Origin of the sequence: Streptomyces sp. NPDC059994 (assembly GCF_042737755.1) — a bacterium.
In the GTDB taxonomy this organism is placed as follows: Bacteria; Actinomycetota; Actinomycetes; order Streptomycetales; family Streptomycetaceae; genus Streptomyces.
In genome coordinates this window covers 1-51,499 of the sequence record NZ_JBHWUR010000049.1, presented here as the reverse complement: position 1 = coordinate 51,499, position 51,499 = coordinate 1, and the positions used below count along the sequence as shown (strand labels likewise).

The 51,499-nt window shown below is 72.8% G+C and carries 48 protein-coding genes and 1 pseudogene; 12 read left to right on the top strand and 37 right to left on the bottom strand.

The features are described 5' to 3' along the window. Window positions 1-125 precede the first annotated feature (125 nt). Window positions 126-335, bottom strand: coding sequence for a hypothetical protein (locus tag ACFWA7_RS23290; protein ID WP_385539884.1), 210 nt, complete (start codon window positions 333-335; stop codon window positions 126-128). A 187-nt stretch (window positions 336-522) separates the two neighbouring features. After that, window positions 523-789 (bottom strand): hypothetical protein, encoded by a 267-nt coding sequence (locus tag ACFWA7_RS23285; protein WP_190089580.1) that lies wholly within the window; start codon window positions 787-789, stop codon window positions 523-525. A gap of 201 nt (window positions 790-990) precedes the next feature. Between ACFWA7_RS23285 and ACFWA7_RS23280 the strand changes: the two genes are divergently transcribed. Further along, window positions 991-2,190 carry a serine/threonine-protein kinase gene (locus tag ACFWA7_RS23280; RefSeq protein ID WP_385539882.1) on the top strand — a complete coding sequence of 400 codons (1,200 nt, stop codon included), beginning with the start codon at window positions 991-993 and terminating at the stop codon, window positions 2,188-2,190. A 6-nt stretch (window positions 2,191-2,196) separates the two neighbouring features. On the opposite strand, the gene ACFWA7_RS23275 is transcribed toward ACFWA7_RS23280, so the two are convergent. The 8 genes from ACFWA7_RS23275 to ACFWA7_RS23240 form a co-directional block, all read right to left on the bottom strand. Further along, window positions 2,197-3,012, bottom strand: coding sequence for a TrmH family RNA methyltransferase (locus tag ACFWA7_RS23275; RefSeq protein WP_385539880.1), 816 nt, complete (start codon window positions 3,010-3,012; stop codon window positions 2,197-2,199). Window positions 3,013-3,076: 64 nt separating this feature from the next. Continuing rightward, window positions 3,077-4,306, bottom strand: a complete 1,230-nt coding sequence (gene cobA / locus ACFWA7_RS23270; protein WP_385824929.1) for a uroporphyrinogen-III C-methyltransferase — start codon at window positions 4,304-4,306, stop codon at window positions 3,077-3,079. A 142-nt stretch (window positions 4,307-4,448) separates the two neighbouring features. Further along, window positions 4,449-8,006, bottom strand: coding sequence for a nicotinate-nucleotide--dimethylbenzimidazole phosphoribosyltransferase (gene cobT / locus ACFWA7_RS23265; RefSeq protein ID WP_385824927.1), 3,558 nt, complete (start codon window positions 8,004-8,006; stop codon window positions 4,449-4,451). 334 nt (window positions 8,007-8,340) lie between these two features. Beyond that, on the bottom strand, window positions 8,341-9,561 hold the full coding sequence (gene cbiE, locus ACFWA7_RS23260; protein ID WP_385539874.1) for a precorrin-6y C5,15-methyltransferase (decarboxylating) subunit CbiE: 1,221 nt from the start codon (window positions 9,559-9,561) through the stop codon (window positions 8,341-8,343). A gap of 114 nt (window positions 9,562-9,675) precedes the next feature. After that, a complete protein-coding gene (locus ACFWA7_RS23255) occupies window positions 9,676-10,320 on the bottom strand; it encodes a GNAT family N-acetyltransferase (RefSeq protein WP_385539872.1) in 645 nt (214 codons plus the stop codon). Between the two features lie 174 nt (window positions 10,321-10,494). Beyond that, window positions 10,495-11,358, bottom strand: coding sequence for a MetQ/NlpA family ABC transporter substrate-binding protein (locus ACFWA7_RS23250; protein WP_385539870.1), 864 nt, complete (start codon window positions 11,356-11,358; stop codon window positions 10,495-10,497). A 69-nt stretch (window positions 11,359-11,427) separates the two neighbouring features. After that, window positions 11,428-12,096: a methionine ABC transporter permease gene (locus tag ACFWA7_RS23245; protein WP_371651342.1), complete on the bottom strand. Its 669-nt coding sequence runs from the start codon at window positions 12,094-12,096 to the stop codon at window positions 11,428-11,430. After that, a complete protein-coding gene (locus tag ACFWA7_RS23240) occupies window positions 12,093-13,163 on the bottom strand; it encodes a methionine ABC transporter ATP-binding protein (protein ID WP_385824925.1) in 1,071 nt (356 codons plus the stop codon). Before ACFWA7_RS23240 ends, ACFWA7_RS23245 begins: the two co-directional genes overlap by 4 nt. Before the next feature lie 548 nt (window positions 13,164-13,711). On the opposite strand from ACFWA7_RS23240, the gene ACFWA7_RS23235 reads away from it, so the two are divergent. After that, window positions 13,712-14,071: a hypothetical protein gene (locus ACFWA7_RS23235; RefSeq protein ID WP_361374866.1), complete on the top strand. Its 360-nt coding sequence runs from the start codon at window positions 13,712-13,714 to the stop codon at window positions 14,069-14,071. 2 nt (window positions 14,072-14,073) lie between these two features. Continuing rightward, complete coding sequence (locus ACFWA7_RS23230; protein WP_385539867.1) at window positions 14,074-14,526, top strand: hypothetical protein; 453 nt, start codon at window positions 14,074-14,076, stop codon at window positions 14,524-14,526. Here ACFWA7_RS23230 and ACFWA7_RS23225 read toward each other — a convergent pair. From ACFWA7_RS23225 to ACFWA7_RS23215, 3 genes are all read right to left on the bottom strand, one after another. Continuing rightward, on the bottom strand, window positions 14,523-15,026 hold the full coding sequence (locus tag ACFWA7_RS23225; protein WP_385824923.1) for a GNAT family N-acetyltransferase: 504 nt from the start codon (window positions 15,024-15,026) through the stop codon (window positions 14,523-14,525). The genes ACFWA7_RS23230 and ACFWA7_RS23225 overlap by 4 nt on opposite strands. Window positions 15,027-15,062: 36 nt before the next feature. After that, window positions 15,063-15,557: a sigma-70 family RNA polymerase sigma factor gene (locus ACFWA7_RS23220; protein ID WP_385539863.1), complete on the bottom strand. Its 495-nt coding sequence runs from the start codon at window positions 15,555-15,557 to the stop codon at window positions 15,063-15,065. Between the two features lie 96 nt (window positions 15,558-15,653). Then, window positions 15,654-16,820, bottom strand: a complete 1,167-nt coding sequence (locus ACFWA7_RS23215) for a glycerophosphodiester phosphodiesterase (RefSeq protein WP_385539861.1) — start codon at window positions 16,818-16,820, stop codon at window positions 15,654-15,656. Between the two features lie 253 nt (window positions 16,821-17,073). Between ACFWA7_RS23215 and ACFWA7_RS23210 the strand changes: the two genes are divergently transcribed. Further along, on the top strand, window positions 17,074-17,745 hold the full coding sequence (locus ACFWA7_RS23210) for a 1-acyl-sn-glycerol-3-phosphate acyltransferase (RefSeq protein WP_067155949.1): 672 nt from the start codon (window positions 17,074-17,076) through the stop codon (window positions 17,743-17,745). A gap of 192 nt (window positions 17,746-17,937) precedes the next feature. Here the strand turns inward: ACFWA7_RS23210 and ACFWA7_RS23205 are convergent, their stop codons facing one another. After that, window positions 17,938-19,482 carry an MFS transporter gene (locus ACFWA7_RS23205; protein ID WP_385824921.1) on the bottom strand — a complete coding sequence of 515 codons (1,545 nt, stop codon included), beginning with the start codon at window positions 19,480-19,482 and terminating at the stop codon, window positions 17,938-17,940. Continuing rightward, the gene (locus ACFWA7_RS23200) at window positions 19,479-20,030 is read right to left on the bottom strand and encodes a TetR/AcrR family transcriptional regulator (RefSeq protein WP_385539857.1); all 552 of its coding nucleotides are present in this window, start codon (window positions 20,028-20,030) and stop codon (window positions 19,479-19,481) included. Before ACFWA7_RS23200 ends, ACFWA7_RS23205 begins: the two co-directional genes overlap by 4 nt. Before the next feature lie 117 nt (window positions 20,031-20,147). Here ACFWA7_RS23200 and ACFWA7_RS23195 point away from each other — a divergent pair, with 117 nt between their 5' ends. Next, window positions 20,148-20,654 carry a DinB family protein gene (locus ACFWA7_RS23195; RefSeq protein WP_385539855.1) on the top strand — a complete coding sequence of 169 codons (507 nt, stop codon included), beginning with the start codon at window positions 20,148-20,150 and terminating at the stop codon, window positions 20,652-20,654. A gap of 78 nt (window positions 20,655-20,732) precedes the next feature. Here ACFWA7_RS23195 and lepB read toward each other — a convergent pair whose 3' ends face one another. From lepB to ACFWA7_RS23180, 3 genes are all read right to left on the bottom strand, one after another. Next, on the bottom strand, window positions 20,733-21,662 hold the full coding sequence (gene lepB / locus ACFWA7_RS23190) for a signal peptidase I (protein WP_385824919.1): 930 nt from the start codon (window positions 21,660-21,662) through the stop codon (window positions 20,733-20,735). 119 nt (window positions 21,663-21,781) lie between these two features. Beyond that, window positions 21,782-23,209: an argininosuccinate lyase gene (gene argH / locus ACFWA7_RS23185; RefSeq protein WP_385539853.1), complete on the bottom strand. Its 1,428-nt coding sequence runs from the start codon at window positions 23,207-23,209 to the stop codon at window positions 21,782-21,784. Window positions 23,210-23,314: 105 nt separating this feature from the next. Beyond that, entirely contained in the window at window positions 23,315-24,511 is a 1,197-nt protein-coding gene (locus tag ACFWA7_RS23180; RefSeq protein ID WP_385539851.1) for an argininosuccinate synthase, read from the bottom strand. 205 nt (window positions 24,512-24,716) lie between these two features. On the opposite strand from ACFWA7_RS23180, the gene ACFWA7_RS23175 reads away from it, so the two are divergent. After that, window positions 24,717-25,427, top strand: a complete 711-nt coding sequence (locus ACFWA7_RS23175) for a L,D-transpeptidase family protein (RefSeq protein WP_385539900.1) — start codon at window positions 24,717-24,719, stop codon at window positions 25,425-25,427. 12 nt (window positions 25,428-25,439) lie between these two features. Here ACFWA7_RS23175 and ACFWA7_RS23170 read toward each other — a convergent pair whose 3' ends face one another. From ACFWA7_RS23170 to argC, 5 genes are all read right to left on the bottom strand, one after another. After that, window positions 25,440-25,979, bottom strand: coding sequence for an arginine repressor (locus tag ACFWA7_RS23170; RefSeq protein WP_067155970.1), 540 nt, complete (start codon window positions 25,977-25,979; stop codon window positions 25,440-25,442). Between the two features lie 7 nt (window positions 25,980-25,986). After that, window positions 25,987-27,186 carry an acetylornithine transaminase gene (locus ACFWA7_RS23165; protein WP_385824917.1) on the bottom strand — a complete coding sequence of 400 codons (1,200 nt, stop codon included), beginning with the start codon at window positions 27,184-27,186 and terminating at the stop codon, window positions 25,987-25,989. Then, a complete protein-coding gene (gene argB, locus ACFWA7_RS23160; protein ID WP_385539847.1) occupies window positions 27,183-28,088 on the bottom strand; it encodes an acetylglutamate kinase in 906 nt (301 codons plus the stop codon). Before argB ends, ACFWA7_RS23165 begins: the two co-directional genes overlap by 4 nt. Before the next feature lie 49 nt (window positions 28,089-28,137). Further along, window positions 28,138-29,295, bottom strand: a complete 1,158-nt coding sequence (gene argJ, locus ACFWA7_RS23155) for a bifunctional glutamate N-acetyltransferase/amino-acid acetyltransferase ArgJ (protein WP_385539845.1) — start codon at window positions 29,293-29,295, stop codon at window positions 28,138-28,140. 148 nt (window positions 29,296-29,443) lie between these two features. After that, window positions 29,444-30,475: an N-acetyl-gamma-glutamyl-phosphate reductase gene (gene argC, locus ACFWA7_RS23150; RefSeq protein ID WP_385824915.1), complete on the bottom strand. Its 1,032-nt coding sequence runs from the start codon at window positions 30,473-30,475 to the stop codon at window positions 29,444-29,446. Between the two features lie 143 nt (window positions 30,476-30,618). Here argC and ACFWA7_RS23145 point away from each other — a divergent pair. Beyond that, a pseudogene (locus ACFWA7_RS23145) lies at window positions 30,619-30,741 on the top strand (VOC family protein); the annotation flags it as partial. 80 nt (window positions 30,742-30,821) lie between these two features. Here ACFWA7_RS23145 and ACFWA7_RS23140 read toward each other — a convergent pair. The 4 genes from ACFWA7_RS23140 to ACFWA7_RS23125 are packed head-to-tail and all read right to left on the bottom strand — an operon-like array spanning window position 30,822 to window position 34,959. Next, complete coding sequence (locus ACFWA7_RS23140) at window positions 30,822-31,499, bottom strand: response regulator (RefSeq protein ID WP_385539841.1); 678 nt, start codon at window positions 31,497-31,499, stop codon at window positions 30,822-30,824. Next, complete coding sequence (locus ACFWA7_RS23135) at window positions 31,496-32,779, bottom strand: sensor histidine kinase (RefSeq protein ID WP_385539898.1); 1,284 nt, start codon at window positions 32,777-32,779, stop codon at window positions 31,496-31,498. Before ACFWA7_RS23135 ends, ACFWA7_RS23140 begins: the two co-directional genes overlap by 4 nt. A 46-nt stretch (window positions 32,780-32,825) precedes the next feature. After that, window positions 32,826-33,995: an acyltransferase gene (locus ACFWA7_RS23130; protein WP_385539839.1), complete on the bottom strand. Its 1,170-nt coding sequence runs from the start codon at window positions 33,993-33,995 to the stop codon at window positions 32,826-32,828. Further along, entirely contained in the window at window positions 33,988-34,959 is a 972-nt protein-coding gene (locus tag ACFWA7_RS23125) for an alpha/beta hydrolase (protein WP_385824913.1), read from the bottom strand. The genes ACFWA7_RS23130 and ACFWA7_RS23125 overlap by 8 nt, the downstream gene beginning before the upstream one ends. A 290-nt stretch (window positions 34,960-35,249) precedes the next feature. Here ACFWA7_RS23125 and ACFWA7_RS23120 point away from each other — a divergent pair, with 290 nt between their 5' ends. Next, window positions 35,250-35,807, top strand: coding sequence for a sugar O-acetyltransferase (locus tag ACFWA7_RS23120; RefSeq protein ID WP_385824911.1), 558 nt, complete (start codon window positions 35,250-35,252; stop codon window positions 35,805-35,807). A 14-nt stretch (window positions 35,808-35,821) separates the two neighbouring features. Here the strand turns inward: ACFWA7_RS23120 and ACFWA7_RS23115 are convergent, their stop codons facing one another. Beyond that, window positions 35,822-36,397: a histidine phosphatase family protein gene (locus ACFWA7_RS23115; RefSeq protein ID WP_385539833.1), complete on the bottom strand. Its 576-nt coding sequence runs from the start codon at window positions 36,395-36,397 to the stop codon at window positions 35,822-35,824. 70 nt (window positions 36,398-36,467) lie between these two features. Beyond that, window positions 36,468-37,916, bottom strand: a complete 1,449-nt coding sequence (locus ACFWA7_RS23110) for a PLP-dependent aminotransferase family protein (protein WP_385824909.1) — start codon at window positions 37,914-37,916, stop codon at window positions 36,468-36,470. Between ACFWA7_RS23110 and ACFWA7_RS23105 the strand changes: the two genes are divergently transcribed. Continuing rightward, window positions 37,915-38,892 (top strand): DMT family transporter, encoded by a 978-nt coding sequence (locus ACFWA7_RS23105; RefSeq protein ID WP_385824907.1) that lies wholly within the window; start codon window positions 37,915-37,917, stop codon window positions 38,890-38,892. The two genes, ACFWA7_RS23110 and ACFWA7_RS23105, sit on opposite strands and share 2 nt — an antisense overlap. Before the next feature lie 73 nt (window positions 38,893-38,965). Beyond that, the gene (locus tag ACFWA7_RS23100; RefSeq protein ID WP_385539828.1) at window positions 38,966-39,157 is read left to right on the top strand and encodes a DUF1918 domain-containing protein; all 192 of its coding nucleotides are present in this window, start codon (window positions 38,966-38,968) and stop codon (window positions 39,155-39,157) included. 9 nt (window positions 39,158-39,166) lie between these two features. Here ACFWA7_RS23100 and ACFWA7_RS23095 read toward each other — a convergent pair whose 3' ends face one another. Beyond that, the gene (locus ACFWA7_RS23095; RefSeq protein WP_385539827.1) at window positions 39,167-40,450 is read right to left on the bottom strand and encodes a glycoside hydrolase family 10 protein; all 1,284 of its coding nucleotides are present in this window, start codon (window positions 40,448-40,450) and stop codon (window positions 39,167-39,169) included. 164 nt (window positions 40,451-40,614) lie between these two features. Between ACFWA7_RS23095 and ACFWA7_RS23090 the strand changes: the two genes are divergently transcribed. Further along, complete coding sequence (locus tag ACFWA7_RS23090; RefSeq protein WP_385539825.1) at window positions 40,615-41,475, top strand: 3-hydroxybutyryl-CoA dehydrogenase; 861 nt, start codon at window positions 40,615-40,617, stop codon at window positions 41,473-41,475. A 188-nt stretch (window positions 41,476-41,663) separates the two neighbouring features. Next, entirely contained in the window at window positions 41,664-41,921 is a 258-nt protein-coding gene (locus ACFWA7_RS23085; protein WP_385539823.1) for a hypothetical protein, read from the top strand. A gap of 11 nt (window positions 41,922-41,932) precedes the next feature. Here the strand turns inward: ACFWA7_RS23085 and ACFWA7_RS23080 are convergent, their stop codons facing one another. The 7 genes from ACFWA7_RS23080 to ACFWA7_RS23050 form a co-directional block, all read right to left on the bottom strand. Beyond that, window positions 41,933-42,469, bottom strand: a complete 537-nt coding sequence (locus ACFWA7_RS23080; protein WP_101387464.1) for an NUDIX domain-containing protein — start codon at window positions 42,467-42,469, stop codon at window positions 41,933-41,935. A 51-nt stretch (window positions 42,470-42,520) separates the two neighbouring features. Further along, window positions 42,521-43,861, bottom strand: coding sequence for a transcriptional regulator (locus ACFWA7_RS23075; protein ID WP_385539820.1), 1,341 nt, complete (start codon window positions 43,859-43,861; stop codon window positions 42,521-42,523). Between the two features lie 347 nt (window positions 43,862-44,208). Next, a complete protein-coding gene (locus ACFWA7_RS23070; protein WP_385539818.1) occupies window positions 44,209-45,276 on the bottom strand; it encodes a PP2C family protein-serine/threonine phosphatase in 1,068 nt (355 codons plus the stop codon). A gap of 215 nt (window positions 45,277-45,491) precedes the next feature. Then, window positions 45,492-48,020 carry a phenylalanine--tRNA ligase subunit beta gene (gene pheT / locus ACFWA7_RS23065; protein WP_385824905.1) on the bottom strand — a complete coding sequence of 843 codons (2,529 nt, stop codon included), beginning with the start codon at window positions 48,018-48,020 and terminating at the stop codon, window positions 45,492-45,494. Further along, window positions 48,020-49,171: a phenylalanine--tRNA ligase subunit alpha gene (pheS, locus tag ACFWA7_RS23060; RefSeq protein WP_385539816.1), complete on the bottom strand. Its 1,152-nt coding sequence runs from the start codon at window positions 49,169-49,171 to the stop codon at window positions 48,020-48,022. The genes pheT and pheS overlap by 1 nt, the downstream gene beginning before the upstream one ends. A 148-nt stretch (window positions 49,172-49,319) precedes the next feature. Beyond that, on the bottom strand, window positions 49,320-50,444 hold the full coding sequence (locus ACFWA7_RS23055; protein ID WP_385824903.1) for an ATP-binding protein: 1,125 nt from the start codon (window positions 50,442-50,444) through the stop codon (window positions 49,320-49,322). Window positions 50,445-50,526: 82 nt separating this feature from the next. Further along, the gene (locus ACFWA7_RS23050) at window positions 50,527-51,363 is read right to left on the bottom strand and encodes a TrmH family RNA methyltransferase (RefSeq protein ID WP_385824901.1); all 837 of its coding nucleotides are present in this window, start codon (window positions 51,361-51,363) and stop codon (window positions 50,527-50,529) included. Window positions 51,364-51,499 lie beyond the last annotated feature (136 nt).

Below are 51,499 nucleotides of genomic sequence, written 5' to 3'. Positions count from 1 at the left end.
GCCCGGCCGGCTCCCCAGCCGTCCGGGCAACGCCTTTTCTGCCGTCCGCCGCACCCCCGTCCCCACGGGGCTGAAAATGGCCGGATGTCCCGACCCGGTCCGCTCTACCGGGTCCGGGGCGCCGCTCAGCGCCCCAGCATCACGCCCACGGACGACGCTTGTGTGGCCACCGCGTCCCAGCCGCCGAAGACGACTGTCAGCAGGGCCGCCAGGGGAAGGGCCATGGCCGTCGCCACCAAGGGGTGGCGCGGACCGGACCGGCGGACACCGAACGCCGCGGCGTAAGCCCTGCGTCCTTGTGTGCGGAGAACCGTCCGCGTAGCCGTGTCCGCCATGGTCCCTCTCCTGTCGATCGGGCAGCGGCGGGCGTCTGACCTCGGGGGACGAGTGCTGCGCCCGCCGCTTGACCTCAACATTAGGGAAACGGCGGACGCCGGGCGTCATGCCCTCGTACCGATTGCCGGGCCTCCCAGGGGATGAGTGCGTCCCCACTCTCGTACTCCCCTGGGTGGAGACGCCGTCCTAGGACTTGGGGTCTTCCCGGAGGGGACGGGCCTGCGCCTCCGACGCGTCCTCCCTGGGGACGGGCTGCTCGACCAGGGCCAGGACCCGGTTCGCCATGAAGCGCGCGGTGCGCACCACCGTGCCGCTACGGGTGACTTCGCTCACTTCGACCACCCCTCTGCGGACCGCCGTCTCCACCCTGCGACCCGCCCGGCTTGCCACCACTTCGTACGTCCGTGTCGTGTCACCCGCGTCCACGACTATCTCCACGCGGTCACCCTTCACTGATCCAATCCCCCTTCTGCGACGGACGGTTGAGATCACGCTCGCGCCAGCTCGCCCCGCACGGCGGCTTGCTGACCACTCTTCAAGTTTCCCACCGGGCACTGACAATCGATGGGTGCGCGAGGGCGCGGCCTATGAGCACACCGGCCCGGGGGTACGTAAGCTGTGCCACGTCAACAGGACCGGGCAGCGGGGATGAAAATGGCGATGATGCGGCTCCGGCGCGAGGACCCGCGTGTCGTCGGCTCGTTCCGGCTCCACCGGCGCCTCGGCGCGGGTGGCATGGGTGTCGTCTACCTCGGCTCCGACCGGCGCGGCCAGCGGGTCGCGCTGAAGGTGATCCGGCCGGACCTCGCCGAGGACCAGGAGTTCCGCTCGCGCTTCGCCCGCGAGGTGTCGGCGGCCCGGCGCATCCGCGGCGGCTGCACGGCCCGGCTGGTCGCGGCCGACCTGGAGGCCGACCGCCCCTGGTTCGCGACGCAGTACGTGCCGGGCCCCTCGCTCCACGACAAGGTCGCCGAGGAGGGCCCGCTGGCCGCGTCCGAGACCGCCGCGATCGGCGCCGCGCTCTCCGAGGGCCTGGTGGCGGTCCACGAGGCCGGTGTGGTGCACCGGGACCTCAAGCCGTCCAACATCCTGCTCTCCCCCAAGGGCCCCAGGATCATCGACTTCGGCATCGCCTGGGCGACCGGCGCCTCCACGCTGACCCATGTCGGCACGGCGGTGGGCTCGCCCGGCTTCCTCGCGCCCGAGCAGGTGCGCGGCGCGGCGGTCACGCCCGCCACGGACGTCTTCTCGCTGGGCGCGACGCTTGCGTACGCGGCGATGGGCGACTCGCCCTTCGGGCACGGCAGTTCAGAGGTCATGCTCTACCGGGTCGTGCACGAGGAGCCGCAGCTGCACGGGGTGCCGGACGCGCTGGCACCGCTGGTGCGGGCCTGTCTGGCGAAGGACCCGGAGGAGCGTCCCAGCACGCTCCAGCTCTCGATGCGGCTCAAGGAGATCGCGGCGCGGGAGGCGCAGGGCGGCGGCCTGGACGCCCGCCCGCCCGCCCAGCGCGACCGCTCCGAGGCGGAACGCGCCACCGGGCGGCTGAGCGAGCGCACCGAGCGGTACGAGCACGACGAGCGCACCCAGCGCTACACCGACACCGGCCGGGGCACCGGCGCGGGCCAGCGGGCGCAGGCCCCGCGCACGGGCGGCTCGCGCCCGCCCGCGCCCCGGTCCGGCACGCGCTCCCCCAGCCGTACCAACGGCCGCCCCGGGCCCCGTACCGGCGCCCGTACCGGCACGGGCCGGCTGCGCCCCGCCAACCCGCGGCTGCTGCGCCAGCGTCTGATCGTGTTCTTCGTGGTCACACTGATCGTGGCGCTGGGGATCGCGGCGGCGCAGCAGTTGTAGCGAGCGTTACGCGGGGCGGCCCGTCGCCACCGCGTAGAAGGCGACGGCGGCCGCCGCGCCCACGTTGAGCGAGTCGACGCCGTGGGCCATCGGGATGCGGACCCATTCGTCGGCCGCGACCAGGGCCTGGGTGGAGAGCCCGTCGCCCTCCGCGCCGAGCATCAGGGCCACCTTGTCCAGCCGGTGGGGCGCCGCCTCGTCGATGACGGAGGCCTTCTCGTCCGGGGTGAGGGCGAGCAGCCGGAAGCCCGCCTCGCGCACGGTCGCCAGACTCTTGGGCCAGGCCTCAAGTCGCGCGTACGGGACGGAGAAGACCGCGCCCATGGAGACCTTCACCGAGCGGCGGTAGAGCGGGTCGGCGCAGTCCGGCGAGAGCAGCACCGCGTCCATGCCGAGGGCGGCCGCGCTGCGGAAGATCGCGCCGATGTTGGTGTGGTCGTTCACGGCTTCCATCACCGCGACCCGGCGGCTGGTCGCGAGGATCTCCTCGGCCGTCGGCAGCGGCCTGCGCTGCATCGAGGCGAGGGCGCCGCGGTGCACGTGGTAGCCGGTGACGCGCTCGGCGAGGTCGGGGCTGACCGCGTAGACCGGCGCCGGGAGCTCGTCGATGACGTCGCGCATGACGTCGACCCACTTGGCGGAGAGCAGCATGGACCGCATCTCGTAACCGGCGTCCTTGGCGCGTCTGATGACCTTCTCGCCCTCGGCGATGAACAGGCCCTCGGCGGGCTCGCGCCTGCGCCGCAGCTCGACGTCGGTCAGGCCCGTGTAGTCGCGCAGGCGCGGGTCGTCGGGGTCGTCGATGGTGATGAGATCAGCCACAGGGTGATACTGCCTTGTCCTGGGTGTGGTGCCAACGGCCCGGACCGAGATCCGTTACCGCGGGTTACGTAGTGGGTCGGGCAGGACCCACGGCGACGACGTCACCGATCACGATGACGGCCGGCGGCCGCACGTCCTGCGTGGTCACAGTCTCCCCCACGGTGGCGAGGGTCGCGTCGACCCGGCGCTGGGCGGCGGTGGTGCCCTCCTGGACGAGGGCCACGGGCGTCTCGGGGTTCTTGCCGTGGGCGATCAGCGTCCGGGCGATGGCGCCGATCTTGTCGACGCCCATCAGGATCACCAGCGTGCCGGTGAGCCGGGCGAGCGCCTCCCAGTCGACGAGCGAGCGGGCGTCGTCAGGGGCCACATGGCCACTGACCACGGTGAACTCATGTGCCACGCCCCGGTGGGTGACCGGGATCCCGGCCGCGCCCGGCACCGAGATCGAGCTGGAGATGCCCGGGACGACCGTGCACGGGATGCCCGCCTCGGCGAGCGCGTGGAGCTCCTCCATGCCGCGGCCGAAGACATACGGGTCGCCGCCCTTGAGCCGGACCACCGCCTTGCCCGCCTTGGCGTGCTCGATCAGCGCGTTGTTGATGGCCTCCTGGGCCATGAACCGGCCGTACGGGATCTTCGCGGCGTCGATCACCTCGACGTGCGGCGGGAGTTCGTCGAGCAGGTCGCGCGGGCCGAGCCGGTCGGCGATGACCACATCGGCCTCGGCGAGCAGCCGGCGGCCGCGCACGGTGATCAGGTCCGGGTCGCCGGGGCCACCGCCGACCAGGGCGACGCCGGGGGTCCGGGTGCGGTGGTGCGGGGCGACCAGGGTGCCGTCACGCAGGCCCTCGACCACCGCGTCGCGGATGGCGGCGGTGCGGCGGGGGTCGGGGGCGCCGCCGGTGAGCACGGCGACCGTGACGCCCTCGCTGCGGCCGGTGGCCGGGGTCCAGGCGGTGGCCTGGCTCGCGTCGTCGGAGCGTACGCACCAGACGCGGCGGAACTCGGCCTCGGCGGAGGCGAGCCGGTTGGCCTCGGTGTCGCTGCTGGCGATCAGCGCGTACCAGGCGTCCGCGAGGTCGCCGTCCTCGTACGGGCGGCGGTGCCAGGTGATCTCGCCGGTGTCCGCCATCGCCTCGACGGAGGGAGTGGCGCCCGGGGAGACCAGGACGATGTCGGCGCCGGCCGCGATCAGGGCCGGGAGCCGGCGCTGGGCCACCTGGCCGCCGCCGATGACGACTACGCGGCGGCCGGTGAGGCGCAGGCCTACGGGGTACGCGGGGTGTTCTGCCATGGCGGGTGGCTCCTGGTGCGGCGTCGGCGGGCGTCGTCGGAGGACGGGGCGTCGCCCCGGACCCCATTGTCTGCGGACCGTCGCCCGGCGCGCCCCCCGTTCCGTACTGCGGAACGGGCGGGCACACCGGGTACGACAGTGGCTACTTCTCGGTAACTCCGGCCGAGTCGAAGGTAGCGACCTCGTGCATCGCCCGGGCCGCGCTCTGGACCAGCGGCAGGGCGAGGAGGGCGCCGGTGCCCTCACCGAGGCGCAGGTCCAGATCGACCAGCGGGCGCAGGCCCAGCTTGTTCAGGGCCGCTACGTGGCCGGGCTCCGCGCTGCGGTGGCCCGCGATGCACGCCGCCAGGGACTCCGGTGCGATGGCCCGGGCGACCAGGGCCGCCGCGCCCGCGCTCACGCCGTCCAGGATCACCGGCGTACGCAGCGAGGCGCCGCCGAGGATGAAGCCGACCATGGCCGCGTGCTCCAGGCCGCCGATCCCGGAGAGGACACCGATGGGGTCGGCCGGGTCCGGGCTGTGCAGCTCCAGGGCGCGGCGGACCACATCGACCTTGCGGGCGTGCGTCTCGTCGTTGATGCCGGTGCCGCGGCCGGTGACCTCGGCCGCGTCGACGCCCGTGTAGAGGGAGATCAGGGCGGCCGACACGGTGGTGTTGGCGATGCCCATCTCGCCCGTGAGGAGCGCCTTGTTGCCCGCCGCCACCAGGTCGCGGGCAGTCTCGATGCCCACCTCGACGGCCGCGATGACCTCCTCGCGGGTCATGGCGGGCCCGGTGGTCATGTCGCCGGTGCCGGGGCGCACCTTGCGGGGCAGCAGCCCCGGGGTGGCCGGGAGTTCGCTCGCCACGCCCACGTCGATGACGCAGACCTCGGCGCCGACCTGGTTGGCGAACGCGTTGCAGACCGCGCCGCCGCCCAGGAAGTTGGCGACCATCTGGCCGGTGACCTCCTGCGGCCAGGGGGTGACGCCCTGGGCGTGCACACCGTGGTCGCCCGCGAAGATCGCCACGGCGGCGGGCTCCGGGATCGGCGGCGGGCACTTGCGGGAAAGGCCGCTGAGCTGCGCGGCGATGATCTCCAGCATGCCGAGCGCACCGGCCGGCTTGGTCATCCGCTTCTGCCGCTCCCACGCCTCGCCGAGCGCCTTGGCGTCCAGCGGGCGGATGCCCGCGACGGTCTCCTGGAGCAGGTCGTGCGGGTCCTCGCCGGGCAGGGCGCGGCGGCCGTACGTCTCCTCGTGGACCACCCAGGACAGCGGGCGCCGCTTGGACCAGCCCGCCTGCATCAGCTCGGGCTCCTCCGGGAACTCGTCCACGTATCCCACGCAGAGGTACGCGACGACCTCCAGGTGCTCGGGCAGGCCGAGCGCGCGGACCATCTCGCGCTCGTCGAAGAAGCTGACCCAGCCGACGCCGAGGCCCTCGGCGCGGGCGGCGAGCCAGAGGTTCTCGACGGCGAGCGCCGAGGAGTACGGGGCCATCTGCGGCTGGGTGTAGCGGCCCAGGGTGTGGCGGCCGCCGCGGGTGGGGTCGGCGGTGACCACGATGTTCACCGGAGTGTCGAGGATGGCCTCGATCTTCAGTTCCTTGAACTGCTTGGCGCGGCCCTTGGGCAGCGACTTCGCGTACGCGTCGCGCTGGCGCTGGGCGAGCTCGTGCATGGTGCGGCGGGTCTCGGCGGACCGGATGACCACGAAGTCCCAGGGCTGCGAGTGGCCCACGCTGGGGGCGGTGTGCGCGGCCTCCAGGACGCGCAGCAGCACCTCGTGCGGGATGGGGTCGCTGCGGAAGCCGTTGCGGATGTCGCGCCGCTCGCGCATCACGCGCAGCACGGCCTCGCGCTCGGCGTCGGCGTAGCCGGGGGCCGGGGCGCCCGGCTCCGCGTAGGCGTCCTCGTCGTCCGCGTCGGCGCTCCCGGCCTCCGGGGCCGCGTCGGCCGGGAGCGGCTCGCCCTGCTCGACGGCGTCGGCGGCCGGGGCAACCGGGGTGATCTCCTCGGCCGCGTCCTCGTCGTCCTCGATGATCACGGGCGCGGGCGCGGCCTGCTCCGGACCGGCCTCGGCGGCCAGGGGCTCGGGCTCGTCCGTGACCGGCACGGGAGCCGGTGCCCCGGGGGCCGCCGGGACCGTCTCGGGCTGCGGCTCCGGGACGGACTCGGCGCGGGGTACGGGCACGACCGGCGGCGCGGCGGCCGGGACGGGCACGGCCTGCGGCTCCACCGCGTCCAGCTCCCGCACCTGGACTTGGCCCTGCTCCTGGACCTCGGCCACGGGCCCGGCGGGCGCGGGCGCCTCCACGGGCTCCACGGCTTCCGGTGCCGTGGCGACGGGGGCGACGGGCTCGGCGACCGGCTCCGGCACCGCAGCGACCGGCTCCGGCACCGCAGCGACGGCGACGGGCTCGGCCACGGCTTCCGCGACCTCGTTCTCCTCCACGGCCACGGGGCCCACGGCCACGGGCGCCACCGGCGCCACGGGCTCGACGACCGGCACGGCCACCGGCTCCGGCTGCCCGCCCCCGGGCTGAGAGGGCTGCACGGGCTGAGGGATCTGCGGCGGCGCCTGCGACGGCTCCGACGCGGCTGCCACGACCGGCACGGCCACCGGCTCGGCGGCGGGCGCCGGGGCGGGCTCGGGCGCGGGTACGGGCTCGGGTACGGGCGCCTGCTCGGCGGGGGGTGCGGCGACCGGCTGCACCGGCGACGGGGCCAGATGCGGCCCGGTCGGGACCGAGCCCTCCACCGGTACGAACTGACCGACGGCGGGCGGCTGTACGGCCGGTACCGGCACGGCGGGCGAGACCGGCGGCAACGGCGCCATCACCGGCGACGGCTGCTCGGCGGCGACGGCGTGGACGGGCACCCCGGCCGCCACGAACTCCTCCGGGACGACCGTTTCTGCGGGGCTGACCAGCCCGTTCTGTGACTGCTGGGGTTCAGGCTGCGCAAGGGACGGCTGGGGCTGCACGGCCTGCGGCACCGCGGCCTGCGGCACCGCGGCCTCGGCCCGTACGGGCTCGGGCTGCCGGATCCGCTGGGCCGGCTGCGGCTCGGGCGCGGGCTGCGGCGCCGGGGCCTCCACGGCCTCCTGCGGCGGCACGGACTCCCACGGCGTCGCGCCCTGCGGCGGGAGCTCGCTCAGCTGGGGGGCGGGCCGGGGCGCGGCCGCCTCCTCGCGGGGCACGTCCAGGTATTCGGGTCCGGCGGCCGGCGGGCCGGGGGTGCGGGCCGGGGCAGGGTTCGCCGTGGCGCCGGCGGCCGGGCCGCGGTCGGCGAGGGACCGTACGACACCGCCGGAGGCGTCGGGCACCTGCGGGCCCATGTGCAGCGGGCGGCGGGCGGGCGGGGGCGTCGCGGACTGGGCGCGGACGGCGCCCAGGTCCACCGAACCGGAGTCGCGTCCGCCGGCCTCGTGGGCGCCGGGCTCGGCGGGCTGCTCCGGGGCGGGGGCGGCGGGGGCGCCGTGCGCCGGGGAGTGCACCGGCACGGGGGCCGCGAGCGGGGCGGGCGCGGACTGCGGGTCGATCCAGGCGCCCTGGGCGCCGGGCATCAGCAGGAGGTCGTCGTCGTCCGCGCCGAGCGCCGAACCGTCGGAGGGGTCGAGGAAGGTGTACGCGCCGGGAGCGGGGACGCCCGGCTGCTCCACCATGCCTGCGTCCTCCGGCAGTCCCTCGCCCGGGACCTGGCCGGTGTCAGTCATGCGTACCCCTCGCCCATCTGTAGTGCTTCCTCGGCCTGCGCCCGGGGACCGCCCGCACACGGCGCGCCCGCCCCCGTCAACAAGAACGAGCGGGTCCGCCGCGCGGTGCGAACCTCCCGCGAACACAAAGCATTCTCGCGGGAGATCGCCGACCTGGCGCCCCGTCTCGGCCACGGAACGTGTGGGGTGCGCCACGTTGCGCTTCCCCAGGATCCGACGTACCGCGACAGGGTCCAAACCGGTTCCCCATTCCGGACATTGACGAACGTAGCGCCGAACGGCCCGGTGCGGTACAACAGTCGGCCAGCCTACCCCGGACGACACGCCGGAGAGATCACAGGGACCTTTCCCGGCGCCTTCCGGAGAGCAGGAAAGCGACCGAGCGTTCGCGTTCCGACCAGGCGCTCGTGTCCAGCTCCACGGACTGGAGGAGGGCGCACTCCACGTCGTACCCGCCGGCTTCGAGAGCGGCCCCGATCGCCTCGGCGCCGTCGCGGGTGGTGGCGTGCGCGACGATCCGTTCCGGGCGGCGGTCGGCGCACGCGGAGACGACCTCCGCTCCCCCGCCGCCGACGCGGACGACGTCGGGCTCGGGCAGCGACTCCAGCACGTGCGGGGCGCGGCCCGCCCGTACCTGGAGCTGGACGCCGAAGCGGCGCGCGGCGGCCTCGGTGCGGGCGCAGGCGTCCGGGTCGGCGTCGACGGCGATGACGGCGGCCCCGAACCGGGCGGCCTCGGCGGCCAGCGCCCCGCTGCCGCAGCCGATGTCCCAGACGAGATCGCCGGTGCGCGGGCCGAGCCGGGCCAGCTGGGCGGCGCGCAGACCGGCCGATTCGCCCGGACCGAGCCCGTCCCCGTACTCGTGCGCGGGCAGCGCCCAGCCGCGCACCTGCTGCGGGTGGCCCGGGTCGCGTCCGGCGATCCAGCCGGATCCGGGTACGGCGCCGTGGCCGCCGCCGCCGATGACGATGACCAGGTTGGGGTCGCGCCAGGCGTGGTCGACGACCTTGTCGGAGGTGAGGACGGTGACCTGCTCGCGCTCGCTGCCGAGCTCCTCGCAGATGACGAAGGTGCGGTGGACGCCTTCGAGGAGCAGGGCGAGCTCGGCGGGCCCGGCGCCGGGCGAGGTGAGGACGGCGACCTTGTTGTGCGCCCGGCACACGTTGACGGCCCGGCGCAGGGTGCGGCGGTGGGCGACGACGATCTGGGCGTCGTCCCAGGGCATCCCGGCCCGGGCGAACGCGGCGGCCACGGCCGAGACGGCGGGCACCACTTCGACTTCCAGGCCGTGCTCGGGGGCGCGCAGGGTGCGTACGACGCCGAAGAACCCGGGGTCGCCGTCGGCCAGGACGACCGCGCTGCCGCGGTGGCCGGCGATGCGGCGGGCGGCGAGGTCGACGCTGCCGAGGCGGATCCGCTCGGCGCGCGGCGGCACCTCGGGCAGCGCCAGGTGGTGGGCGGCGCCGGCCACCAGGGTGGCGGCGGACAGCGCGGACCTGGCCGCCGAGGTGAGCGGCGAACCGTCCCAGCCGATCACCGTGACGCGGTCGGCCATCGTCGTCAGTCTCCTGGAGTTGTCGCAGGCCGGGGCGGCCCCGGTGGGCCCGGCCACGGTGAGAGTACCTGGTGCGGCGGGGGTGCGGTCGGGCGAGCGAGGGAGGGGACCGACTCAGTTCCAGTCGGCGTACGAGGCGTATCCGGCGTCCGCGAGCTGGTCGGCGACGCCGTCGAGGTCCTCGGGCAGCAGGCTCCACACGATCAGGTCGGTGCGGATGTCCGCCCAGCCGCCGTCCTCCGTCTGCGTCCGCGCTATCCAGGCGTTGCGCAGCACGCCCTCGCTGATGCAGCCGATCTTCTGGGCGACCTGCTGGGAGGCGGTGTTGTCGGCGGCGGTGCGCAGCTCGACGCGCTCGAAGCGCTGGTCCCGGAAGAGCCACTGCGCGGCGGCGAGCACGGCCTCGGTGGCATAGCCCTCGCCGCGCGCCCAGGGGGCGACGACGTAGCCGACCTCGGTGGCCAGGGTGCGCCAGTTGGTGTTCTGCAGGTGGATGACGCCGACCAGGCGCTGGGTGAGGAACTCGGTGACGGCGAAGACGATCCCGCGCCCCGAGGTGCGCTCGGCGGGGGCGTGCAGGGTTACGAACTCCAGGGCGTCACGGGCCGTGTAGGGCTGGGGCACGGAGGTCCAGGCGATGACTTGCTCGTCGTTCATCATCTCGATGTGCGCCGGGATGTCGTCCTCGTCGAAGGCGCGCAGCACCAGCCGGTCCGTGCTGATGGAGATGTCCGGGAACACCGGGGTCGGGGTAGTCATGTGCCGCTCCATGCCGGGGGACGGTCGTCAGGCCGTAAAGGCACAGCATGCAGCATCGGCGCGGGGATGTGCATGGCCGGGGGGACGCCCGGGAGGTGGACGGCCACAACGGGGCCCCGCGCACCGTGCGGTGTGCGGGGCCCCGGCGCGGTGGCGGGAACTGACCGGCGGGGGTCAGGACTTGACGGCACCGAAGGCCGGGATGACCGAACCCTGGTACTTGTCCTGGATGAACTTCTTGACCTCGTCGGAGTTGAGGAGCTGGGCGAGCTTCTGGATCCGCGGGTCGGCCTCGTTGCCCTTCTTGACGGCGAGGAAGTTGGCGTACGGGTTGCCGTCGGCCTTCTCCAGGACGAGCGCGTCCTTGGCCGGGCTGAGCTTGGCCTCGATGGCGTAGTTGCCGTTGATGACCGCGGCGTCGACGTCGTTCAGGGCGCGGGGCAGCGTGGCGGCCTCGATCTCCTTGAACTTCAGGCCCTTGCTGTCCTTGATGTCGGAGAGCTTGGCGGAGGTGCCGACGCCTTCCTTCAGCGTGATCAGGCCCTGGGAGGCGAGCAGCTGGAGCGAACGGCCCTCGTTGGTGGTGTCGTTCGGGACCGCGATCGTCTGCCCGGAGGTGAGCTCCTTGGCGGACTTGACCTTCTTGGAGTAGAGGCCGAGCGGCTCCAGCTCGACGTTGACGACGGGCACGATCGTCGTGTGGTTCTTCTTGTTGAAGTCGTCGAGGTACGGCTTGTGCTGGAAGAAGTTGGCGTCGACCTGGCCCTGCTGGGTGGCGGTGTTCGGCAGCACGTAGTCCGTGAACTCCTTCACCTCCAGCTTGAGTCCGGCCTTCTCCGCCAGGTTCTTCTTGACGAAGTTCAGGATGTCGGCGTGCGGGGTCGGGGACGCCGCGACGACGAGCGCCTTGGAGGTGTCGGAGGAGGCGCCCTTGGCGCTCGACGGCTTGGGGTCGGAGGCCGTGCCGCAGGCGGTGAGGCCGAAGGCGAGGGCGGCGGTGGCGGCGGCAGCAGCGGTGATCTTGATGTTGTTACGCACGAAAAGTGCCTCTTTCTGGTGGTGCGGGTGGTCGCCCGGACAAGGAGTGCGGGCTCTGCGGAGGAAAGTTCAGGAGGTACGGCCCCGGCGGGCAAGGAGACGTACGGCGCCGTCGCCGATCAGCTGGACCACGGTGACGATGGCGATCAGCACACCGACGGTGATGAGCATGAACGGGGTCTCGAAGCGCTGGAAGCCGTAGGTGATGGCCTTGGAGCCGAGGCCCTCGCCACCGACCGCGCCGGCCATCGCCGAGTAGCTGACCAGGGTGATCACGGTGGTGGTGAGCGCGGCGATCAGCGAGGGAAGCGCCTGCGGGAGCAGCACCTTGCCGACGATGGTGGGGATGGAGCCGCCCATCGACTGGACCGCCTCGACCAGTCCGTGGTCGACCTCGCGGATCGCGGTCTCGACGAGCCGGGCGAAGAACGGGATGGCGCCGACGGCGAGCGGCACGATCATCGCGCTGGGGCCGATGAAGGTGCCGACCACCCAGGTGGTGAAGGGGATCAGCGCGATCAGCAGGATGATGAACGGCATCGAGCGGCCGATGTTCACGATCACGCCGATGACCTTGTTCACCGGGCGGTTCTGGAGCAGCCCGCCCTTGTCGGTGAGTACGAGCAGCACACCCAGCGGCAGTCCGCCCGCGACGGTGACCAGACTGGACCAGAGCACCATGTAGAGGGTGTCGATGGTTCCCTGGGACAGCAGCGGCTGCATCTCGGACCAGCTCACTTGGCACCTTCCTTGACCGGGGCGGCGATCTGCGCCGGGATGTCCACTGCGGCGTCGGCCACGTCGGATTCGACGACGTCGACCTGGAGGCCCTGCTCGCGCAGGAAGCCGACCGGGACGACGTTCTCCTCGTACCGTCCGGGCAGCTCGATGCGCATCCGGCCGATCTGCCTGCCGCCGACGGTGTCCATCGCGGCGCCGAGGATCGAGATGTCGACGTTGTACGTGCGCGCCAGCTGCGAGATGACCGGCTGGGTCGCCGACTCGCCGTGGAAGGTCACGTCGACGACGGTCCGCCCGGGGCCGGTGGCCTCGCCGGTCACCGGGAACAGCTCGGCGGCGAGCTCGGAGCCGGGGGTTGCGAGGAGCTCGCCGACGGTGCCGGACTCGATGATCCTGCCCCGCTTCATCAGCGCGGCCGAGTCGCAGACCGTCTTGACGACGTCCATCTCGTGGGTGATGAGCAGCACGGTGAGGCCGAGCTGCTGGTTGAGGTCGCGCAGCAGCTGGAGGATGGAGCGGGTGGTCTCCGGGTCCAGCGCGCTGGTCGCCTCGTCGGAGAGCAGCACCTTGGGATCGCCGGCCAGGGCGCGGGCGATGCCGACGCGCTGCTTCTGGCCGCCGGAGAGCTGGGCGGGGTACGCCTTGGCCTTGTCGGCGAGGCCGACCAGGTCGAGGAGTTCGAGGGCTTTGCGGGAGCGCTCCTTGCCGGAGACGCCGAGGATCTCCAGCGGCAGCTCGATGTTGTCCTGCACATTGCGCGCGGAGAGCAGGTTGAAGTGCTGGAAGACCATGCCGATACGGCTGCGCGCCTGGCGCAGCTCCTTGCCGGCGCGGCGGCCGCGCCCGGCGAGCGCGGTGAGGTCGACGCCGTCGACGGTCACCGTGCCGGTGGTCGGCCGCTCCAGGAGGTTGACGCAGCGGATGAGGGAGGACTTGCCGGCGCCGCTCTGGCCGATGACGCCGAAGACCTCGCCCTCGCGGACATGGAGGTCTACGCCGTCCAGGGCGGTGACCTCACGGCCGCGCGACTGGTAGACCTTGGTGAGGCCCGTAGTGGTGATCACAGGATTTCCGTCACTGTCGAGTGCGCGGCGCGGTGTCCGCCGGGCACGGGGCATTCGTGTTCGGGACGCGTCACAGCCACATCGGTGGTAACCGGGAGGCATGGCGTGCGCGGGCATGGCTCATGGGTCTCGCTTCGGGGCGCGAGGCTCAGGCGGGGGCCCTCAGAAGGCGCACATTCGACACATACAACGAGCACCGGGCGTGTTCATCGCCTCGGTCGCAAGGGTGCGGCTGCTCGTCGTGGTCATGCACGAAGTAAAGCAGAAGGAGCGAAGAGCGGATCAACGCTGTCCGTATTCCGGACATCAATGGACCGCCATACGGACACCCTCGGCACGGCCGACGGACGGCGAGGACGCCCAGGTCAACGCCCTCCTGCCCCGTCCGGCCTGGGCCGATACTCCCGGCAACGCATCCCCGCCGACAGCGGCCGCGGCCTCCCGGGTGACGGCGTCCTGTGGCCAAGGCCACGGCGGCCCGCCCGCCCCGGCCGGTCCCGCCCGGGGCGGGCGCATCGGGTGCTTCGGGCCGTAATACGCTCGTTCTCATGCTTGACGCCCTGACGGTCGCGGTCGCCGCCGCCGCGCTCGCCCTCGCCGCCTGGTGCGGCTTCGCCGCCTACCGGGACCAGCCCACCAAGGACTGGCACTTCATCGGCATGGCCGTGGTCTCCGTGCTGGCCCTGGCCCAGCTCGTGGTCGGCGTCGTGCAGCTGGGACGGGGCGAGCGGCCCGACCAGGGCATGGCGATCTTCATCGCCTATCTGGTGGGCTCGTTCGCGGCGGTCCCGGCGGCGGGTCTGCTCTCGCTGAGCGAGCGGACCAAGTGGGGCTCCGTGACGGTCTCGGCCGGCGCGGTAGTGCTCGCGGTGCTCGAAGTGCGTCTCTACGACATCTGGGGAGGGTGACCGTGGCCGAGTCCACCACCGAGTCCACCGGGCGGAACGAGTCCGACGGCAGGAGGCTGGGCAGCGGCCCCGGCCGCGTACTGGTCTGGTTCTACGGGGTGTTCACCGTCGCCGCCGCCTCCCGCTCGGTCGTCCAGATGATCCAGGACTTCGGCAGGGCGCCGCTGGCGTACGTCCTTTCGGCCGTGGCCGCCGTGGTGTACGGGTTCATCACGTTCTCGCTGGTACGCGGCGGCGAGCGGCTGCGCCGCACGGCGCTGGTGTGCTGCGCCGCCGAGCTGGTCTTCGTCCTGACCGTGGGCACCTGGACGCTCGCGGACAAGTCCGCGTTCCCCGATGCCACGGTCTGGTCGGACTACGGCGCGGGCTACCTGCTCATCCCGGTGATCCTGCCGGTCCTGGGCATGCTGTGGCTGCGCAGGAACAGGGACGAGGCGGCAGCCGCCCAGGCCTAGGCGCTCGCGACGAACTCCCGGGCCGACGCCTCCTTCTCCAGGGTGACCAGCGACAGGCGGGGGCTCAGCGCCTCCGTGGAGACCGGCGCGTAGCCGTGCTTGCGGTACAGCCGCAGGTTGGAATCGCTGCGATGCCCCGTGAGGAGCTGGAACCTCTTGGCCGACAGCTGGCCGGCGAAGTGGTCCTCTATGGCGCTCAGCAGCCGGCTGCCCAGGCCGTGGCCCTGCATCCGGGGGTGCACGATCAGCTTGTCGATCCGGCCGGTGCCCGACGCGTCCACGCTGCCTCTGACCGAGGCGACCACCTCGTCGCCGAGCCGCGCCACCAGCGCGTACCCGCGCCCGAGCTCGCTGCGCAAACCGTCGAGCGTCTGGGTGAGCGGCTCGATGGAGTAGTCGCCGTAGAGCTCCGCCTCGCTCTGGTAGCAGAGGTACTGAAGCTTGAGGATCTGCTCGCAGTCGCCTTCACGCGCCGCAGAGATGATCACGCTCATGCCCATGTGTGCATGCCTTCCGCTCACCTGTCCGCCGGTTGTCTAACGCTCCATTCCCCGCAGGCCAGGAGCCGCAACCTCCGCCGCGAGCATTCTGCGCAGGCATCCCAGGCAACGGGAACGCATCGGCCCCAGACTCCCCTGTGAGATATCCAACTCCCCTGCGATTTCGCGGTAGGTGAGGTCGCTGGGCGAAAGAAGTGCGGTCAGCAGGCGCGGGCAGTTCCCCGGAGTTCTGGCCACGGCCGTACGCAGAGCACTGCTCAGTTCCTCGCTCAGAACCTGGCGTTCCGGGCCTGTTTCCGGGTCGGCGGCCGGTTCAGCGGCGAACGGCAGTTCGCGCCGCGCCCGGCGGCGGGCTCGTCTCACTTCCGCCCGAACGGCCCAACGCACCCACGGCACGGGGTCCGCCGGACGGATTTCCAGCAGACGCACCCAGACGTCCTGTTCGAGGTCGGCCGGGTCGACTCCGGCGCCCGGCGCCTCCGCGGCGGCCTCGGCGGCCAGCAGCGGGCTCAGCTCTTTGACGAGGTCCATGCCCGGCGGGACGCGACCACCGCGCGAGGCGGTTTCGACGGCGGCCGCATCTCACCCGTAAGTGAAGACTCGTATACGAGAGCTACCGGTACGGGGCTAGCGCTTCGCGCGGAAGTCCGCTGCGGCGAGCAGCGCGGTGTCCGCGTTGTCGGAGAAGACCGCGTCGATGCCGGTCGCGAAGTACGCCTTGAAGGCCCCGAAGGCGTCCCCGTAGGCGTTGGGGTCGGTGCCGCGCCGGAAGTCGGCGGGCAGGAAGGTGTTCTCGTCGCGCATCGTGTACGGGTGGAGGACGAGGCCGTGCGCGTGGGCGTCCGCGACCAGGGTGGTCGGCTTGGTGAGCCGGCCCGCCGCGTCCTTGGGGACGATCAGGTCCAGGGTCGGGCCGATGCCCTGCGCGTACGAGGCGATCCACTTCAGGCCCTCGGGCTTGACCAGGTCGTCGGTCGTGCGCGGGTCGCCGCTCACCACGAAGTCCCAGGGCCGGGTGCCGGTGCCGGAGAGCAGCACGACCGACGGGGTGTCGACCAAGCGGCTCAGCCGCTGGATGCTGCTGGGCTCGAAGGACTGGAGGAACTGCGGGGAGTCGGCGCGGTGGCGTCCGTAGCGGCGCAGCAGCTTGGCGACCCGGTCCTCCAGGGGAAGGCCGAGCCCCCGGAAGTAGGTGGGGTGCTTGGTCTCGGTGTGCAGCCAGATGCGACGGCCCAGGCGGCGGCCCTCGCGCTCGGCCCACTGGAGGACCTCCTCGAAGGTGGGCACCTCCCAGCGGCCGTCGTAGAGCGTGTTGCGCTGACGGACGGCGGGCAGCCGCTCCTTGGCGCGCAGGGTCTTGAGCTCGGCGAGCGTGAAGTCCTCGGTGAACCAGCCGGTGACGGCCACGCCGTCGATGGTCTTGGTGGCCTTGCGGGCGGCGAACCCGGGGTGGTCGGCGACGTCCGTGGTGGCGGTGATGTCGTTCTCGTGACGGCAGACCAGATGCCCGTCCTTGGTGGGGACGAGGTCCTGCTCGATGACGTGCGCGCCGAGGTCCAGGGCGTGCTGGTAGGAGCCGAGGGTGTGCTCGGGGCGGTATCCGGCGGTGCCGCGGTGCCCGATCACGTACGGGACCGGCAGGTCCTTGTACGTGCCGTGGCGGCGGGCGTCGCCGTGCCCCTGCCGGGTCTGCGCGCTCGCGGCCGCGGCGGGCAGCCCGGCGGCCGCCGTGCCCAGAACCGCCGCGCCGAGCACGGTGCGCCGCCCGGGGCTCATCCGCTCACCCTGTGTCATGAACGCTCCTTGGAAGTGCCTGTTGTTCCGCGTGTCCCGAACCTGTCAACGGGAGGGGACGAGCGTAGGCGTACACCCCTTAAGGAGGGGAGCCCCCACGGCCAATGGGGGCGGAACGTGGCGTAAACACACGTCACCATCGCGTATCCACTCCGTGAACCCGATGTGCGATCAGACGCGGCCCGCGAGTATCGTCCTCACCTGCGCGGACCTCATTCCGCGCGGACCCCAGCCCACGACCCCGGAGGAAGCGTTGTCCCGACTCGCGCTCATCAAGGCAGTGCTCGGACCGATCATGCGCCTGATGTTCCGTCCGCAGGTGGAGGGCGTCGAGAACATTCCGGGGACGGGTCCGGTCATCCTCGCGGGCAACCACCTGACGTTCATCGACTCGATGATCATGCCGGTGTGCCTGGACCGTCCGGTGTACTTCATCGGCAAGGACGAGTACGTCACGGGCAAGGGCCTCAAGGGCCGGCTGATGGCGTGGTTCTTCAGCGGCGTCGGCATGATCCCGGTCAACCGCGACGGCGGCCACGGCGGTGTCGCGGCGCTGATGACGGGGCGTCAGGTCCTGGAGGAGGGCAAGGTCTTCAGCATCTACCCGGAGGGCACCCGCTCCCCCGACGGCCGTCTGTACCGCGGTCGCACCGGCATCGCGCGGCTGACCCTGATGACCGGTGCGCCGGTCGTGCCGTTCGCGATGATCGGCACGGACAAGATCCAGCCGAGCGGGGCGGGGCTGCCGCGGCCCGGCAAGGTGACGGTCCGCTTCGGCGAGCCGATGGAGTTCTCGCGGTACGAGGGCATGGACCGGGACCGCTATGTGCTGCGGGCCGTCACGGACTCGGTGATGGCGGAGGTCATGCGGCTGTCCGGGCAGGAGTACGTGGACATGTACGCCACGAAGGCGAAGGCGGCGTAGCCGCCGCCTTGGGGGCGCGGGGAACTGCGCGTTCAGCCCAGCACGGTCCGCAGGCGGAGAGGTTGCCTCTTCGGGTGCGGACCGTCTTGGGTTGAGCGCGCCCACGCGGCGGAGCCGCACAGTGTCACAGCCCCGCGTCCCTTTGGGGCACTCGTGGCTGGGAGCGACCGCGTGGCGGAGCCGCTACGGGGCTCACGGGTGCTCCAGGCCCTCCTCCAAGCGCTGGCCCCGCAGCAGGAACCACGCCGCCACCGCCGTCGCGAACAGGACCGTGCTGCCGACGGCCGCGGCCGTCTGGAAGCCGTCCGTGAAGGCGTCCCGGGCGGCCGACAGCATCGGGGCCGCCTGCTCGGCCGGGAGTCGCGCGGCCGACTCCACCGCGCCGCCGAGCGAGTCGTGGGCCTCCTCGGAGACCCCCGCGGGCAGGCCCGCCGGGGCCTCGAAGCCGCGGTAGATGCCCGTGACCACCGAGCCGAGCAGCGCGATACCGAGGGCCGCGCCCAGTTCGTACGCGGTCTCGGAGACCGCCGACGCCGCCCCGGCCTGCTCCTTCGGCACGCTGGAGAGGATCACGTCGGCGGTGACCGTGAAGGCGAGGCCGGCTCCCAGGCCGCCCACGAACAGCGCGATCCCGAGGGCGATGACCCCCGTGTCGGCCGTGATCGCCACGCAGGCCGCGAGGGCCGCGCCCACCGCCGCCAGCCCCACGGCGACCGCGCTGCGCACCGAGCCCCGGCGGGCCGCATGGCCCGCCGCGAGTCCGGCGCCCACCGCGCCCACGGCCGCGGGCAGTTCGATCAGCCCGGCCTCCAAGGGCGAGCGCCCCTGGACCAGTTGGAGGAACTGGGAGAGGAAGAACACCAGGCCGGACAGGCCCAGGATGGTCAGCAGATCGGCCAGGACCGCGCCGGAGAAGCCGCGGTGGTGGAAGAGCCGTATGTCGAGCAGCGGTGAGTCGAGGGTCAGCTGGCGGCGTACGAACCAGACCAGGGCCAGCACGCCCACCGCCGCCACCCCGGCGATCTCCAGGCCGAAGCCGTTGGCCGCGGCCTCCTTCACCGCGTACACGATCGCGACCATGCCCACCAGCGACAGAAGGACGCTGACCACGTCCCACGGGCCCGGGTTGGGGTCGCGCGACTCGGGGAGCAGCTTGATGCCGACGAGCACGAGCACGGCCATCACGGGCAGGTTGATCAGGAAGACCGAGCCCCACCAGAAGTTCTCCAGGAGGAAGCCGCCGACGACCGGCCCGACGGCGGCGCCCGCCGAGGCCGCCGCACCCCAGATGCCGACGGCCAGGCTGCGCTCGCGGGGGTCGTGGAAGATGTTCCGGATCAGCGCCAGGGTGGACGGCATCAGGGTCGCGCCCGCCACGCCGAGGAGCGCCCGCGCGAAGATCATCATCTCGGGGCTTGAGGCGTACGCGTTGAGCACCGAGACCGCGCCGAAGGCCACCGCGCCGCAGAGCAGCAGCCGCTTGCGGCCGATCCGGTCGCCGAGGCTGCCCATCGAGACGAGCAGGCCCGCGATGACGAACGAGTAGATGTCGCCGATCCACAGCAGCTGCGGGCCGGACGGCTTCAGATCCTCGCTGAGGAACGGCGTGGCGAGTCCGAGCACGGTCGCGTCGACGGCGACGAGGAGCACGGCCAGTACGAGCACGGAGAGGGCGAGCCAGCGGCCCGGTTGGCGCACATCGTGGCCGGGCTCGGCCCGCCGGTCGGTACTGGTCATTTCTCCACGCTCCGTCGCGCTCCGCCGAGCAGCAGCTCGACGATCATGTACTGGAAGTCGTTGGCGGCGACCCGGCCGACCTGGACGGCCCAGGCGCAGGTGCCGATCAGGCCGTACAGGGCCTCGGTGAGCCATGCCGGGGTGAGGTCGATCCGGAACTCGCCCTGCTCCTGGCCGCGCCGGAAGAGCGCGGAGACGCGGGCGTCGAGCCGGGCCCAGCCCTCGTTCATCTGGTCGCCCTCGAAGAGCTGGTTCTCGGTGACCAGGAAGGCGAGCAGCCCGGCCGCGGGCTCCACCTCGGCGATCAGCCGCCGCAGCGCCTCGGGGGCGGGCCCCTCGTCCAGCCGGGCCGCGTCCAGAGCGGCTTCGAACCGCTCGATGCCGAAGTTCTCCAGCGCCCTGACCAGCGCGTCGCGGCCGGCGAAGTGGCGGTGCAGGGTGGCGCGCCCGATGCCGGCGGCGCGGGCCACCTCGTCCATCGTGGCGGTCGATTTACGGGAGAGCAGGGCGGCTGCCGTACGCAGCACCTGGTCGCGGTCCACGGTCATGAGACAACTATAGCCCGAATGAGACGTCAGCGTCTCATTCGAAATCCTGTCGACTCATGACCCCTTGGCTCACTAGCCTGGCGGGCGCCCCCTCAACACGCTCGGAAGGAACCCCAAGTGACCGACAACCGCGTCCCGCCGCCCCTCCTCGCCGGTGAGCGCGAGACGCTGCGGGCCTTCCTGGACTACCACCGCGCGACGCTCGCGATGAAGTGCGAGGGCCTGACCGACGACGAGCTGCGCGCGCAGTCCATGCCGCCCTCGACGCTCTCGCTGCTCGGTCTCGTACGGCACATGGCGGAGGTGGAGCGCACCTGGTTCCGCAAGGTCGTCAACGGCGAGGACATCACGCTGGTCTACTCGGACGTGAACGACTACCAGGTGGCGTACGACGCGAGCGGCGCCGGCCGGACGGACGCGTTCGAACGGTGGCAGGCCGAGGTCGAGCACTCCCGCCGCATAGAGCGCGAGGCCGAGTCGCTCGACGCGGTCGTCCATGCCTCCCGGTGGGACACGGACGTCTCGCTGCGGCTCGTGATGGTGCACGTGACGCTGGAGTACGCCCGCCACAACGGCCACGCGGACTTCCTGCGCGAGGGGATCGACGGGACGGTCGGGGCGTAACCGGCGTCCGGGCGCGCAGCGGCAACGCAAAGGGCCCGGACCGCCTTCACAGGCTGTCCGGGCCCTGCCCGTACCTCGTCAGCGGGTGCTGCGCCGGCGCCTGCGCAGCAGCACGACCGGGGCCGCGCCGAGCAGGCCGAGCGCGGCGGGCGCCGCCGCCGCGACCGTGCCGATACCCGACTGGCCGAAGGTGCTCGGCACCGGAAGCGTGTCCCAGCGGTTGATCGGCCAGGCGATGACGAGCGCGCGCCCGACGACCTTGTCGACCGGCACCGAGCCGCCGCCCGGCTGCTCCTGGTGGTAGCGGGAGTCCGCCGAGTTCTGCCGGTGGTCGCCCATGACCCAGATGCGGCCCTTGGGCACCGTGATCTTGAACTGGCTCTCCGGGTCCGTGCTGCACGGGGTGTTCCCGGCGAAGACGTACGGCTCGTTCAGCGCCTTGCCGTTGACCTTCAGGGGGCCCGTTCCCTTGCACTCCACGGTGTCCCCGCCGACCGCGACGACCCGCTTGATCAGGTCCTTCTCCTCGGCGGACGGCATCAGTCCGACGAAGCTGAGCACCTTCTGAACGGCGTTGGGCTGCGGCGTCGGCTCGCCCTGGAGCCAGTTGCCCGGGTCATGGAAGACGACGACCTCGCCACGCTCGGGCTCGGAGCCGAACCACGGCGTCAGCTTGTCCACCAGGACCCGGTCACCGCGCTGCAGCGTGTTCTGCATCGAGTCCGAGGGGATCGAGAACGCCTGCACCAGGAACGTCTTGATCAGCAGCGCGAGGATCAGCGCGATACCGATGAGCAGCGGCAGCTCCTTCCAGAAGGAGCGCTGCTTGCCGGTCTTCGGCGCGGTCCCGCCGACCGGTACGGCCGGCTCGCCGTGCACCGCCTCGGACGCCGTCGCCGTGCCCTCGGTCCCCTGGGGCCGGTCGAGCCCCTCCGGTCCCGCGGGGTCCTGCTGGGGCCGCTCGGCCTCCCCGTGTCCTTCTTGCGCGCCGACCGCCACGTCCCCCACGTCCACTCCCTCACCGCCGAAGGGACCATGGTCGCACGAAACGGGTGCCGCTGATCTACATCGGCGGCCCGGTCCATCCGTACGGGGCACGCGCGGCGCGCACACCCCGTACCGGTATCTCATTTCCTGGCGGTGGCCCAGGCGTGCTGGACGGTCAGGTCGGCCTTGACCTCGGCGAGTTGGACCGCGACGGCCGAGGGGGCGGTGCCGCCGCGGCCGTCGCGGGACGCGAGGGCGCCGGGGACGTTCAGGACGGTCCGCACCTCCGGCGTCAGATGCTCGGAGATCTTGGCGAACTGGTCGTCGGTGAGCTCGTCGAGCTCGATGCCCTGCGCCTCGCAGACCTTGACGCACTCCCCCGCGACCTCGTGCGCCACCCGGAACGGCACGCCCTGCTTGACCAGCCACTCCGCGATGTCGGTGGCGAGCGAGAAGCCCGCGGGCGCCAGCTCCTCCATGCGCTCCCTGTTGACCGTGAGGGTCGCCATCATCCCGGTGAACGCGGGCAGCAGCACCTCCAGCTGGTCGCAGGAGTCGAAGACCGGCTCCTTGTCCTCCTGGAGGTCGCGGTTGTACGCGAGCGGCAGGGCCTTCAGCGTCGCCATGAGGCCGGTCAGATTGCCGATCAGACGGCCGGACTTGCCGCGCGCCAGCTCCGCGATGTCCGGGTTCTTCTTCTGCGGCATGATCGAGGAGCCGGTGGAGAAGGCGTCGTGGAGGGTGACGAAGGAGAACTCCTTCGTGTTCCAGATGATGACCTCCTCGGCGATCCGGGAGAGGTTGACGCCGATCATCGCGGTGATGAAGGCGAACTCCGCCACGAAGTCGCGGGAGGCCGTGCCGTCGATGGAGTTGGCCGAGCTGCCGTGCTCGAAGCCGAGGTCGGCGGCGACCGCCTCCGGGTCGAGGCCGAGGCTGCTGCCCGCGAGCGCGCCCGATCCGTACGGGGAGACCGCCGTGCGCTCGTCCCACTGCCGCAGCCGCTCGGCGTCCCGGGACAGGGACTGGACGTGGGCCAGCACGTGATGGGCGAAGAGGACCGGCTGGGCGTGCTGGAGGTGGGTGCGGCCGGGCATCGCCACATCGTGGTGTGCCTCGGCGAGGCCGACCAGCGCGTCCTGGAGCTCGGCGACCAGGCCGCCGATGATCCGGGCGTGGTCGCGCAGGTACATCCGGAAGAGCGTGGCGACCTGGTCGTTGCGGGAGCGGCCGGCGCGCAGCTTGCCGCCGAGGTCGGGGCCGAGCCGCTCAAGGAGGCCCCGCTCCAGGGCGGTGTGCACGTCCTCGTCCGCGATGGTGCCGACGAACGAGCCGTCGGCGACGTCGGCCTCCAGGTGGTCGAGGCCGGCGATCATCCGCTGGAGCTCGTCCTCGGTGAGCAGGCCCGCCTTGTGGAGCACTCGGGCGTGAGCGCGTGAACCGGCGATGTCGTACGGCGCGAGCCGCCAGTCGAAGTGGACCGACGCCGACAGCTTCGCCAGCGCCTCCGCCGGACCGTCGGCGAAACGGCCGCCCCAGAGCCGGACGTCACCGTTGTTGCTGCTCACAGCTGCTGCTCCTCACAAGGGTGGATATACGGCCGCCTCCCCGCCGCAGAGGATCGGGGAGGCGGCAATACCGACGAGTCGTCGTTACGCCAGGTCGACGTCAGGCTATGCCTGCAGATCACGCCGCGCGGCGATCTTCGACGAGAGGCCGAAGATCTCGATGAAGCCCTGCGCCTTGGACTGGTCGAAGGTGTCGCCCGAGTCGTAGGTGGCGAGGTTGAAGTCGTACAGCGACTCCTCGGACTTCCGGCCGGTGACGACGGCGCGGCCACCGTGCAGGGTCATCCGGATGTCGCCGGTGACGTGCTGGTTGGCCTCGTTGATGAAGCCGTCCAGGGCCCGCTTGAGCGGGGAGAACCACAGGCCGTCGTAGACCATCTCGCCCCAGCGCTGCTCGACCTGCCGCTTGTAGCGGGCGAGTTCGCGCTCGACGGTGACGTTCTCCAGCTCCTGGTGCGCGGTGATCAGCGCGATCGCGCCGGGCGCCTCGTACACCTCGCGGGACTTGATGCCCACGAGCCGGTCCTCGACCATGTCGATCCGGCCGATGCCCTGGCCGCCGGCGCGCTCGTTGAGCTGCTGGATCGCCTGGAGCACGGTGACGGGCCTGCCGTCGATGGCGACCGGGACGCCCTCCTTGAAGGAGATGACAACCTCGTCGGCCTCGCGCTGCTCGGCCGGGTTCGAGGTGTACTCGTAGATGTCCTCGATCGGCGCGTTCCAGATGTCCTCCAGGAAGCCGGTCTCGACGGCCCGCCCGAAGACGTTCTGGTCGATCGAGTACGGCGACTTCTTGGTGGTGGCGATGGGGAGGTTCTTGGCCTCACAGAAGGCGATCGCCTTGTCCCGGGTCATCGCGTAGTCACGGACCGGGGCGATGCACTTCAGGTCGGGGCCGAGCGCGGCGATGCCGGCCTCGAACCGCACCTGGTCGTTGCCCTTGCCGGTGCAGCCGTGGGCGACCGTGGTGGCGCCGTGCTTCTGTGCGGCGGCCACCAGGTGCTTGACGATGGTCGGCCGGGAGAGGGCCGACACCAGCGGGTAACGGTCCATGTACAGGGCGTTGGCCTTGATCGCCGGGAGGCAGTACTCGTCGGCGAACTCGTCCTTCGCGTCCGCGACCTCGGCCTCGACGGCACCGCAGGCGAGCGCGCGCTTGCGGATGACGTCCAGGTCCTCGCCACCCTGGCCGACGTCCACGGCAACGGCGATGACCTCGGCGCCCGTCTCCTCGGCGATCCAGCCGATGGCGACGGAGGTGTCCAGACCGCCCGAGTAGGCGAGTACGACGCGCTCGGTCACGGGTTTCTCCTTACGGTGCATTCGGTGATGGGTATAACTATGCAGTGCTCCGTATGTTTTGTCAACGAGAGGTACGACGGGAGGGGCGAGGGTCCACCGGGAGGCGGCCGGGAGGCCGTCGGGAGGCCGTCGCCACGCGGCTGGGGTAACGGTTCGGCCCCCTGAGAGGACGTCAGCGGGCGGGCCGCGTACGGTCTCGGGCATGATGCGTACCGCTCTCGCGCTCGGCGCGGCCCTGCTCGCGCTCGCGACCCCGGCCGCCGTGGCGGACTCCTGCCCGTTCCACGCGCCGCACCTGCCCAACCGGATGGCCGACACCGGCGGCGGCACCCAGCTGATCACCGCCGAGGCATCGTCCACCGGCTCCACCACGGGCACGGTGACCTGGTGGAACAAGCGCGGGCCGCTGTGGGTGGTGGCGGGCCGGGCCGACGCCAGGTTCGGCTCCAACGGCCTGGTCGAGGGCACCGCCCGCAAGCAGAACACCAGCACCACCCCGACCGGCCTCTACGACCTGCCGTACGCCTTCGGCACCACGGCCGCGCCCGCCGGGACCCGGTCCTCCTACCGCCGTGCCACCGACAGGTCCTGGTGGTGCGAGGACACCGCCTCGCAGGCGTACAACCGCTGGGTGGAGGGCCTGCCCGCCGACTGCCGCGCGAGCGAGTCCGAGCGGATCACCGCCTTCCCCACGCAGTACGCCCGCGCCCTGGTGGTCGGGTTCAACTACGACCAGCCGGTGCGCGGGCGGGGTGCGGGGATCTTCCTGCACATCAACGGGAAGGGGGCGACGGCCGGTTGCGTGTCCGTCCCGGCGGACGCGATGGCCCGCATCCTGGCCTGGGCGGACCCGGCCAAGCACCCCCATATCGCGATCGGCACGGCGTCCGGGCCGACCGCGATCACGCGTTACTGAACCGCCTCCCGCCTAGCGGTCGTTCTGCGCCAGGCGCAGCAGGTGGTCGGCCAGGGCCTGGCCGCCGGCCGGGTCGCGGCTGATCAGCATCAGGGTGTCGTCACCCGCGATCGTGCCGAGGATGTCGTGCAGTTCGGCCTGGTCGATGGCCGAGGCGAGGAACTGGGCGGCGCCCGGCGGCGTACGCAGCACCACCAGGTTGGCGGAGGCCTCCGCGGAGATCAGCAGCTCCGCGGAGAGCCTGCGCATCCGCTCCTCCTTGGCCGACTCGCCGAGGGGGGCCTTGGGCGTGCGGAAGCCGCCCTCGCTGGGCACCGCGTAGATCAGCTCGCCGCCGGTGTTGCGGATCTTCACCGCGCCCAGCTCGTCGAGGTCGCGGGAGAGCGTCGCCTGGGTGACGCTCAGCCCGTCGTCCGCGAGCAGCTTGGCGAGCTGGCTCTGGGACCGCACCGGCTGTCGGTTCAGGATGTCCACGATCCGGCGGTGGCGGGCGGTGCGGGTCTGCGGTACGGCGGGGCCGCCCGGCTCGGAGTCCTGCGCCTCGTCGGTCATCGTCGTCTCATTCTCCGGATCTTCCGTCCCCGTTGGTCACTGCGTCGAGGACGCCGGGCAGCGACTGGAGGAACGCGTCCACCTCCGCGTCACCGATGATCAGCGGCGGCATGAGCCGTACGACATCGGGGGCGGGCGCGTTGACCAGGAAGCCGGCGTCCTGGGCCGCCCGCTGCACCTGAGCTGCGACGGCCTCGGTGAGCACGATACCCAGCAGCAGGCCCGCGCCACGGACATGGGAGACCAGCGGGTGCCCCAGCGCCTCGATTCCGCCCCGCAGCCGCTCCCCCAGCCGCTTCACGCGGTCGAGGGCGCCGTCGGCGGCGAGGGTGTCCAGAACGGCGAGTCCGGCCGCGCACGCCACCGGGTTCCCGCCGAAGGTCGTACCGTGCTGACCGGGCTTCAGGAGGTCGGCGGCCGGGCCGAAGACGACGGTGGCGCCGATGGGCAGACCGCCGCCGAGGCCCTTGGCCAGGGTGACGAGGTCGGGCAGGACGCCCTCGTGCTGCTGGTACTCGAACCAGGTGCCGGTGCGGCCGATGCCGGTCTGCACCTCGTCCAGGACGAGCAGCGTGCCGGTGGCCGCGGTGATCTCGCGGGCCGCCCGCAGATAGCCCTTGGGCGGTACGACCACGCCGTTCTCGCCCTGGATGGGCTCGATGACGACCAGCGCGGTCTCCTCGGTGACCGCGGCCCGCAGCGCCTCGACGTCCCCGTACGGCACGTGCGTGACGTCGCCGGGCAGCGGGCGGAAGGGCTCCTGCTTCTTCGGCTGGCCGGTGAGGGAGAGCGCGCCCATCGTCCGGCCGTGGAAGCCGCCTTCGGTCGCGACCATGTGCCCGCGCCCGGTCAGCCGCCCGATCTTGAAGGCGCCTTCGTTGGCCTCGGCGCCCGAGTTGCAGAAGAAGACCCGGCCCGGCCGCCCGAAGAGCTCGATCAGCCGCTCGGCGAGCGCCACCGGGGGCTCGGCGATGTACAGGTTGGAGACATGGCCGAGCGAGGCGATCTGGCGGGACACCGCCTCGACGACGGCCGGGTGGCCGTGGCCGAGGGCGTTGACCGCGATGCCGCCGACGAAGTCGGTGTACTCGGTGCCGTCCGCGTCCCACACCCTGGCGCCCGCGCCGCGCACGAGCGCCAGGCCCGGGGTGCCGTAGTTGTCCGTCATGACCCGCTGCCAGCGCTGGGCCAGCTCCTGACCGGTCACTGTGCTTCCCCCTGCTGGTTGTCGGGCACGACCATCGTGCCGATGCCCTCGTCCGTGAAGATCTCAAGAAGGATGGAGTGCGGGACGCGGCCGTCGATCACGCGCGCGGTGGTGACGCCGTTGCGCACGGCGAACAGACAGCCCTCCATCTTGGGGACCATGCCGCTGGAGAGGTCGGGCAGCAGCTTCTCCAGCTGGCTCGCGGTGAGCCTGCTGATGACCTCGTCGCTGTGCGGCCAGTCCTCGTAGAGGCCCTCGACGTCGGTGAGGACCATCAGGGTCTCGGCGCCCAGCGCAGCCGCAAGAGCCGCAGCCGCCGTATCAGCATTGACGTTGTAGACATGTCCGTCGTCCTGGGAGCGGGCGATCGAGGAGATGACCGGGATCCGGCCGTTGTCGAGCAGCGCCTCGATGGCGCCGGTGTCGATCGCGGTGATCTCACCGACCCGGCCGATGTCGACGAGCTCGCCGTCGATCTCGGGGCGGTGCTGGGTGGCGGTGATGGTGTGGGCGTCCTCGCCGGTCATTCCGACGGCGAGCGGGCCGTGCTGGTTGAGCAGCCCGACGAGCTCGCGCTGGACCTGCCCGGCGAGCACCATCCGTACGACGTCCATGGCCTCGGGCGTGGTGACGCGAAGGCCCGCCCTGAACTCGCTGACCAGGCCGTGTTTGTCGAGCTGGGCGCTGATCTGGGGGCCGCCGCCGTGCACCACGACGGGCTTGAGGCCGGCGTGCCGCAGGAAGACGACGTCCTGGGCGAAGGCGGCCTTGAGCGCCTCGTCGACCATGGCGTTGCCGCCGAACTTGATGACGACGGTCCTGCCGTGGTGGCGGGTCAGCCACGGCAGCGCCTCGATGAGGATCCGCGCCTTCGGGAGGGCGGTGTGCTTACGGGTACTCATGGGCGCAGCCCATTCCTTGGAAGGGTGGTGGTGGGAGACGGGTGGGCGCTCATGAGCTGTACGCGCTGTTCTCGTGGACGTAGTCGGCGGTGAGGTCGTTGGCCCAGATGACGACGGGCCCGGCGGATCCGGCGGCGAGGTCGGCGGTGATCCGGACCTCCCGGTAGCGCATGTCGACGAGGTCGCGGTCCTCTCCGACAGAACCGTTCTCGCAGACCCACACGCCGTTGATGGCGACGTTCAGCCGGCCGGGGTCGAAGGCCGCCTTGGTGGTGCCGATGGCGGAGAGCACCCGGCCCCAGTTGGGGTCCTCGCCGTGGATGGCGCACTTGAGGAGGTTGTTGCGGGCGATGGAACGCCCGACCTCGACGGCGTCGTCCTCGCTCGCGGCGTTCACCACCTCGATGCGGATGTCCTTGCTGGCGCCCTCGGCGTCCCCGATCAGCTGGCGGGCGAGGTCGTCGCAGACGGTCCGTACGGCCTCGGCGAACTCCGCGTACTCCGGGGCGGCTTCGGAGGCGCCGGAGGCGAGCAGCAGCACGGTGTCGTTGGTGGACATGCAGCCGTCGGAGTCGACCCGGTCGAAGGTGGTGCGGGTGGCGTCGCGCAGGGCGCGGTCCAGGACCGGGGTGTCCAGGTCGGCGTCGGTGGTGAGGACGACGAGCATGGTGGCGAGGCCGGGGGCGAGCATGCCGGCGCCCTTGGCCATACCGCCGACGGTCCAGCCGTCCTTGGTCACGACGGACGTCTTGTGGACGGTGTCGGTGGTCTTGATGGCGATGGCGGCCTTCTCGCCGCCGTGTGCGGAGAGCTCAGCGGCGGCCTTCTCGATGCCCGGCAGCAGCTTGTCCATCGGGAGCAGTACGCCGATGAGCCCCGTCGACGCGACGGCGACCTCGCCCGCGCTGTGGCCCTCCAGCACCTCGGCCACCTTCTCGGCGGTGGCGTGGGTGTCCTGGAAGCCCTTCGGTCCCGTACAGGCGTTGGCGCCACCGGAGTTGAGGACGACGGCGGTGACCGCCCCGCCCTTCAGGACCTGCTCCGACCACAGGACGGGAGCTGCCTTGACGCGATTGGAGGTGAAGACGCCGGCCGCGGCTCGGCGGGGCCCGGTGTTGACCACGAGGGCCAGGTCCGGGTTGCCGTTCTCCTTGATCCCGGCGGCGATGCCCGCCGCCGTGAATCCCTTGGCTGCCGTCACGCTCACTGTGTCTCCTCGTTCGCTTCTCCGCCCGCGCGGCGCGCCGCTGCGGCTTTCTCCCCCAGTGCCTTAAGGGCCTGGGCGGTACCCCCAGTCGACCGCGGACCGGTGGCCGCGCGTGCTCCCCCGGCTACCGCTGGGAGGTGCCCCCAGCTCACGGCGCGACTCCGGTCGTGGTCAGGCCCGTGGTCTCGTCGAGCCCCAGGGCGATGTTCATGCTCTGCACCGCGGCGCCCGCGGTGCCCTTGGTCAGGTTGTCGAGGGCGGCGACCACCACGATCCGGTGGGCGCTCTCGTCGTACGCGACCTGGATCTGCACGGCGTTGGAGCCGTACACGGACGCGGTGGCGGGCCACTGCCCCTCGGGGAGCAGATGGACGAACGGCTCGTCGGTGAACGCCTTCTGGTACGCCGCCCGTACGGCCTCGGCGCCCACCCCCGGCTTCGCCTTGGCGGAGCAGGTGGCGAGGATGCCGCGGGCCATGGGGGCGAGGGTCGGTGTGAAGGAGACGGTGACGCGCTCCCCGGCGGCCGTGCTCAGGTTCTGGATCATCTCGGGGGTGTGGCGGTGGCCGCCTCCGACGCCGTACGGCGACATCGACCCCATCACCTCGCTGCCGAGCAGGTGCGGCTTGGGGGCCTTGCCCGCGCCGGAGGTGCCGGAGGCCGCGACGATCACGGCCTCGGGCTCGGCGATGCCGCTCTCGTACGCGGGGAAGAGCGCCAGCGAGACGGCGGTGGGGTAGCAACCGGGGACCGCGATGCGCCTGGCCCCCTCCAGCGCGGCGCGGCCGCCCGGCAGTTCGGGCAGCCCGTAGGGCCAGGTCCCGGCGTGCGGCGAGCCGTAGAACTTCTCCCAGTCGGCGGCGTCCTTCAGCCGGAAGTCGGCGCCCATGTCCACGACCAGCACCTCGTCGCCGAGTTGCTCGGCGACGGCGGCGGACTGCCCGTGCGGCAGCGCCAGGAACACGACGTCGTGGTCGCGGGCGAGCACCTCGACGGTGGTCGGCTCAAGCACACGTCCGGCCAGCGGCAGCAGGTGCGGCTGCAGCGCGCCGAGCCGCTGCCCGGCGTTGCTGTTCCCGGTCAGGGCGCCGATCTCGACACCGGGGTGCGCAATGAGTAGCCGCAGCAGTTCCCCGCCCGCATACCCACTCGCCCCGGCCACTGCCGCTCGTACCGCCATCGAAGCCTCCTCGTCGATGGCATGACTATACGCAACTATGCAGTTTTATGCAAAGGTCCTTTCGGGCCGCCGCCGCTCTCCTGTGACTGCCGTCGCAGACGGGTGCATAAGACCATCGGCATGGCACTGCGACCTGTTCAGGCCTCGATCCCGCCACCACCCCCGCGGCCCACCAGGCGGAGTTGGTCGCGCGCCTGAAGGCTCCCGGTGCGGCGCCCGTCGACGTGGGCCGGGGCGACGTCCCGTGGACATGCCTCGCCGACCCTCTGCGTCCTCGCCCCGGCCCGAGGCGGAGCCTGACGGCACCCCGGCATGTGAGCCCTGTCGCTCCCCCGGCACCCGCCCCTCAGTACCCCGTGGGCCGCACCAGCCCCGTCTCGTACGCGAAGACCGCGGCCTGGGTGCGGTCGCGGAGGGCGAGTTTGACCAGGATGCGGCTGACGTGGGTTTTCACCGTCTGCTCGGCCACCGTCAGCGCTGCGGCGATCTCCGCGTTGGAGAGGCCCTGGGCGATCAGGGACAGAACCTCCGTCTCGCGTTCGGTCAGGGTGGCCACGCGGTCCTTCAGCGGGGCGCGGGGGGCGCCGACGGTGCGGGAGAACTCGGCTATCAGGCGCTTGGTCACACCCGGCGAGAGCAGGGCGTCGCCGGCCGCCACCACCCTTACCGCGTGGGCCAGTTCGGCGGCGGAGGCGTCTTTCAGGAGGAAGCCGGAGGCGCCCGCGCGCAGGGCCTCGTACACGTACTCGTCCAGGTCGAAGGTGGTCAGGATGAGGACCCTGACCGTGGTGTCGGCGGGGGCGGTGACGCGGCGGGTGGCCTCGATGCCGCCGAGCTCGGGCATCCGGACGTCCATCAGGACGACGTCGGGGGCCAGTTCGGCGACCTTGGCCACGGCGTCGAGGCCGTCGACCGCCTGGCCGACCACCTCGATGCCGGGTTCGGCGTTGAGCAGCACCGTCAGACCCTGCCGGACCATCATCTGGTCGTCGGCGATCAGGACGCGGATGGCGGGCGTCGTCATGGGGTTTCCTCGGTGGGCTTCGTGGAGGTGGTGGTGCGGGCCGTGGGCAGCAGGGCCGTGATCTCGTAGCCGCGCTCCGGGGTTGCCCCGGTGGCCAGTTCGCCCCCCAGCATCGCAGCCCGCTCCCGCATCCCCAGCAGGCCGTGGCCGGTGCCCGGCGAGGGCGGGGCGGTCCCGGTGGGCCGGGAGTTGGTGACGCGGACGGTGACCGAGGACGGGTGGTAGCCGATCTCCACCCGCACGCTCGCCCCGGGCGCGTGCCGCATCGCGTTGCTCAGCGCCTCCTGGACGATACGGAACGCCGAGAGCCCGACGCCCGGGGAGAGCGGGCGCGCGGTGCCCGTGGTCTCGGTGGCGACCTCCAGACCGGCGGCCCGCACATTGGCGACCAGTTCGCCGAGCCGGTCGAGGGTGGGCTGCGGAGCGTGCCGTACGCCCTCCGCATCCGGGTCCGCCGAGCGCAGGACGCCCAGGACCCGGCGCAGTTCGGTGAGCGCCTGGACGGCGTTCTCGCGGATGCCCGCCAGGTTCTCCGTGAGCTCCGCGGGCGGGTCGGCCACCAGGTGCGGGGCGACCTGGGCCTGGATGGAGATCACCGACATGTGGTGGGCGACCACGTCGTGCAGCTCGCGGGCGATGCGGCCGCGCTCCTCCAGGAGGGTGCGCCGGGCCCGTTCGTCGGCGGTGAGCACCTCCTGCTCGACCAGCCGGGAGCGGGCCACCCGGCTGATGCGCAGCGACGCTCCGACCACCACGGCGGTCCCGAAGGCGATGGCGGCCCGGGTGACGTCCTGGTTGTGGCTCCGGCCCGAGAGGGCCAGGTCGAGCAGCCCCGACCCGACGGTGATCGCCAGCGCCGCGGCGGCGACCCGGGGGCGGACCCGCAGCGACAGCAGGAGCAGCACCACGGTGTGCAGCGCGATCCCGGCGATGCTCCACGGCCACACCCTGCCCTCGGGGACCGTGGCACCCGCGGACTCCGCCGCTACGAAGAGCGCGGCCGTGGAGAGCCACCAGGCGGCCACCGGGCGGGAGAGCGCCATGACGACCGCTCCGGCCTGGGCCACGGCGCACACCGCTACGGCGGCCTTGGCGGACCCCGTCGCGTAGGTGTACTCCACCCCGTTGGCGATCCCGACGCCCAGCGCGAACAGCACCACATGGACGTGCGGCAGCCAGCCCAGCACCCCCTGGCGCGGCAGCGGGTCGCGCTCCACCGTCCACAGCTCCCCGCGCATCCCGCGCGCCCCCGCCCATACGGCCGTCACCAGCCGTTCCATGTCCACCCGTGTCACTCCTACGCCCCCCTTGATCACGTCGCTCACCCTAGGCACGCGGCACCGCCGTCTCGCTCTCCGCCCGGTGCACGCGTACGACCCGACCGCCGCCGCGCGTGCGCCTGGCGCCCTGCTCGTACGTGCGGAACGCCGCCCAGCACACCAGCAGCGCCCCGGCGAACACCGGCAGCCAGGCGAGCCGGGCGACCACCCAGCCCGCGCCGTCGGGCACGGTGTGCAGACCGGGCAGCGGGCGGCCCGCGAGCAGTCCGGTCGCGGTGACGGCGATCATCGCGGTCTGGTGCCAGAGGAAGACGGTCATCGCGTACAGGTTGAGCAGGGCCACCGCCGCCCAGGCCGCCGGGCGGGCGAGGACCCGCCGCAGCGGGCCGAGCAGCAGCAGCGCCGCGCCGCACTGGGCGAGGCCGAAGGCGACGGCCGCGAGGGTGGGCGGGTTCAGATTGGAGACGGCGGCGCCCGGCACGCCGACCATGGACGCCGGGTAGCCCGCCCACAGCACCAGAGCGGCGGTGGCGGCGGCGCCCCCGGCGAGGAGCACCCAGCCCGTGGTGCGGGAGCGCGGACCGCCGCGCGCCCACAGCGCGCCCAGGCAGTACGGGACCATCCAGCCCGCCGCCACATTGATCCAGCCGAGGGCGGCGGGGCCGTCGAGCCCGAAGCGGAACAGGTCGACGTAGAGCACGACGGCCAGCGGCCACAGCGGGTGCGTCCGGGCGAGCAGCGGGGTCGCCGCCGTCAGCGCGGTGAAGACCAGCAGGAACCAGAGCGGCGACAGGACCAGCTTGAGCAGCGCGTGCACGGTGTCGTAGCCGGCCCCGGCGGCGAACAGCGCGACCACGGCCACCGTCCACACCACGAGGACGGCCGCGACCGGCCGGAAGAGGCGGGCCAGGCGGGCGCGCAGCCACTGCCCGTAGGTGGCGCCCCGGGCGCGTGCCGAGGCGTGGCCGCCCGCCGCCACCCGCCCGCCGACGAAGAAGAACACGGCCAGGGTCTGGAACATCCAGGAGACCGGGGCCAGTTCGGGCAGGTGCTGGAGGGGGCTGACGGCGCGCAGGGTGCCGCTGTCCGCGACCAGGGCGGTGACCAGCCAGTGGCCGAGCACCACGCCGAGGATGGCGAAGGCCCGCAGGGCGTCCACGGCCCGGTCGCGGTCGGGCGGGGTGGCGGCGTCGATGCGCCGGACGAGCTCACGCATGGCGGCGCTCCTCGGTCGGGGTCTGGCCGGAGGCGATCAGGGCGATGTTGCGCAGGGGGACGGAGCCGGGCTTCAGGTAGTCGCTGTGGCCGCCGGTGCCCGCGTCGAAGACCCGCGCCCCGAACGGCTTCGACACCGGGTCGGTGCCGAACCCGACGGTGGCGACCAGGAGCGGAAGCCGCAGATGGGGCACGTCGGCGATCCAGTCGCCCGACGCCCGGCCCGCCCAGACGGCGGCGCGGGTGTGCAGCTGCCCGACGTCGTGGGCGCCGGTGCCGGGGCTGCCGTACAGGACCAGGGCGTCGGCGCGTAGCTCGGAGGCGGCTCGCGCGCAGACGACGGAGCCGTAGGAGTGGCAGAGGACCGCCATACGGGCGCCGGGCTTGGCCGCGCCCAACTCCCGTACGAATACGTCCAGTTGAGGCGCCGCCCGGTCGGCACGGCCCGTGGTCACCGACCCGGCGCTGCCGGTGGCCGGGGTCGGGTAGCCGAGCCAGGCGACCACGGCGGACCGGGTGCCCATCTGCCGCTGGAGGGCCCCGGCCCCGGCCCGCAGGCGCCCGTACTTGTCGAGGCTGGTGTCCGAGCCCGGCACCAGGACGGCGATCCGGTCGGCGTGCGCGAGGTCGCCGACGACCTCGGCGGTGCGCCCGCCGTCGCGGCCGTCGAAGGAGAGGAAGTGACGCCCGGGCCCGGCCATGGCGCGCAGCGCGGCGGCCCGTCTGCGGTCGCCGTGGCCGGCGGCCATGCGTTCGGCCGCCCTGATGCCGTCACGGGCGGCGCTGTAACGCGCGTCGAGCGCGATGGAGGTCGCGGCGGTCAGCGGGGCGAGGGCGGCCGGGGCGGGCGCCGGTACGGCCGCGGGGCGCACCGCGCCCGCCAGCGGCGCCGCCACCGAGGCGACGACGAGCGCGGCGAGCAGGGTGCGGAGCGCGCGGCTGCTGACGCGGGGGTGGGGGGCCATGGGCGGGGGTCCTTCCGTACCGGGTGCCTCGCGCGACGGCCGGGGGACGGCCTGCGCGGTGACGTGCCTGATGGCTTGCCTGCTTGGCGTGCTTGCCTGCCTGCTTGGCTTGCCTGCTTGGCTTGCCTGCTTGCGGTACCGACGTTATGGATCAAGGCCCGTCGCCCGCGTCCGACCAGGGAGGGCATCTTCCGCGTAGCTCCGAAGTACTACGGGTAGGGGGTGCGGGCCGCCGAACTGCCCCGCGGCGGCGATGAGATCCTTTGTCACCAGGACGAGGAGGAGCTCCCGTGGGTGAGAACAAGCAGCTCATGCTGGCCGGTGAGTGGTATCTGCCCGACGACCCCGAGCTGGGCGCGGACACCGAGCGCCGGATCGCGCGGTGCGCCGCCTACAACGCGGCGGCCGGGGCCCCGCCCGCCGAACGGCACAAGCTGCTGGCCGAGTTGCTGGGCGAGGTCGACGAAAGCGTACGGGTGCGACCGCCGTTCCACTGCGACTTCGGCTACAACATCAGCATCGGCGCCGGTACGTTCGTGAACTTCGGCGCGGTGTTCCTGGACACCGGCCGGATCACCGTCGACAAGGACGTCCAGATCGGCCCGAACGTGCAACTCCTCACACCCACGCACGAGTTGGACGCCGAGCGGCGGCGCCAGGGGTGGGAGAAGGCCGAGCCGGTGACGATCGGGGACAACGTGTGGCTCGGCGGCGGGGTGATCGTCTGCCCCGGGGTGAGCATCGGCGCCGACACGGTCGTCGGCGCCGGGGCGGTGGTCACCAGGGACCTGCCCGCCGGGGTGCTGGCCGTCGGCAACCCGGCCCGGGTGATCCGCGAGCTCGGCTGAGAACCGCCCGCCCGCTACCCCGCCAGGCTCATCAGGCTCAGGTGCCAGCGGTGGGCACCGCCGGTCAGCGTCACCGTCGACAGCGGCCGGACGTCGACGTTCCAGTACGCCGACGGCGGCGCCTTCAGGGCGTACACCAGCGCCGCCCGTACGACCGCGGGTTCGGCCACCGCCACCATCGCGCCGTCGTCGGCGGGCCGGGTGTCCAGCCAGCCCCCTATCCGGGCGATGAAGCCGAGCAGCGGCTCCCCGCCGTGCGGGGCCGCGCGCGGGTCCGCGAGCCAGGCGTCGACGGCATCGGGCTCGCGGGCCGCGACCTCGGCCAGGGTGTATCCGCGCCAGCGGCCCATGTCGCAGTCGCGCAGCGCGGGCTGGGCCATCGGCGCGTAGCCGAGGGCGTCGCCGGTGGCCCGGCTGCGCGCGGTCGGCGAGCAGTAGCGCAGCTCGGCCGCGCCGAGCGGCACCAGGGCGTGGGCGGCGAGGGCGACCTCGTGCCAGCCCGCCCCGTCGAGCGGGCGGTCGTCGTCGAAGCGCTCGGCCAGCAGCGCCGAGCAGCGCGCCGCCGCGACCAGCGTCAGCCGGACAGTCATGGCCGAGATCGTGCGACCGAACGGGCGGTTGGTCAAGAGGCTGCGACCGCGAGCAGTCCCGGCGGCCCGCTCAGACCGCCCGCTGGGCGCCCACCTCGTCGTACGCCATGCGCAGCCGCCGTACGCCCTCGTCGATCTCGGCCCGGCCCGCCACGCCCGCGAAGCACAGCCGGAGGTGGGCGGCGGGGGGCTCGGCGCTGAAGTAGGGGCGGCCGGGGGCGACGGCGACGCCGGAGCGCAGGGCCGCGGCGGCGACCGCGTCCTCGGGCGTGCCGTCCGGCAGCCGCAGCCAGAGGTGGTAGCCGCCGGACGGCAGGTGCGGCACATCCAGCTCGGGAAGGTGGACGGCCAGGGCGGCCGCCATGGCCTGTCTGCGGTCCCCCAGCTCCTGGGACACGGAACGCAGATGGCGGGGCCAGGCCGGGGAGCCGACCAGCTCCAGGGCCGCCTCCTGGAGCGGGCGCGGCACGAAGAAGCTGTCGACGACCTGGATCGCGCGCAGCCGTTCCAGGACCGGGCCGCGGGCGGCGAGCGCGCCGACCCGCAGGCTGGGCGAGGCCACCTTGGTGAGCGAGCGGACGTGGACGACCACGCCGTCCGGGTCGTCGGCGACGAGCGGCGCGGACAGCGGGCCCGCGTCCGCGTGGCCGAGCAGGCGCGCGAAGTCGTCCTCGATGACGAACGCCCCGAACTCCCGGGCCACCGCGCGCACTTCGGCCCGCCGGGCCGGGGAGAGCACCGCGCCCGTCGGGTTCTGGAAGAGCGGCTGGCCGACCAGGACGCGGGCGCCGGTGGCCCGGAAGGCGGCCGCGAGCAGATCGGGGCGCACCCCGTCGGTGTCGACCGGCACCGGCACCGGCCGCAGCCCCGAGGCGCGGGCCACCGCGAGCATGCCGGGGTAGGTGGGCGACTCCACCAGGACCGGCGCGCCCGGCGCCGCGAGCGCCCGCAGCGCCGTGGTGAGCGCGGACTGGCCGCCGGCGCAGATCAGCACCTCGGCGGCGGTGACCGTGCCGCCGATCTCGCGGGCGAACCAGTCGCGCAGCTCGGGCAGCCCGTCGGTGGGCGGCCGCCCCCAGGCGCCCGGGCGGCGGCCGGCCCGGGCGAGGGCGGCGGCCATCGCGCGCTCCGGCTGGAGGGCGGGGGCGAGATAGCCGCCGTTGAACTCGATCACCCCGGGCGGTGGCGCGGCGAGGGTGGCCAGGACCCCGGAGGCGTCGACCGCGCGCGGCACCGCGTCGGTGGCGCCGTCGGCGCTGAGCGACACCTCCTGCCAGGAGGTGTCGCCGGGGCGGGACGCGGGCGTACGGGGCTCGGCGCGGAAGACGCCGGCGCCGGGCCGGGTGACGACGAGGCCCTCGGCGGCGAGCCGGGCGAGCGCCCGGGAGACGGTGACCGGGGAGACCCGGTACCGCTCGACGATCGCCCTGCTCGACGGCAGCTTTCCACCTACGGAGTAGCGGTCGAGCTCATCTTTGAGGATGGTCGCCAGTTCGGCCTCACTGCTACGCTCTTGCATGACAGCACAGGATAGCGCTACTGCCCGGACGTCGATAGCGGTCGACGGGCCCACAGCCCGCACCACACCCGCCCGAGCCACGTCCCCGGCCCTGCCTGCCGCCGCCCCGGCCGCCGCCGCCTCGCGGCAGGGCGCGCTCCTCGCCGGGCTCGGCGTCCTCGCCTTCTCGCTGACCTTCCCGGCCACGGCGTGGGGCCTGGAGAGCTTCGGCCCGTGGTCGCTCGTCGCCGTCCGCAGTCTGCTCGCCGGGCTGATCGCGGGTGCGTTCCTGCTGGTGGGCCGGGTATCGCTGCCCGAGCGGCGGCACTGGGCCGGGCTCGCGGTGGTCGCGGCCGGGACCGTGGTCGGCTTCCCGCTCCTCACCACACTCGCCCTGCAAACGTCGACGACCTCGCACGCGGCGGTCGTCGTGGGCCTGCTGCCGCTGACCACGGCCGCGCTCTCGGCGCTGCGGACCGGACGCCGCCCCTCCCGCGCCTTCTGGGCGGCGGCGCTGGCCGGAGCCGGGGTGGTGGTCGCCTTCACCGTCCAGCAGAGCGGCGGCGCCCTCTCCACCGGCGACCTCTACCTCTTCGGGGCGCTGCTGATCTGCGCCGCCGGATACACCGAGGGCGGACGCCTTGCCCGGGTGATGCCGGGGTGGCAGGTGATCGGCTGGGCGCTGATCCTCACCCTGCCGCTCGCCGTCCTCGGCTCGGCGGTCGCACTCGCCGCCGAACCGGTCCATCTGAACGCGCACGGCGTCCTCGGGGTGCTGTGGGTGGCGGCCGGGTCGCAGTTCTTCGGGCTGTACGTCTGGTACCGGGGCATGGCCGCCATCGGCGTGCCCCGGGCCAGCCAGCTCCAGCTGGCGCAGCCGCTGCTCACGCTGGTCTGGGCGGTCCTGCTGCTCGGCGAGCACCTCTCCCCCGCCGCCCCGCTGGCGGCCGCGGGGGTGCTGGTCTGCATCGCCGCGACCCAGCGCGCGGCGGCCTGAAACCGCACGGGCCACGCCACGCATGGCTCATCCGTACGGGCTCAACTCGGGCTGCCCGCCTTAAAATGGGCATATGCGAGCGAGCGTGGGCGACCGGCTGCTGGTTCACGGCAGAACCGTCGGACAGCACGACCGGAGCGCGGAAGTCATCGAGGTACTGGGCCCCGACGGGACACCGCCGTACCGGGTGCGCTTCGAGGACGGGCACGAGACCCTGATGTCACCGGGTCCCGACACCGTCGTCAGGCATGTGGCGCAGGAGTAGGCGGCGCGGTCACGGCCGCACCCGTCCCGGATAGTGGTCCGCGACCACGCGCGCCATCGCGCCGATCCGGTCCTGGGCGACGTCCTTCGCCGAGAAGAAGCAGTGCCCCCGCACGGAGCGGTACTTCCGTGCGAGCGTGAGGTGGCGGGAGAGCTCGGCCGGGTCCTGCCACGCCGCGGGCTGCGCGGGGTTCCCGGCCTTGTAGAGGGCCTCCCCGATGATCAGCTGGGTGCCGCTGCCCCGCGCGACCGCGTCCCACCAGGGCACGAGCTTGGCGTAGTCGGCGGCCTGGAAGCCGATGTTCCAGTACACCTGCGGGCAGATGTAGTCGATCCAGTGCTCGCGCACCCACTTCCTGGTGTCGGCGTGCAGGTCGTCGTAGGTCTGCACGCCTGCCGTGGTGGGCGAGCCGAGCGGGTCGGTCGCCGCGTTGCGCCAGACCGCGAACGGGCTGATCCCGAACTTCACCCGCCGGCGGATCTGCTTGATCCGGGCGGCCGTCTCCCGTACCAGCTTGTCGATGTTGTCCCGGCGCCAGGCGGCGCGGTCCGGGAAGCCCGCGCCGTACCGGGCGTACGCGTCGTCGTCCGCGAAGGTCTGACCGGCCACCGGGTACGGATAGAAGTAGTCGTCCCAGTGCACCGCGTCCAGGTCGTAGCGCGCGACCGCGTCCAGCATCGCGTCCTGCACGAACCGGCGGACCTCGGGCAGCCCCGGGTTGTAGTAGAGCCGTCCGCCGTACGCCACGACCCAGTCGGGGTGCACGCGCGCGGGGTGGGTCGGCACCAGCCGGGACGGGTCGGTGTGGTTGGCCACCCGGTACGGGTTGAACCAGGCGTGCAGCTCCAGGCGGCGCCGGTGGGCCTCGCGGACGGCCGTGCCCAGCGGGTCCCAGCCCGGGTCCCGGCCCTGTTCACCGCTCAGGTACTGGGCCCACGGCTCGTACGGCGAGGGCCACAGGGCGTCGGCGGTGGGGCGGACCTGGAGCGCCACCACGTTGAGTCTTCGGTCCGCGGCCCGGTCGAGGTGGGCGAGGAGCTCGGCCTCCTGCTGGGCCGGGGGCAGACCCGGTTGTGAGGGCCAGTCGAGGTTGGACACCGTGGCCAGCCACATCCCGCGGAACTCCAGGGGCCGGGGCGGGTTCCAGGGACGGGCCGGGCCGGGGGTCGCCAGGACCTCCGGCGCGCCCTCCGCGGCACTGGCCGCACCCGCTGTGACCAGCCCGTTCATCGCGCCCGCCGTTCCGGCCGCGAGGGTCCCCGCCAACAGTCCCCGCCGAGTGATCCGTCCCACTTGGTGACCCCCTCGTCGCTACGAATGTCCGGTGTTGCGCACAGCATGCCCGCCCCACCCCGTGATCCACACGCAGGCGCGGAGTAACGTCGTGGGCCGGGACGGGCGCCGGAATCACACGGGGGACCCGCCAGGACTTTTCTGTCAGAAGCGAAAGGCACGATGTGACCGACATCGAACGCGTCGGAGTGGTGGGCTGCGGCCAGATGGGGGCCGGCATCGCGGAGGTGTGCGCCCGCAGCGGCTTGGACGTGAGGGTCGCCGAGACCACCGGCGAAGCCCTGGAGATCGGCCGTACCCGGCTGCACAACTCCCTTTCGAAGGCCGCCGAGCGCGGCAAGATCACCGTGGCGGAGCGCGACGAGACGCTCGCCCGGCTGAGCTTCACCACCGACCTCGGCGAGTTCGCCGACCGCGATCTCGTCATCGAGGCCGTCGTCGAGAACGAGCAGGTCAAGACCGAGATCTTCCAGGTGCTGGACCAGGTGGTGACCCGCCCGGACGCGATCCTGGCCTCCAACACCTCGTCCATCCCGCTGGTGAAGCTCGCGGTGGCGACCTCGCGGCCCGACCAGGTCATCGGCATCCACTTCTTCAACCCGGCCCCGGTGCAGAAGCTCGTGGAGCTGATCCCGGCGCTCACCACCTCCGAGGGCACCCTCAGCCGGGCCCAAACCATGGTGGAGAAGGTCCTCGGCAAGCACGCGATCCGCGCCCAGGACCGCTCGGGCTTCGTCGTCAACGCCCTCCTCATCCCGTATCTGCTCTCCGCGATCCGGATGTTCGAGTCGGGCATCGCCAGCCGCGAGGACATCGACAACGGCATGGAGCTGGGCTGCGCCCACCCGATGGGCCCGCTCAAGCTGTCCGACCTCATCGGTCTGGACACGGTCGCCTCGGTGGCGGACTCGATGTACGACGAGTTCAAGGAGCCGCTGTACGCGGCGCCGCCGCTGCTGCAGCGCATGGTGGACGCGGGGCGCCTGGGCCGCAAGACCGGGTCCGGTTTCTACTCGTACGCCTGAGAGGTCCGAGACGTCTGCCGCCGGGCCCGGCTCCTCTGTGTGAGGGCCGGGCCCGCCGCGTTCACACCCGGTGTGCGCCGCGAGCCCGCATATGCTCTTCGCACACTCTCCCGCCCCTGGAGCAGGGCGAGTTGACTCCTCGACGAAAAGTCAATGGCGTTCCGCCACAACGACGAAGGAGCCTCGCCGTGCCGAGCGACCCCGGCCACCCCCTGGCCGTCGACGAACTGTTCGAGTTACGCCGTTCCCTGGAAGTGGGCCTGGCCCGCATCGACGGACAGCTGACGCTGCACACCCACCGGGACGACCAGAGCGAACGCGAACTGACCGAGCTGGGCGTGCGGGTGGCGTCCCTGGAACACACGAGGTGGCCGCTGCCCGCGCTCACGGTGCTCACCGCCCTCGGCGCGCTGACCGTGGCGGTGTGGCAGGCGCTGGGGCGGTGAGCGGGTGACGGCTAGCCGTCGCCGAGCCGCATATGGTGCAGGAGCAGGAGTCCGGCCGCCATGTTGGCGGCCGGGACCTCGCCGCGGGCGATCATGTCGGGTACCAGCTTGAGCGGTATCCACTCGCGCCGTGACGACTCGAAGTCGTCCTCGGGGTGGCCGATGTACTCGGCCGACTCCGACCAGTAGAGGTGGTGCCGGGCGTCGATGAGCCCGTTGGCGGGCTCGACGGTGAGGAGATGGCGCAGCGGGCCGGGCCGCCACCCGGTCTCCTCCTCCATTTCGCGGGCGGCCGCGGCCGCGATGTCCTCGCCGTCCTCGACGACCCCGGCGGCCAGCTCCCAGCCCCAGCTGTCGGTGATGAAGCGGTGCCGCCACAGCAGCAGCACCTCGTTGGCCTCGTTGACGGCGGTCGCCACGGCGACCGGGCGGAGCCGGATCACGAAGTGGTCCAGGTGCCGCCCGTCCGGGAGGGCGACGTCGGCGAGATTGACGCGGAACCAGCGATTCTCGTACACAGTTTGTTCACTCAGGTTCGTCCACTGCACGTTTTTGCCACCTTCCGACAAGTAGATGGCAATATCGCAGCAGGCGCACGCTCACAGGGGAACGCGCAGTGCCCCGTCGATCAGCTCGGCGGCCTGGTCGGCGCCGGCGCAACCGCTCTCGATCAGATGCTCGCGTACGACGCGCAACCGGTCGCGCAACCGCTGCGACTCCATCCCCCGGGCCCGCTCGGCCATTTCGACCGCCGTCGCGACGGCCCGGTCCGCCTCGCCCTGCCGGAGCTCGATCTGCGCGAGCATCGCGAGGCGGTGCACCCTGCCCCGGTCGTGCGAGGGGGCGTGCGCCGCCAGTCCCGCCTGCTCGCGTGCGGCCGGCAGATCGCCGAGCCGCAGCAGGGCCTCCGCCACCTGGACGTTGACCAGGCCCGGCTGGACGTAGCCGGTCTCGGCGGGTTCGTTCTTCGGCCGGATCCGCTCGGCCGCCCGCTCGGCGCCGCGGATCGCGCCGAGCGCACTGCGCCCGTCGCCGAGGTGTGCGTACGCCTTCGCCTGCATCGCGTGCAGATCCGCGGCGAGCGCCGGGGTGAGCTGCCGGCCCGCCGTCCGCAGCGCCGCCTCCGCGAAGGCGACCGCCTGGCGGTAGTCGTGCATGTACAGCGACTGGTTGACGAGCAGGGCGATCACATACGCGCCGAGCCCCCGGTCCCCGCTCGCCTTCGCCAACCGCAGCGCCTGGTGGAAGTAACGCTGGGCCAGGCCCTGGGCGTTGGAGTCGTACGCGCAGATGCCGGCGATCGCGACCAGCCCCCCGGTCGCCCGGTGCAGCTGTCGGCCGGTCTGGTCGGTGTAGCAGCCGCGCAGCAGCGGCGCGGTCTCGGCGTTGAGGAAGCCCACTATGCGCGACCGGGTGGCGATGCCCCCGGCCTTGCGGTACATCAGCTCGTAGTGCGCGCGGGCCGCCCGCAGCATCTCGATGTCGCTCTCGCTCACCGCGGTCTGGCCGTGCCGGGACACATCGGTGTCCTCCGGCGGGTTCTCCCACTCCCACACCGGCATCACGGCCGGGGTGCCGGTGACCGCGGCCGCGCCCAGTATGTGCGGACGCTGCTGCTCGTCGGAGCGCCACAGGGCGGTGGCGCGCTCCACGAACCCGGCGAGCGGCGAGCCCACCGGCGCGACCGGCTCGCCCGGCACGCCGAGCCCGATGTCGTCGAGGGTGACCGGCCGGTGCAGCCGGGCCGCGAGCACCTCGCAGATCAGATCGGGCACCTGGCCGCGCGGCCGCTGGCCCTTCAACCACCGGGCCACCGCGGTGTGTTCGTACCTCAGTGCCAGGCCTCTGGCACGGCCGGACTGGTTCACATGGGCCGCGAGCCCGGCGTTCGAGATGCCCGCCTCGTCGACCAGCGCGTCGAGCAGGGTATTGGGCTGCATCAGGCCCTCCGTTGGCTCGGTGCGCCTAGGTCCTGTCGTGACATTCCCGTCGTCCGCCCCCCGGAGGGCGTGCCAGACGCCGCGGGGCAGGCGGGAACGTGACGACAGGGCCCAGCGTAGACGAGGCGCGTTCACACGGGGTGTGAAGGGAGTACTCGCATTTATGCGCCGCGCACTCTGCCGCGCGATGGCGGCTGCCGATTGACTGAACTGCCTCTCCACAGAGGCGTGCCGGGCCGCCGGCTCCCCCTCGTACAGTGCGGCGGCCCGCTCCCGGCGCCGCCGGTCCTGCCGAACTGCCCGTCACTCCGCGGCAGGACCGACGGCGCACACGCGACCGGCTCAGCTCAGCGCCGTGCCTGCGCGGTCCCGACGGCCGCGGGCTGTGCGGACACGCGCAACCGGTCGTTGCGCAGCACCATCAGCGCCACGTCGTCGGCGAGCCGTCCGCCGGTGTGCCGCAACAGCTCCCGCTGTACGCAGTGGACCACCGCGGCGGGTGACAGCGGGGTGTCCAGGGCCGCCCGGGCGAGTACTTCCTGCAGCCGGAAGAACCGCCCGGCGCGGTCCCGGGCATCCTCGGCGCCGTCCGTGTGCAGACACAGTGCCTCCCCCGGCAGCAGCCGGGTGCAGCGGTGCAGCGGCAGTTCGGCGGGGAGGGGGAAGGAGCCGAGCGGGGGCAGCGGGTCGCCGGGCAGCAGCGGCTCGGCGCCGCCGCACAGCCGGTAGGGCCACGGATGGCCGCAGTTGAGGGCGAGCACCAGGCCGTCGTCCCGGATCTCCAGGAGCAGTACGGTCACGAACTCCTCGGCGAGCGGGCTCTCCGGCTCGCTCGCACACCAGACCGGATGTTCACCGCGGGCCCGCTCGCGCAGGTGCCGTTGCAGCGCCCGGTCCAGGCGCCGCAGCACGCCCGAGAGATCCGGCTCGTCGTGGGCGGCCTCGCGGAAGCTGCCGAGCACCGCCGCGACCGCGCCGAGCGAGCCGAGGCCGTGGCCACGCACATCGCCCATGACGACCCGCACCCCGTACGGCGTGGCCATCGCCTCGTACAGATCGCCGCCGACCTCCGCGCCCCGGGCCGCGCAGAGCTGTCCGGCGGCCACGGTGAGCCCGTCGAGGCGGGGCGGCGGCGGGCGGAGCAGCACCCGCTGGGCGGCGTCGGCGACCTCCTGCACCTGCCGCAACTCCCGTGCCGCGGTCAGCCGTACGCCGTGCACCAGGCAGACCACCGCGATCAGGAAGGCCACGCAGGTGGCGATCCGCAGGCCCATGGACTCGTCGGTGGCCAGCGGGCAGGTCAGCTGCCAGCCCACCACCAGGGCCAGCCACAGGCCGGGCAGCGCGAGGGCGAGGCCCCGGCCCGTACCGAGGGCGCTCGCGCAGGCCGCCGTCCAACTCCTGGTACGGATCATGCCGTCGGCCCCCCTAGGCCCCTGCGCCGTTCACCCCTGTACCGGCTCTCACCGGCTGCCCCGGCCTTCACGGCCGGTTTGATTCTGTCGACGGTGCGCCCCCTTCCGCGTACATCGCTCCCTCATCTCACCCGAACGAGTGAGAGCACGTGAGGACATGCGCGAAGGGCGCATCCGGGGATCCGGATGCGCCCTTCAGGGGTCCTGCCTGCGCGTTACGCCCCGCGGAGCACCGCGCCCGTGCGCTCGGCGGCCAGGGCCACCGCCGCGTCGCGGGCGGCCGAGGCCTCCTCGACGGTCAGCGTGCGGTCGGCGGCGCGGAAGCGCAGCGCGTACGCCAGCGACTTCTTGCCCTCGCCGATCTGCTCGCCGGTGTAGACGTCGAACAGCCGGATGGACTCCAGGAGTTCACCGGCGCCGCCGCGCAGGAAGTACTCGACGACGGCGGACGGGACCTCCGTGTCGACGACCAGCGCCACGTCCTGGGTGGCCACCGGGAAGGTGGAGATCCGCGGCGCCTGCAGGGCGTCCTCTCCGGCCTTCGCGAGCAGGTCCAGGTCGAGCTCCATGGCGCAGGTGCGCTCGGGCAGGCCCAGCGCCTTGACCACGCGCGGGTGCAGCTCGCCCGCGTGGCCGATGACGACGATCTCGCTGTCGATGACGACGGCGAGCTCGGCGCACCGGCCCGGGTGCCACGGCCCGTACTGGCCCTGCTGGACGATGAGTTCGGCGCCGGCCTCGTGGGCCAGGGTCCGGGCGGCCTCGACCGCGTCGGCCCAGTCCGCCGGGCGGCCCTTGCCCCACCAGCCGGCCTGCTCGCGCGCACCGGCGAGGACGACGGCCGCGTGCCGGGGCTGCGCGGGCAGCACGGCGTCGAGCGCGGCGATCTCCTCGTCGGTGGGACGGCGGTCGACGGGCAGCTGGACGGCGACGCCCTGCTGCTCGCCCGGCTGGAAGACCAGACCGGTCTCGAAGAGGGCCAGGTCGTGGCTGCCGCGGCCGTCGTTGCGGCGCAGCGCGGTGAGCAGTCCGGGCAGCAGCGTGGTGCGCAGCGCCGGCTCCTCGTCGTTGAGCGGGTTGACCAGCTTCACGACGCGGCGGGCCGGGTCCCCGGCCTCCAGGCCCAGCTGGTCGAAGACCTGCTCGGAGACGAACGGGTAGTTCAGCGCCTCGACGTAGCCGGCCCCGGCGAGCGCGCGGCCCGCCCGGCGGTGCAGCCGCTGGCGCTCGGTCAGACCGCGGCCGGCGGGCGGCCTCGGCAGGGTGGAGGGCAGGTTCTCGTACCCCTCCAGCCGGATGACCTCTTCTGCGAGGTCGTTCGGCTCGGTGAGGTCGGGGCGCCACGAGGGCACGGTGACGACGAGCTCGTCCTGCCCGTAGACGTCGCAGCCGATCTCCTGGAGGCGGCGCACGACGGTCTCACGGCCGTAGTCGACGCCCGCCACGCGGTCCGGGTGGTCGGCGGCGACGGAGATGGTGCGCGGCGCGGAGGGCGCGATGACCTCGGTGACGCCGGCCTCGGCGGTGCCGCCCGCGAGCAGCACGAGCAGGTCGACGGTCCGCTGGGCGGCCGCGGAGGCGGCCTGCGGGTCGACGCCGCGCTCGAAGCGCTTGGACGCCTCGGAGGACAGCTTGTGGCGGCGCGCGGTGCGGGCGATGGCGACCGGGTCGAAGTGCGCGGCCTCGATCACCACCTCGGTGGTGCCCCTGACCTGTCCGGTCTCCGGGTCGGTGACCGAGTCGGCGATCTCCGTGTTGGCGCCGCCCATCACACCGGCCAGGCCGATCGGGCCCCGGTTGTCGGTGATGACCAGGTCGGCGGCGTCCAGCTTGCGCTTGACGCCGTCGAGGGTGGTGAGCACCTCGCCGGGCTCGGCGCGGCGAACGCCGATCGGGCCGTCGACCAGCGTGCGGTCGTAGGCGTGCAGCGGCTGGCCGAGTTCGATCATCACGTAGTTGGTGACGTCGACGGCGAGCGAGATCGGCCGCATGCCGGCCTTCTGGAGGCGGCGCTGGAGCCAGATCGGCGAGCGGGCCTCGGGGTCGAGGCCGCCCACGGTGCGCGCGGTGAAGCGGTCGCAGCCGATCGGGTCGGCGCTCTTCACCGGGTAGCCGTACGAGTTCGGCGCGGGCACGTCGAGCAGCGCCGGGTCGCGCAGCGGCAGGCCGTACGCGATGGCGGTCTCGCGGGCCACGCCGCGCATCGACAGGCAGTCGCCGCGGTTGGCGGTGACGGCGATGTCCAGGACCTCGTCGACGAGCTCCAGGAGCTCGATGGCGTCGGTGCCGGCCTCGTGCTCGGGCGGCAGGACGATGATGCCGCCGCTGCCGTCGTCGCCCATGCCCAGCTCGTCGCCGGAGCAGATCATGCCGTGCGAGGTCTTCCCGTACGTCTGGCGGGCGGCGATGGCGAAGTCGCCGGGCAGCACGGCGCCGGGGAGCACCACGACGACCTTGTCGCCGACCTGGAAGTTGCGCGCGCCGCAGACGATCTCCTGCGGCTCGCCGGTGCCGTTGGCCGTGCCGACGTCGACCGTGCAGAAGCGGATGGGCTTCTTGAAGCCCTCCAGCTCCTCGATGGTCAGCACCTTGCCGACGACCAGGGGGCCCTTGAGGCCGCCGCCGAGCTGCTCGACGGTCTCGACCTCCAGGCCGGCGGAAACGAGCTTGGCCTGGACGTCACGGCCGGTCTCCGTCGCCGGCAGGTCGACGTACTCCCGCAGCCAAGAAAGCGGGACCCGCATCAGATCTCCATCCCGAACGGCCGGGTGAACCGGACGTCACCCTCGACCATGTCTCGCATGTCTTCGACGTTGTGGCGGAACATCAGCAGGCGTTCGATGCCGAAGCCGAAGGCGAATCCGCTGTACTTCTCGGGGTCGACGCCGCAGGCGGTGAGCACCTTCGGGTTGACCATGCCGCAGCCGCCGAGCTCGATCCAGCCCTCGCTGGAGCAGGTGCGGCAGGGGCGGTCGGGGTTGCCGACGGACTCGCCGCGGCACACGTAGCAGACCATGTCCATCTCGGCGGACGGCTCGGTGAACGGGAAGAAGTTCGGCCGCAGCCGGGTCTTCATGTCCTGGCCGAAGAGCGACTGGACCATGTGGTCCAGGGTGCCCTTGAGGTCCGCCATGGTCAGGCCCTCGTCCACGGCGAGCAGCTCGACCTGGTGGAAGACCGGGGTGTGCGTGGCGTCCAGCTCGTCCGTGCGGTAGACCCGGCCGGGGCAGATCACGTACACCGGCGGCTCACGGTCGAGCAGCGAGCGGATCTGCACCGGGGAGGTGTGCGTGCGCAGCACCGTGCCGGAGTTCGCGGAGCCTCCCCCGAGGTCTTCGCCCTGGGGGGTACCCCCAGCGGCCTGGACGAAGAAGGTGTCCGCCTCGCCGCGGGCCGGGTGGTCCGGGCCGATGTTGAGCGCGTCGAAGTTGAACCACTCGGCCTCGACCTGCGGGCCCTCGGCGACCTCGTAGCCCATGGCCACGAAGATGTCCTCGATGCGCTCGGAGAGCGTGGTCAGCGGGTGGCGGGCGCCGGCCGGTACGCGGTCGTACGGCAGCGAGACGTCCACCGCCTCCTCGACCAGGACGCGCGCGTCGCGCTCGGCCTCCAGCTCACTCTGGCGGGCGGCCAGCGCCTTGTTCACGGCGCCGCGGGCCATGCCCACGCGCTTGCCCGCCTCGGCCTTGGCCTGCGGCGGCAGGGCGCCGATCTCACGGTTGGCGAGCGACAGGGGCGAGGTGCCACCGGCGTGCGCGGTCTTCGCGTGTGCGAGCGCGTCGAGGTCACCGGCCGCGGCGAAGGCGGCGAGCGCCTCGTCCCGCATGCGCTCGATCTCTTCCGGTTTCAGCGCCTCGACCTCAACAGGGTCGTACGACTTATTGGGTGCCGACATCTCTTCCCGTACTTCCGATTGGCTTGGCTGGGGGTCCCGCCACCGCGACAGCGACTGGGCCGCGCGACAGCACGGACACGAACGCGCCAAAGGTCGAGTCTAACGGGGTGGGTGAATGCGGATGCGCCCGTGGGCGGCCCGGCGGTCGCTACTGGAGGTAGGCCGGGGCGCTGACGGGCAGGATAAATCGGAACTCGGCGCCGCCGCCGGAGCCGCGGCCCACCGCGATCGTCCCGCCGTGCGCCTCCACGATGCCCTTGACGATGTAGAGGCCGAGGCCGGTGCCGCCGCGTTTGCTGCCCCGCCAGAAGCGGGTGAAGACACGGCCCATCGACTCCTCGGGGATGCCGGGGCCTTCGTCGCTCACGGCGACGGCCGTTCCCTTCTCGTCGTGCTCGTCGATGCGGACGGGCGCGGGTGCCACCTCGATGGTGACGGTTCCCTCGCCGTGGCGCACCGCGTTTTCCAGCAGGTTGCCCAGGACCTGGTCGATCTTGTCCGGATCCGCCCACAGATCGGGCAGCGGCCGCTGGATGCGGACGAGGAAGCGGTCGGGGGCCTGCCCGGCGGCGACATGGGCCTGGATGTGCCGGCCGACGGCGGCCGCTATGTCCACGGGCTGGCGGCGCACCTCAAGGCGGCCCGAGTCGATCCGGGAGATGTCCAGGAGCTCGGCGATCAGCCGGGTGACGCGGTTGGCGTCGGCGTCGACGGTCTCCAGCATCAGCCGCTTCTGGTCGTCCGTGAACCGCTCCCACTTGGCGAGCAGCGTCGCGGTGAACCCCTTGACCGAGGTCAGCGGCGAGCGCAGCTCGTGGGCGACGGTGGCGATCAGCTCGGCGTGGCTGCGCTCGGTGCGCCGCCGGGCCTCGGTCGAGCGCAGGCTCACCACCACCCGGCGCACCGGGCCCATGGGGTGCTCGCGCACGTACCGCGCGGAGACCAGCACCTCGCGTCCGCCGGGCAGCAGCAGATTGCGCTCGGGCTGGCCGACGCGGATGGCGAGGCCGCCGTACGGGTCGGTCAGCTGCCACCAGCGGCGGCCCTTGAGGTCCTCAAGGGGCAGGGCGCGCTCCAGCTCCACGCCGAGCGCGTCGCGCTTGGAGACCGCGGTGATCCGGGCGGCGGCCGCGTTGAAGCAGATGACCCGGCCCTTCTCGTCGGCGACGACGAGGCCGTCGGGCAGGTCCTCGGGGTCTATCCCCAGGGCGTCCCGGCCGACGGAAGGGCACACCAGGGCGTTCTCACCGATGGTCCTCACGCCGACTGCCATCCCCGTATCCCACCTCTCCGAAGCGCACAGTGGGCCTCCGAGCCCGACACACTACTAGCTGGAGGTGACGGTGCGGACCCCCTCAGCGAGGAGTGCGGGTGCGCTGGGCCCGCGCCGAGGCGTACAGGCACACCGCGGCGGCGGTCGCCAGGTTGAGGCTCTCGGCCTTGCCGTGGATCGGGACGCGCACCACGGCGTCCGCGAGGGCGCGGGTCTCCTCCGGCAGGCCCCAGGCCTCGTTGCCGAAGATCCAGGCGGTGGGGCCGCCCATGGTGCCCGCGTCGAGCTCGTCGTCGAGGTCGTCCTCGCCCGCCCCGTCGGCGGCCAGGATCCGTACGCCCGCGTCCCTCAGCCCCTGTACGGCCTGCTCCACCGGCACACCGACGGCGACCGGAAGATGGAAGAGCGAGCCGACCGACGCGCGCACCGACTTGGGGTTGTACAGGTCGACGGAGGCGTCGGTGAGGACGACCGCGTCGGCGCCGGCGGCGTCCGCGCAGCGCAGTACGGTGCCGGCGTTGCCGGGGTCGCGGACGTGCGCGAGGACGGCGACGAGCTTGGGCCGCGCCTTGAGGATCTCCTCGAACGGCGAGTCCAGGAAGCGGCAGACGCCGACGAGCCCCTGCGGGGTGACGGTCTGCGAGACCTCGGCGAGCACCTCGTCGTCCGCGTAGTGCACCCGGGCCCCGGCGTCGCGGGCGGCGTCCACGATGTCCGCGTACCGCTCCGCCGCCTCGGCGGTGGTGAACAGCTCGACGAGCGTCGCCTCCCCGCCGACCCGGTGCTCCACGGCCTCCCGCACGGCCTGCGGCCCCTCGGCGATGAACAGCCGCTCCTTCCCCCTGAAGTTGCGCCGCGCGAGCCGCCTGACGGCGGCGACGCGGGGGGAGCGCGGGGAGATCAGCTCGGGCGTGGGCATGTACTCGCGGTCTCTCTACGAGGGGGCGGGGGGCCTTGGCCCGGGGGTTGTCTGCGGGCCGGTGGGAGCTGAGCGCGCAGTTCCCCGCGCCCCTGAAAGCGCCCGATGCCGCGCAGCGGCACTCAAGGGGCGCGGG

Excerpts from the sequence above, each read along its gene's own strand:
- pheT (WP_385824905.1), bottom strand. The coding sequence starts at position 48,020 with ATGCGGGTCCCGCTTTCTTGGCTGCGGGAGTACGTCGACCTGCCGGCG.
- ACFWA7_RS23290 (WP_385539884.1), bottom strand. The coding sequence starts at position 335 with ATGGCGGACACGGCTACGCGGACGGTTCTCCGCACACAAGGACGCAGG.
- cbiE (WP_385539874.1), bottom strand. The coding sequence starts at position 9,561 with ATGGCCGACCGCGTCACGGTGATCGGCTGGGACGGTTCGCCGCTCACC.
- ACFWA7_RS23235 (WP_361374866.1), top strand. The coding sequence starts at position 13,712 with ATGCTTGACGCCCTGACGGTCGCGGTCGCCGCCGCCGCGCTCGCCCTC.
- ACFWA7_RS23075 (WP_385539820.1), bottom strand. The coding sequence starts at position 43,861 with ATGCAGCCCAATACCCTGCTCGACGCGCTGGTCGACGAGGCGGGCATC.
- ACFWA7_RS23055 (WP_385824903.1), bottom strand. The coding sequence starts at position 50,444 with ATGGCAGTCGGCGTGAGGACCATCGGTGAGAACGCCCTGGTGTGCCCT.
- ACFWA7_RS23125 (WP_385824913.1), bottom strand. The coding sequence starts at position 34,959 with ATGGCCCCCCACCCCCGCGTCAGCAGCCGCGCGCTCCGCACCCTGCTC.
- cobA (WP_385824929.1), bottom strand. The coding sequence starts at position 4,306 with ATGGCAGAACACCCCGCGTACCCCGTAGGCCTGCGCCTCACCGGCCGC.
- ACFWA7_RS23220 (WP_385539863.1), bottom strand. The coding sequence starts at position 15,557 with ATGGACCTCGTCAAAGAGCTGAGCCCGCTGCTGGCCGCCGAGGCCGCC.
- ACFWA7_RS23215 (WP_385539861.1), bottom strand. The coding sequence starts at position 16,820 with ATGACACAGGGTGAGCGGATGAGCCCCGGGCGGCGCACCGTGCTCGGC.
- ACFWA7_RS23140 (WP_385539841.1), bottom strand. The coding sequence starts at position 31,499 with ATGACGACGCCCGCCATCCGCGTCCTGATCGCCGACGACCAGATGATG.
- argC (WP_385824915.1), bottom strand. The coding sequence starts at position 30,475 with ATGGCGGTACGAGCGGCAGTGGCCGGGGCGAGTGGGTATGCGGGCGGG.
- ACFWA7_RS23255 (WP_385539872.1), bottom strand. The coding sequence starts at position 10,320 with ATGACTACCCCGACCCCGGTGTTCCCGGACATCTCCATCAGCACGGAC.
- ACFWA7_RS23280 (WP_385539882.1), top strand. The coding sequence starts at position 991 with ATGGCGATGATGCGGCTCCGGCGCGAGGACCCGCGTGTCGTCGGCTCG.
- ACFWA7_RS23200 (WP_385539857.1), bottom strand. The coding sequence starts at position 20,030 with ATGACCGTGGACCGCGACCAGGTGCTGCGTACGGCAGCCGCCCTGCTC.
- pheS (WP_385539816.1), bottom strand. The coding sequence starts at position 49,171 with ATGTCGGCACCCAATAAGTCGTACGACCCTGTTGAGGTCGAGGCGCTG.
- ACFWA7_RS23105 (WP_385824907.1), top strand. The coding sequence starts at position 37,915 with ATGACAGCACAGGATAGCGCTACTGCCCGGACGTCGATAGCGGTCGAC.
- ACFWA7_RS23225 (WP_385824923.1), bottom strand. The coding sequence starts at position 15,026 with ATGGGCATGAGCGTGATCATCTCTGCGGCGCGTGAAGGCGACTGCGAG.
- ACFWA7_RS23175 (WP_385539900.1), top strand. The coding sequence starts at position 24,717 with ATGCGTACCGCTCTCGCGCTCGGCGCGGCCCTGCTCGCGCTCGCGACC.
- ACFWA7_RS23205 (WP_385824921.1), bottom strand. The coding sequence starts at position 19,482 with ATGACCAGTACCGACCGGCGGGCCGAGCCCGGCCACGATGTGCGCCAA.
- ACFWA7_RS23135 (WP_385539898.1), bottom strand. The coding sequence starts at position 32,779 with ATGGAACGGCTGGTGACGGCCGTATGGGCGGGGGCGCGCGGGATGCGC.
- cobT (WP_385824927.1), bottom strand. The coding sequence starts at position 8,006 with ATGACTGACACCGGCCAGGTCCCGGGCGAGGGACTGCCGGAGGACGCA.
- ACFWA7_RS23050 (WP_385824901.1), bottom strand. The coding sequence starts at position 51,363 with ATGCCCACGCCCGAGCTGATCTCCCCGCGCTCCCCCCGCGTCGCCGCC.
- ACFWA7_RS23100 (WP_385539828.1), top strand. The coding sequence starts at position 38,966 with ATGCGAGCGAGCGTGGGCGACCGGCTGCTGGTTCACGGCAGAACCGTC.
- ACFWA7_RS23130 (WP_385539839.1), bottom strand. The coding sequence starts at position 33,995 with ATGCGTGAGCTCGTCCGGCGCATCGACGCCGCCACCCCGCCCGACCGC.
- argB (WP_385539847.1), bottom strand. The coding sequence starts at position 28,088 with ATGAGTACCCGTAAGCACACCGCCCTCCCGAAGGCGCGGATCCTCATC.
- ACFWA7_RS23170 (WP_067155970.1), bottom strand. The coding sequence starts at position 25,979 with ATGACCGACGAGGCGCAGGACTCCGAGCCGGGCGGCCCCGCCGTACCG.
- ACFWA7_RS23115 (WP_385539833.1), bottom strand. The coding sequence starts at position 36,397 with ATGACTGTCCGGCTGACGCTGGTCGCGGCGGCGCGCTGCTCGGCGCTG.
- ACFWA7_RS23070 (WP_385539818.1), bottom strand. The coding sequence starts at position 45,276 with ATGATCCGTACCAGGAGTTGGACGGCGGCCTGCGCGAGCGCCCTCGGT.
- ACFWA7_RS23110 (WP_385824909.1), bottom strand. The coding sequence starts at position 37,916 with ATGCAAGAGCGTAGCAGTGAGGCCGAACTGGCGACCATCCTCAAAGAT.